Source organism: Gordonia sp. DT101, from assembly GCF_049844895.1.
GTDB lineage: Bacteria > Actinomycetota > Actinomycetes > Mycobacteriales > Mycobacteriaceae > Gordonia.
On sequence record NZ_JBNCLX010000001.1, the window covers coordinates 246,841 to 304,007 of the forward strand.

Consider the following 57,167-nt stretch of genomic DNA (forward strand, 5'->3'; position numbering starts at 1 on the left):
CGGCGGGGGGGGGGGCCGCCCCCCCCCCCGCGTTTCCCCCCGGGGGCGCCCCCCCCCCCCGGGTCCGGCCCCCCGACGCATGGGCATAGATTGAGACGGTGAGCGATGCACGCGTGAACCAGGAGGCAGCGACGGCCGACGTGTTCGGTGCGCGGGGAGCCCACGTCCCCGCACCCGCCACCGTGCACGATGCGCTCCCCGACACACTGCTGCGACGGGTCAAGCAGTACAGCGGACGACTGGCCACCGAGGCGGTCCATTCGATGCAGGACCAGCTCCCGTACTTCGCCGACCTCGACGCCGCCCAGCGCGCGAGCGTTCAGCTGGTCGTCCAGACGGCGGTGGTCAACTTCGTCGAGTGGATTCAGGACCCCGAGGGCAACGTCAAGTTCACCGTCCAGGCCTTCCAGGTGGTCCCGCAGGACCTCGCACGACGCATCACGCTGCTGCAGACCGTCGAGATGGTGCGCGTGGCGATGGAGTTCTTCGAGAAATGGCTCCCACTGCTCGCCCGCAACGACGCTCAGCTCCGGGCGCTCACCGAATCGGTGCTGCGCTACGGCCGCGAGATCGGGTTCGCCGCCGCTTCGATCTACGCCTCGGCCGCCGAGTCGCGCGGCGCCTGGGACTCCCGCCTCGAGGCGCTCGTCGTAGACGCCGTCGTCCGCGGTGACACCGGACCGCAGCTCTCGTCCCGGGCCGCTGCCCTCAACTGGGACTCCGACGCACCGGCCACCATCATCGTCGGGACCCCGCCGCCGGAGCAGAACGTCTCGGTGCCGCTCGCCATCCACAACACCGCGAAACAGTTCGACCGGTCGGCGCTCTCGGTGGTCCAGGGCACCTTCCTGGTCGCCATCGTCAGCGGAGCCGTCAAACCCGGCGAACGGTTCGTCACCGAGTTGCTGACCCATTTCGCCGACGGTCCGGTGGTGATCGGACCGACGATGCCGAACCTGGGCAGCGCACACACGAGCGCCAGCGAGGCGATGTCCGGTATCGCGGCAGTGGTCGGCTGGCCGAACGCGCCGCGCCCGGTCCACAGTCTCGAATTGCTTCCCGAGCGCGCGCTCAATGGCGACACGGCGGCGATGGCCGCACTGAACGAGTCGTTGGTCCGTCCGCTGGCGAAGGGTGGCAGCACCCTCAACGCGACCCTCGAGGCCTATCTCGACTCTGGAGGATCGGTCGAGAGTTGCGCCCGCGTTCTGTATATCCATCCAAATACGGTTCGCTACAGACTGAAGAAAATTTCGGAAATCACAGGACGTGATCCAACTAACCCTCGCGACGGCTACGTCCTGAGGGTCGCGGCGACTGTTGGTCGATTGACACACTTCCAAAACGAAACGCACTCATTGGCCACATGAGCCACACCAGCCACAGCCCGGTTTCGACGTTTCCGCTGATCACACTCCCTGGGACACGTTTTGATAACGCATCTCAAAGTGGTGTCGAACCAGGTGTGGGTTAGATCAAGTTTGTGGGAACCCCACAAAAGGTTGCGACAAGGTTCATGGGCCTCGACACCCACAAAGTGCCCTCAGACAGTGTTCTCTGGTCACGTGCTTTCGATGCTTGCGCCCGGCCAGGGCTCACAGACACCCGGGATGCTGTCCCCGTGGTTGGAACTTGCCGGTGCCCGGGACCAACTCTCGACATGGTCGAAGCTGACCGGCCTCGATCTCGAGCGCCTCGGCACCACCGCGACCGCGGACGAGATCACCGACACCGCGGTGACCCAACCGCTGGTGGTCGCGTCGGCGCTGCTGGCGTACCAAGAACTCGCGAGACGTTCGGAACTGGCCGCCGATGCGATCGTCGCGGGCCATTCCGTCGGTGAGCTCGCCGCCGCTGCCATCACCGGTGTCATCAGCAGCGACGAGGCCGTGTCACTGGCCGCCATCCGTGGTGCCGAGATGGCCAAGGCCTGCGCACTCGAACCGACCACGATGGCCGCGGTTCTCGGCGGCGACGAATCCGCCGTCCTCGCGCGCCTCGACGAACTCGACCTCGTCCCGGCCAACCGCAACGCCGCCGGCCAGATCGTGGCCGCCGGCGCTGTGGCCGCCATCGACGAGCTCATCGCCAACCCGCCGGAAAAGGCTCGCACGCGTAAGCTCGCAGTCGCGGGAGCGTTCCATACTCGATTCATGGCCCCAGCGCAGGAGGCCGTCGCCGCGGCCGCGGCAAAGATCACGCCCGCAGACCCCAGTCGGACGCTGTTGTCCAATTTCGATGGCCAACCTGTAACGAATGGCGCCGACGCGCTGACAAGACTAGTAGGACAGGTGACGAAACCGGTCCGCTGGGACCTGTGTTCCGCGTACATGCGCGAGCAGGCCACCACTGCCGTCGTCGAGCTTCCGCCCGCGGGCACGCTCGTCGGCATTGCCAAACGAGAGTTGAAGGGCACGCCGACCCTGGCGCTGAAAATGGCCGACAACCTCGACAACATCACCGAACTTGGATAGCGGTCACGGCGACAGGCCGTGACCCCCGGAAGACCGGATCACCGGTTGTCCAATCACTCATGGGCGGGATGCTCGTGAGTGCTCCGGAGAACATCACAGAGCAAACCAAGAAGGGAACCACATCGTGGCTGCCACCCAGGAAGAACTCATCGCCGGCATCGCCGAGATCATCGAGGAAGTCACCGGCATCGAGCCGTCCGAGGTGACCATGGAGAAGTCGTTCGTCGACGACCTCGACATCGACTCGCTGTCGATGGTGGAGATCGCCGTGCAGACCGAAGACAAGTACGGCGTGAAGATCCCCGACGAGGATCTCGCCGGCCTCCGCACCGTCGGCGACGCCGTCTCCTACATCCAGAAGCTCGAGACGGAGAACCCCGAGGCTGCTGCCGCCATCCAGGCCAAGGTCGAGGCAGACAAGAACTCGTGAGCTCCCCATCCCTCCGCGAATACTCAACGCTGGGCGGGAACTTCCCGAGCGTGGTGGTCACCTCCATGGTGGCCACCACCTCGCTGGGCGAAGATCTCGACACCACGTGGAAGAAGCTGGTGGCGGGTGAGTCGGGCATCCGTGAACTGACTGATGACTTCGTCACCAAGTACGGCGACCTGCCGTGCCGCATCGGCGGTCGTCTGATCAAGGATCCGTCCGAGGAAGTGACGCGCGTCGAAGCACGCCGCATGGCCTACGTCGAGCGCATCGCACATGTCATGAGCAAGCGCCTGTGGGCCCAGGCAGGCGAGCCGGAGGTCGACCCCGACCGTCTGGCCGTCGTCTTGGGCACCGGTCAGGGTGGCGGAGATGCGATGGTCGAGGCCGTCAAGGCGATCGAACAGTCGGGCAACTACCGCAAGGTCTCGCCACTGGCCGTCTCGATGGCGATGCCGAACGGCCCGGCCGCGGTCACCGGACTCAATGTCGGTGCGCGTGCCGGTGTGATCACCCCCGTCTCGGCGTGCTCGTCGGGTGCGGAGGCCATCGCACATGCGTGGCGACACATCGTCATGGGTGACGCCGACATGGTCGTCACCGGTGGCGTCGAGGGTCACATCGACGCGATTCCGATCGCGGCGTTCTCGATGATGCGTGCGATGAGCACGCGCAACGAGGACCCTGCGGGTGCCTCACGGCCGTTCGACAAGGATCGCGACGGCTTCGTGTTCGGCGAGGGCGCGGCGATGATGATCATCGAGCGCGAAGAGCATGCCAAGGCACGGGGTGCACACATCCACGCCCGCCTGCTCGGCGCCGGTATCACCTCGGATGGCTTCCATCTGGTGGCACCGGATCCAAGCGGACAGGGGAACGCCCGTGCCATGACCCGTGCGATCCAGACGGCCGGCCTCACCAAGGCCGACATCAGTCACATCAACGCACATGCGACGTCGACTCCCATCGGCGACACGGCCGAGGCGGCGGGTATCAACGCGGCAGTCGGTCAGCATGCTGCGGTGTACGCGCCCAAGTCGGCGCTGGGGCACTCCATCGGCGCAGTCGGGGCGCTGGAGTCCGTGCTCACCATCAAGAGCGTCGAAGAGGGTGTCATCCCTCCCACGCTCAACCTGCAGAACCAGGATCCGGAGTGCGACCTCGACGTAGTTCACGGTGAAGCCCGTTATGGGCAGATCGACTACGCGTTGAACAACTCGTTCGGATTCGGTGGGCACAACGTCGCGCTCACCTTCGGTCGCTACTGATACACCACCCCGACACACAGGAGACAGCGATGACCACATTGGCTCCCATCACCGGCCATGAGGAAGCTGCGGATCCCCGTGATCCGCTGCTCCGGCTGACCAACTTCTTCGACGAAGGCACGATGTCGCTCCTGCACGCTCGCGACAAGTCGGGTGTGCAGGCCGCCATCGGCTCGGTCAACGGCGTTCGCACTGTCTCTTATTGCACCGATGGCACCGTGATGGGCGGTGCCATGGGTGTGGTGGGTTGCGCTCACATCGTGAACGCGATCGACACCGCCATCACCGAGCAGACGCCGGTCATCGGCATCTGGCATTCCGGTGGTGCCCGGCTCGCGGAGGGCGTCGAGGCGCTCCACGCGGTCGGCCAGGTCTTCGAGGCGATGGTCCGCGCCTCCGGCTACGTGCCGCAGATCTCGGTGGTCGTCGGCTTCGCCGCCGGCGGTGCCGCGTACGGACCAGCACTCACCGACGTCGTGATCATGGCCCCGGCGGGCCGCGTGTTCGTCACGGGTCCCGACGTGGTCAAGAGCGTCACCGGCGAATCCGTCGACATGGAGTCGCTCGGTGGTCCGCTCACCCACGGCAAGAAGTCGGGCGTGTGCCACATCATCGCCGACTCCGAGCCGGACGCATACTGGCGCGCACGCCGACTCGTGTCGACGTTCAGCCGGCAGGGCCACTTCAATCGGGAGCAGGCCGAGGCCGGCGACGTCGACCTCATGGCGTTGTTGCCCGAATCGAATCGTCGCGCCTACGACGTGCATCCGATCGTCGAGCAGATGCTCGACACTCAGATGGCCGCCGACGGCGAGACCGAGATCTCCACTTTCGAAGAGCTGCAGGCGAAGTGGGCTCCGAACATCGTGGTGGGATTCGGCAGGCTGTCCGGGCGCAGCGTCGGCGTCATCGCCAACAACCCGCTCCGCATGGGCGGTTGTCTGAACTCGGAGAGCGCCGAGAAGGCCGCGCGATTCGTCCGACTCTGCGACGCTTTCGGTATCCCGCTGATCGTCGTCACCGACGTCCCCGGCTACCTGCCCGGCGTCGGCCAGGAATGGAACGGCGTGGTGCGTCGCGGTGCCAAGCTGCTGCACGCCTTCGCCGAATGCACCGTTCCCCGTGTCACGCTGGTGACGCGAAAAATCTACGGCGGCGCGTACATCGCGATGAATGCGCGCGCCCTCGGCGCCACGGCGGTCTTCGCGTGGCCGGGCTCGGAGGTGGCCGTGATGGGCGCCAAGGCGGCCGTCGGCATCCTCCACAAGAAGGCGCTCGCCGCCGCACCGGACGACGAGCGGGAAGCCCTGCACGATCGTCTGACGGTCGAGCACGAGGCGATCGCCGGTGGTCTCGGCCGCGCCCAGTCGATCGGTGTGGTCGACGACGTGATCGACCCCGCGACCACCCGCAGCCGAATCGCCGAGGCGCTCGCGGCAGCACCGGCACGGCGTGGTCGTCACAAGAACATCCCGCTCTGACCTTCGGACGCGCGGCACGCGAGGCGATCTCGATACGACGCCTCGCTACGGCTCGGTGCCTACTCGATCAGCGTGAACCGGTCTCGACGGCCGTGAACCCACCGCCGGTCGAACAGCGCGCTTCCTCCGCCCGTCGACCCCTCCGCCCGTCGACCCCTCCGCCCGTCGAGCAGCACGTCCCCTCCGCCGGTCGAGTAGCGGCGACGAAGGAGTCGCGTATCGAGACCTCCGACCGACACAGCACAGCAATTCGGCCCCGGCAGTTCGCTACCGGGGCCGAATCTCGTATCGGCGGTGGGTGGTACCGCCGAGGGGTCTATCCGACGCGCTGCTGGAGCCAGGTCACCTCTGCACCGGCGCCGCCCATGCGGTACGACTCCAGCGCGTCGTCCCATGCCGTGCCGAGTGCGGCCTCCAGTTCGCCGGCGAGTCCGGCGCTGTCGGGCTGGGATTCGATGAGCGCGCGCAACTGCATCTCGCCGATCATGACGTCGCCGTTCGCGCTCGTGGAGCCACGCCACAGCCCGAGGCCGGGCACGTAGCTGAAGCGCTCGCCGTCGACGCCGTCGCTGGCGTTCTCGGTCACCTCGAAGCGCAACGCCGACCACTCTCGCAGCGCCGTCACCAGGCGCGCGGCAGTGCCGACCGGGCCGGCCCAGTCAACGGTGGCACGTTGCATACCGGGGTCGGCCTCTTGCGCGGACCACTTCAGGTTGGCCCGCGCATTCAGGGTCGACGACAGAGCCCACTCGACATGCGGGCATAGCGCCACCGGCGCCGAGTGGATGTACACCACTCCTGTCGTCCTGTCCGCAAACTGACTCAGATTGCGCACCTTTTCACCTCCGGTTTCGACGAGGAACGTCTTCCCCAACACACCTCGGAAACCAGATATCACACTTGTGTGGTTAATTGTGCCTCAAGTTGCCCGTGTTGCGCCAGTTTCTGGAGTGCTTTCTCAGGTTTCTCGATCACCGCGACAACTCGGCGACGACCGCGTCGTTGAAGTCGCTCCACAGCGGCTTGGCCCATGCACCGAATGCACGGTCGGTGAGCACGACACATGCCGTGGCGAGGACCGGGTCCACCCAGAGGAATGTGCCGCTCTGACCGAAGTGGCCGAAGGTCGGCGGCGAGTTCTGCGTGCCGGTCCAGTGCGGCTTCTTCTCCGCCCGGATCTCGAACCCCAGCCCCCAGTCGTTGGGGCGGTGTTTCCCGTATCCCGGGACGAAGCCGTCGAGACCGGGGAACTCCACCGACGACGCGCGAGCGGCCAGATCCGTCGACAGCAGAGTCGGCGACAGGAGTTCGGTGGCGAAGCGCCCCAGGTCGGCGGCGGTCGATCGAGCCCCGTGGCCGGCCGGCCCGGCCAACTCCGTCGACAACAGGCCGAGGGGTTCGCACACCGCCTCACCGAGGTAGTCGGCGAAAGCGATGTCGGTGACGTTCTCGACCGTCTCGGCGAGCACCTCGAATCCCGCACTCGAGTAGATGCGCTGGGTCGCCACCGGCGCCGCGACCTCGCGGCTGTCGAAGGCGAGTCCCGACGCGTGGGCGAGCAGGTGCGCGACGGTGGCCCCCGGCGGACCGGCGGCATCGTCGAGTTCGACGGCACCTTCTTCCACCGCGATGAGAACCGCCTCGGCCACAAGGAGTTTGGTGACCGAGGCGAGCTCGAAGACACGATCGGGGTCGCCGAATTGCTCGACGACCCCGTTCGCGGTGACAACTACGGCCGACACGTGGTCGACCGGCCAGTCGGCTAATGCATCAAGTGGCGACACACCGCACGACACTACCGTCCGTGATGGTCAGTGATCCTCGTCGGTGTACCGGATCACGCCGCGGATGTTTCGACCCTCGAGCATGTCCTGGTAACCCTCGTTGATCTGGTCGAGGCGGTACTGACGGGTGATCATGTCCTCGATGTTGAGCTTGCCCATGCGGTACATCGAGAGGAGCTGCGGGATGTCGAGCTTCGGGTTGGCGCCGCCGAAGATCGAGCCCTGCAGGTTCTTCTGCAGCAGGGTCAGCATCGCGAGGTTGAGGGTCACCTCGGATTCCATCATGTTGCCCATGCCGGTCAGCACGCACGTCCCGGCCTTGGCGGTGATCCCCATCCACGTGTCGACGTCCTTGCCGTGTACCTCACCCACGGTGACGATGACCTTGTGGCACATGTGCCCCTGGGTGAGCTCCGCGATACCCATCGCGGCCTCTTCGACCGACGCGAAAGTGTGCGTGGCGCCGAACTTCATCGCCTGCTCGCGCTTCCACTCCACCGGATCGATGGCGATCACGTTGCGCGCACCCGAGATCACGGCGCCCTGCAACGCGGCCGTGCCGACGCCGCCGACGCCGACGATCGCCACGTCTTCGCCGGGGCGGACGTGGCCACTGCGGGTGGACGAGCCGTAACCGGTCGGGATGCCGCATCCGCACAGGGCGGCGACCTCGAACGGGATGTCCTTGTCGATCTTCACGGCCGATGCCTCGTGGACGACCATGTACGGCGAGAAGGTGCCGAGCAGCGTCATCGGGTAGACGTCCTCGCCCTTCGCGGTGTGGATGCGGAAGGTGTTGTCCGACACTGCTTCACCCTGCAAGAGCATCGCCCCGAAGTCGCACAGGTTGGCGAGACCGGCCTTGCACGACGGACACTTGCCGCACGACGGGATGAACGACAGGACCACGTGGTCGCCGACCTCGAAGTCGGTGACGCCCTCCCCCACTTCGGCCACGACTCCGGCGCCTTCGTGTCCACCGAGGATCGGGAATCCCGCCATCGGGATTCCGCCGGTCATCAGGTGATGGTCGGAATGGCACATTCCGGCCGCTTCCATCCTGATCTTGATCTCGCTGCGCTGCGGATCGCCGATCTCGATCTCTTCGATCTCCCACGGCTTGTTGAGTTCGCGCAGCAGCGCACCCTTGGTCTTCAACTTCTCTTCCTCCACTTGTAGACACGCGTCGTCCGACGGATCGACCCCCGACAGACGCAAGACATCCTACGAGAGACCCTAGTCACTCACGGCCAAAAATGAAACGTGTTCTAGTCGCGATTTTCGCCGCCCGTGAGGGCTACGGTCAGTTCGCCAGGCCGGCGTCCTTGCTTCCGTAGGACGAACGCAGCGCCGGCTTGACCACCTTGCCGCCCGCGTTGCGGGGCAGGACGTCGACGATGACCATCTCCTTCGGATGCTTGAACCGGGCCAGATTCTCGTTGAGATACGGCTCGAGCTCGGCGAGGGTGAGGTCGTCGGTACCCTCGGCGAGCACCACGACGGCGACCGGCACCTCTCCCCATTTCTGATCGGCACGACCGATGACCGCGGCCTCGGCGATCTTCGGGTGGCCGTACAGCGCGTTCTCCACCTCGGCGCAGTAGATGTTCTCGCCGCCGGAGATGATCATGTCCTTGGCTCGATCGACGACGTAGAGGAAACCCTCCTCATCCTCGCGCACGAGATCACCCGAATGGAACCACCCACCGTGGAATGCATCGGCCGTCCCCTGCGGGTTCTGCCAGTACCCCTTCATCATGTTCGGGCCGCGGTAGACGATCTCGCCGACGTCCCCCCGGGGAACGTCCTTCATCTCCGGGTCGACGACCCGCGCGGTCACCGCAGGCACGACCTTCCCGATCGACCCGACCTTGCGCAGAGCATCCCGGCCTTCGAGGACGCAGGTGATCGGAGACATCTCGGTCTGACCGAAGACGGCGACGTTGACGGCGTCCGGGAAGGTCTCGTTCATCGCGTTCAGGACCGTGTCCGAGGCCGGGGCCGCGCCCCAGCTGATCACCCGCAGTTTCAGATCACGCGGATTGGCCTGCTGCGCAGCGCACACCGCCTGCCACTGGGCGGGCACCAAGAAGATCGACGTCGTTCCCTCACGCTCCAGGGTGTCGAGCATGTCGTTCGGGTCGAATGCACCGAGCGGGTGGATCACCGACAGCGCGCCCATGTAGATCAACGGGGTCATGGCACCGAGGCCGGCGATGTGGAACATCGGGGCCACACAGGCACCGATGTCGTCGCGCGAGGTCTGCAGCGCCTGTAGGCAGGTCACCGCCTGCGCCTGCAGGTTGGTGTGGGTCAGCATGGCGCCCTTGGGTTTTCCCGTGGTGCCTGACGTGTACATGATCAGCGACACGGTGTCCTCCGGGATGTCGGTCTCCGGCAGATCCGACGAATCCTCGGCCACCAACGCCTCGAAATCCAGGTGGGCATCGTTCTCGGTACCGCCGGCGACGACGATCGACTCGATGGCACCGGTCGAGGCGCTGACCGCATCCGCCAGCGGTGCCAGCATCGACTCGGTGACGATGTGCTTCGCTCCGCTGTCGGTCACCAGGAACGCGATCTCCGCCGGGCTCATCCGGATGTTGACCGGCACGGGGATCGCGCCGATCAGGTTGGCGCCGAGCACCGCCTCGACGTACTCGGCGCGGTTCAACATGAGGATCAGGATGCGGTCCCCGAACTGCACTCCCCGTCGACTGAGCGCCGCGGCGAATCCGCGCGCCCGCTCATCGAGCTCGGCCCATGTGGTGACCGTGCCCTGGAACTTGAGAGCGGGCCGGTCGGGCGTCATGAACGCGTGCCTACGCACCTGGTTGTTCCAATGGTTTCGGCGCGAGCGCAACGGTTCAGTCGTCAGGTCGCGGCCGGGATCGATCGCGGCGGTCATGGGTGTCTCCTGTCCTGTGACGCTGTGGCGGTCACGGTTTCGGGTCGGGTGTGGTCGGTCGAAGGGCGATCCGGCAGACACCGCCGAGGGACGCCGATCAACGCTTGGCGCCGGCGAAAGCCGCCATCGCCGCCTGGAACTCGGCGGACTGGAGCAGAGTCGTCTGCCCCTCGAGCTCGCGGTCGAGCGCCTCGTCGAAATCGGCCATCGTGTGGGCGTCGAGTGCTGCCTTGGTCAGTCGCAGCGCGCTCGACGACGATCCGGCCAGCTTCGCCACCGCCTTCCCGACGGTGGCATCGAGAGTCGCCCGATCGGCGACCACCTTGGTGATCAGGCCGGCGTCGAATGCCTCTGTGGCGGGGAGCTTCTCGCCGAGCAGAGCCATCGCGTTCGCCCTGGCCCGCCCCACCGCTGCGGCCACCGACATGGAGGCCCCGCCGTCGGGCATCAGACCGATGTTGATGAAGGCCAGCAAGAAGTAGGAGCGTTCGGTCGCGTAGATCAGGTCGGAGGCCAAGGCCAGCGAGGCGCCGATTCCGGCGGCCGGACCGTCCACGACGGCCACGACCGGCACCCCCACCCCGCGGACGGCGCGTGCAAGGTCCGATCCCGACGAGATGACACCGCGGGCCTGCGTCGCGTCGAGACCACCACCCGGCCCCCCGGCCGCCTCGGCGATGTCGATGACGTCGGCGCCGGTACTGAAACTCCCACCGACGCCCTCGATCACCACGACACGGACATCCTCACGCGTCGACCATTGGTCGAACGCGTCGATGATGGTGCGACTCGCCGCCCCGTTCAGCGCATTCATCCGATGCGGCCGGTCGATCTCGATCCGGGCCACCCCTCGGTCATCCACACTGACCCGGATCTCGTCCGCACCTGCCGCATTGTCGCTCACGCCGTCTTGCCCCTCACTCGTTCCCGACCCCCTGGGGCCCGTTCGTCGACCACACTACTACCACGGTGCGATCCAGATCACGAGAATACTCATTAACTTATCCTCGCGGAAGATGCCGTTTTACTGGCATTTATCGCCTCGAGGGCCGAATCGCCGTGGTGAACATCAACTCCGACTATGCTCGCACGACATGACCGCCCAGCCGTCCCCACCGGCGACACCCCAGACCGACCATGCGCGCCGTCGCCGGCCGGCCGACCGGCGCGACGTCATCCTGCGGTCGGCGGCCAAGGCCTTCAGCGCGAACGGCTATCACGCGGTCCGCCTCGACGACATCGCCGACGCCGCCGGGATCTCCGCACCCGCGCTTTATCGCCATTTCCCGAACAAATATGCGCTCTTCGCGGAGACCGCGCGGAATCTCGCCGACGCGCTCGCCGACGCCACCGGATCGATCCCACATGACCCGAACCGTCCCGAGGTGGAACTGCGTGGACTGCTCGCGGCGCTCACCGGCGCGTCGATCGACAACCGCCGCACCGGCGGTCTCTATCACTGGGAGGCCGACTATCTCCACACCGACGACGCCCGATATGTGCGGTCGATCGTCATCGCCCAGCATCGACGGATCCGTGACGCACTGCGCCGGGCGCGGCCTTGCCTCGACGCCGAGTCGGCCGATCTGATCACCGCGGCGATGACGAGTGTCGTCGCCAGCCCGGCCACCCACCGTGCGGCGTTGCCGGCACGCCAGATCGGCGATCTGATCACCGGGGCGGCCATGTCGCTGAGCGATGCCGACCTGCCCACTCGGCCCGACGCCGACACCGGCCCACCTCCGGCCGGCTTGTCACCGACGGCCAAACGCGAGGTGCTCCTCACCGAGGCGATGAAACTCTTCGCGGCACAGAGCTTTCGCGAGGTGACGATCGACGACATCGCACGCGCCGCCGACCTGCCCTCGTCCGGGGTATATCGCCATTTCGAGAGCAAAGCGGCGATTCTGCAGGCCGCGTTCTGGCGGACCTCCGACCGGGTCACCGCCTTGATCGCGGACGCACTGTCGTCGTCGAGTACGCCCCGGGAGGCCATCGTCGCCCTGGTGACCCGGTACGTGGATCTGTGCTGCACCAACACCGCGATGTTGTCGGTGTATGTCTCCGAGATCGGCAACGTGCCGCCCGCCCAGCGGACCGAATTGCGCAATCAACAACGCATCAACGTCGAGGAATGGGCTGCGTGGCTCACCCGGGAGCGGCCCGAACTCAACGCCGTCGCGGCCCGATTCCTCGTCCAGGCCGCACTCAATGTCACCATCGATCTCACCCGCCTGAACCGCCGGCCGACGCCCGAGCGGATCTCCGCACTCGGGCTCCGACTGCTGCTCGGCGGTGTCGGGTCACACGGTGTGGAGGCGGACTCGTTGGCGTCAGACGGTGTCGAGGTCGGCGAGTAGCCACCGACCGTCTCGCCGTTCCAGGGTCACCTTGACCCTGGACTGGTAGGGGATCCCCTCGGGCACTTCCGCACTCACCCTTGGCGACGTCACCGTCTGGTCCAAGGTCACCAACACGACGGCCTTGCCGTCCGAGATGGATTGCAGCCCCGCCTCTTTGGATTCCGCGCGTGAGGTCCCCCGGGCGGCGGCATTACCGCGACGGGCATCTTGGGACGAGGTGATGTAGGACTTGGCGAACTCCGGCGTGGCAATGTCGTCTATCCGCCGGTCGAGGTCGCCGTAGTTCGCCGGATCGTAGGTGGCCACCACCGCCGCATAGCGCTTCGCCGAGTCCATCGCGTCCTGACGAGCGACCTCCGCCGGCCCGCTCGCATCCGCGCGTCGGTCGGCCTGCTGCGCCGCGTACGCGAAATAGGCCGTGGTCACGGCCAGCACGACGACCAACACAGACAAGCCGATGACCAGCATGCGTGAGCGTCGGGGCATCGTCGTCCGTCGCGGTCGGGCCACCACCCGGCCGGGTCTCCGGTCGACCGCTGCCGGACCGGACCCGTCCTCCGCGTCTGCGGCGATGTCCGCCGATTCACTGGCGCCTGACCCGTCCGCAGTCCGCCGACCCCGCCGCCGTGAGTCACGCTCTGCCTTCTGCCGGGCTTCCTCCCGAAGCCGTTCCCGGTTGGTGCGATTGACGGCCAGGAAGCCGTCGCCGTCGAGCGGGGTCACCTCGCCTGGCTCACGCGCGTCGTCGCGCGGTGGGTCGACCACCGCGTCGGCGTCGCTCTCGGCCGACGTCGGCCGCTGGGACTTTGGCATGCGACCAATGTAGCGACTCGATTCGGCGCTCCGGTCACGCCTATCAGATATATGTGCGCTACCTTGAGGGTCGGCACAGAACTGAGAAACCGGGTTCGGCTCCGAGGTCCGTTACTCGGCGCGGTCCCATCGACCGGCTACGGTGGCACGAATGAGACCCAGCGCGACATCCTCGCAGAGCCCTGCAGGCACCGAGCGTTCCGCGCCCGCACAACGCCTGCGACGTCGACCGCAACTGTCCGAAGAGGTGGCCACCCACCTTCGGGAACAGATCATGACGGCCGCCATCCGCCCGGGTGACTATGTCCGGATGGACGAGACGGCGGAACGTCTCGGCGTGAGTGTGACCCCTGTGCGCGAGGCCCTGCTGACGTTGCGCGGCGAGGGCATGGTGAACCTCGCGCCACACCGCGGCTACATCGTTGCCGAACTCAGCCGGACCGACGTGGACGATCTGTTCTGGCTGCAGGGTGAGATCGCGGTGAAGCTCGCACTGCGTACGGCCGACGCGATCACCCCGGATCAGATCGTCGAACTCGAGCGTCACAACCAACAACTCCGCGAAGCACTGGAACTCGACGACGGAGAGCAGGTGGCGCTCGCCGAGTTCGGGTTCCACCGGGCACACAACCTGGTGGCCGCCGGCGGCAAGCTCGCCTGGTTCCTGCTGAGCGCGACCCGCTACACGCCGTCACAGCTGTATGCCACCGATCCCGAGTGGGGCAAAGTGGCCGTCGATTCGCACGCGAAACTCATCGAGGCCTACCGCGTCGGCGATCGCGACCAGATCGTCGAGCAGACGCGCCGCCAATTCACCGACGGCGCAACCAGGCTCACCCGGCATCTGGAGAAGACCGGCATCTGGGACGACCCGTCGTAGACTCGCCGGTCGCACCGGGCCGCCGCGATGCACCGCTCCGGGTCGGGTAGTGTTGGCTCGTGGCGCCGCCCAGGGCGGGGCTGGTCACCCCCGACGACCAGCTCCGCCCTGGGCGGCGCTGATACGTTGCGGGACCTGGCGGTCACAGACTGCCGAGGTCGGATGACACCCACTGCTCGACGCGCAACACCACCTTGGTCTGGGCACCGTGGTTCTCCCATGCGAAGTCGACGTAACCCGCAACCTTCTCGGCAGGCAGATAACGGGCCGCCATCTCGGTGAGCTCCGCGCGCGTCCCGTCCGTGTAGCTCTCGATGTCTCCCGAGACCGACACGTACCGGATCGTCGGTTCCAGCGTCTCGACCATGAGGCTGCAGCGCCCCGCCTCCCGGATGAGCGCAAGCTTGCGCGATGACGTCCCGGTGAGGAGCCACACAGATCCCCCGGGCACGTACTGGTACCAGATCGGGACCACGAGGGGCGCACGGTCGGGGCCCGCCTCGGCGGCCAAAGCGGCGATATGGGGCTCGGCCAGGAACAATTCTCGTTCGGATGTGGTGAGTGCCATGGCGCCACGGTAAACCGCTGCCACGACAAGAACGCCCGCCACCGCATTACTGCAGGTGACGGGCGTTCTGTTGCTCCCCCAACTGGACTCGAACCAGTAAACCGGCCGTATTCGGTTGTCATGTCTCACCTGCATAATCGCTCCTCTACCTGCAGATAATACAAACAGTAACTCGGAGATGAGCGGAAGGAAACGGAAGCTGAGGTAACCTCATCTGGCACGTATCTGGCATGGAAAGGACAGATGGCAGTGGCCAGTAAACGAGGATTCGGCAACATCCGACGGCTACCGTCGGGCCGGTATCAGGCCCGATACACCGGCCCCGACGGTGTCGAACACAAGGCGCCGAAGACCTTCGCCGCGAAGATCGACGCCGAGGCATGGCTGTCTGATCGTCGCCGCGAGATCGACCGCGACCTCTGGAACCCCACGGCCGCAGACCGCGACGTCGCCCCCACCTTCGGCCCCTACGCCGACGAGTGGCTCGAGACGAGAACCGTGCGCGGGCGCCCACTCAAGACCCGCACCCGCGACCACTACCGCGAACTGCTCGACCTCCACGTCCTGCCAACCTTCGCCGACAAACGCCTCGACCAGATCACCCCGGCCTCAGTGCGCACATGGCACGCCACCCTGCTGCCGGGCAAAGACACCATGCGGGCGCACGCCTACAGCCTGCTGCGCACGATCATGACGTCCGCGGTCAACTCCGATCTGATCGACGCCAATCCGTGCCGGGTCGAGGGTGCCGGGTCGGCGTCGCGTCGGTCGAGGACCACACCCGCCACCGTCGGCGAACTCGCCACGATCGCCGACAACATGCCCGACCATCTGCGCGCCGCGGTGCTGTTGGCCGGCTGGTGTGCGTTGCGATTCGGTGAGCTGATCGAGCTACGCCGCTCCGACGTCGACCTCGACCAAGGCGTGGTCTCCATCACCCGCGCCGCGATCCGCCAGGACGAAGACGGCCGTTACGTGGTGACGACGCCGAAGTCGGATGCAGGTGTCCGCGTCGTCCACATCCCCCCGCACGTGCTGCCTGTTGTCACCGACCACCTCGACAAGCACACTGCGCCCTCACCGTCGGCACTGCTGTTCCCCGCGCCCGGTGGCGGGTATCTCTCGCCGACGTCGCTCTACCGCTACTACTACCCTGCCCGAGATGCGGCCGGGCGCAGCGACCTTCGGTTCCACGATCTCCGGCACACCGGCGCCGTGCTCGCCGCAGTGTCCGGTGCGACGCTGGCTGATCTGCAGGCCCGGCTCGGACACTCCACCGTCGCGGCCGCCATGCGCTACCAGCACGCCGCGCAGGGTCGAGACAAGGCGATCGCCGAGGCCCTCTCGAAACTCATTGAGTCCTAGGCGGTGTCGGCTACGGAGAATTGCGGAAGCGTTTGCTAGAGTAGAACCCGAAGAGACTCAGACCGGAGTACGCCGTAGGACGCCGAGGACGATCTGAGCGCGGAAGGCAGTAACCGCCAATCGGTTCTGTCACGAACGCCGGGTCCCCAGCGGGGGCGAAAAGGACACCTACAAGCCGTGGATCGCGGCTGCCATGTGTCTGGAGTCTCTTCCCGAATGTCTTCCGTCTCCCCCTCTCGTCGTCGCTATGCGACGATCAATCAGACTGCCGAGTATCTCGGCGTCACCGATCGCACCGTCAGGCAGATGATCGCCGACGGACGCCTGCGCGGATACCGCAACCGTCGCCTGATTCGCTTGGACCTCAACGAGGTTGACGCTTCCATGCAGCCCTTCGGGGGTGCAGCTTGAGGCCGGGCAATGAAGAAGGCCCCGAGATCACCAGTCCCGAGGCCCTCCAAGAATCAGCAGCCGCCAAGCCAACCGTTTCCGGTGCCGAGTATATCGGTGGTGACTGCCAATGAGCAGCGCCTACGAGCGTGTCGTCACCGCCCTGCGAGACCGTGGCGACGTCAAGGACGACGGCCGCAAAGCTTCGGCCCCGTGCCCGGCCCACGACGACACCAATCCGTCGCTGTCAGTCGCCATCGGTAAGACCGGCGACCGCGCTGTCATCCACTGCCACGCCGGGTGTGACACCCGCGAGATCCTCGACGCACTCAACCTCACCGACCGCGACCTGTTCGACGACAGCACCGACTACCGCTACGCCGGTGGCGCCGTGGTTCATCGCAAGCCCGGCAAGCAGTTCCCGCAGAGCGGCAACAAGACCGACCGCAGCCTGTTTCGCGTCGAGCATCTGCCCGACAACCACGCGATCCCGGTCTACGTCGTCGAAGGCGAGAAGGACGCGAACACCGTCGCCTACATCGACGGTGCGTTCGCTGTCTCCCCACGGCAGGGAGCAGCAACCAAGCCCGAGCGGTACGACTGGTCACCACTCAAGCATCGCCCGGTGATCGTTGTCGCCGACCGTGACGACGGTGGCCGCGCCCATGCCGAGCGGGTCGCCGGCCTCTTGGAGAACGTGGCCAAGTCGGTGGTCGTCGTCGAGGCCGCCGAAGGCAAAGACCTCACCGACCACGTGTTGACCGGGCACGGTCTCGACGAGCTGGTGCCCGTCGACGAGGAAGCTGGCACCACCTCATCCCAGACGATCGACTGGGCTGCGTTGCTCGATGGTGAACCCGAGCCTGTCAACTGGCTGATCCCCGACGTGATCGCCGAGGGGCGTAGCTATGCGCTCGCCGGTGGTGCGAAGGCCGGCAAGTCGCTGCTGATGCTCGATCTGTTGATCCGCCACCGCGTGCGGGCGCTCTATCTCGACAACGAACAGACCGAGGACGATCTACGCACCCGTGTGCGCGCGATGGGCGCCGGACCCGACGACCTGGCTGATCCCCGACGTGATCGCCGAGGGGCGTAGCTATGCGCTCGCCGGTGGTGCGAAGGCCGGCAAGTCGCTGCTGATGCTCGATCTGTTGATCCGCCACCGCGTGCGGGCGCTCTATCTCGACAACGAACAGACCGAGGACGATCTACGCACCCGTGTGCGCGCGATGGGCGCCGGACCCGACGACCTGGCCGATCTCGCCTATTTGCTGTATCCCAACCTCGCACCGCTCGACACCGCGGCCGGTGGCCAACAATTGTTCGCACTCGTCGACGAGTACGAACCCGATCTCGTCGTGCTCGACACGGTGAGTCGATTCGTCTCCGGCGACGAGAACGAGGCCGCGACCTATCAGGCGTTCTACCGGCACTCGCTGATCCACCTCAAGAGGGCTGGCGTGGCCGTGCTGCGGCTGGACCACCTCGGCAAAGACGTCACCAAAGGGCAACGAGGATCGTCGGCGAAAAACGATGACGTCGATTGCGTCTGGGTGCTCGTCGAGAAGAAGCCCGGTGAGGCGTACACGTTGCGCTGCGAACGGCAGCGATCCGGCGACCACCCACACCACATCGAGATCGCCCGGCACCGTCACCCGCTGCGGCACGAGCTGACCGCCGAGGATGGCTTGCAGATCGACACCTACGACCCGGTGCTCGTCGTGGTCGCCGACCTTGACCAGCTGGAGGTTCCGACGAGCTGGGGACGCGACAAGGTGCGTCAGGCGTACGCCGGGAAATGCCGCAACGAGGTACTGACCGAGGCCATCAAACGACGCCGCGAACGGGGCGAAAATACCTGTCCCCGACCCCCGGGACAGGTCGAGTCGCCGACACCTGTCCCCAGTCCCCGGGACAGGTCAGACATAACAACAGGTCAGACCTGTCCCGGACAGGTTGGGGACAGGGGTATCGGCGTCCCCCAGGCGACCTGTCCGCCCACGTCCCCACCTATAGGTGGGGACAGGTCAGCCGGGACCGGGATTTGCACATGCTCTGAGTGTCAGTTCCCGATGACATTCGAGTCCGACATCACGCTCGGATACCACGCGGGGTGCGCGTCATGAGCGAGATAGTCCAACTTCCCTACGGCCTCAACGCCCACGTCTACACGCGCGCCGATCGCACCGCCGACACCATCGACCGCCTCGGCCTCGGCGACCTCGAACTCAACGACCTCGACCCCGAGACCCGCGAGCGCCTGGCGCACATCACATCGAAGGAGACCAATGCCTAAGCGTCAGCGCCCCGTCGACACCAAGGCGCTCATCTACCGATTGGGCAAGCTGGGCGGCCACCTGCGTGCCGGCCGCTTCAACCAGCGTCAGCTCTCCTACCTCGACGCCGTCATCTCGCACTACTACGACACCACCAAGGACTGGACCGACAATGACTGACCGCATCGAAGACCTCGACAACATCGAGTCCATCAACCACTACCTCGCAGTCACCGCACTCGTGGCCGAAGGACGACGCGACGATGCGTTCGCCCTCATCTGCTCACTCGAAGCACACGAACAAGTCGACATGTGGTTCGCCGGCTGCGCCATCACCACCTCATTCGCCCGTGACTGCCACCAGCACCACGGCATCCCCATCAGCCTGCCCGCCTGGCTGCGCATGATCGCCGCCACCGACGTCGAGGACGGTGCATCGTGAAGCCCTGCATGGACTGTGGTGAGCCCAGCGAGGACACCCGCTGCCTCGACTGCGCGCCCGAACATCAGGCCGACCGTCGTGCCGGCATCCGCACCGACCGACCCACGACGAGCCCACGCGCACGCGGATACGGCACCGCGTGGCGCAAGCTCAGCGAGAAGGCTCGCAGGATGCAGCCGTTCTGCTCGGACTGCGGCGCCCGCGAGGACCTGACGACCGACCACAGCCCCGAAGCCTGGCGACGCAAGGCCGCCGGCAAACCGATCCGCCTGCGCGACGTCGACGTCCTGTGCCGCCCCTGCAACGCCCGCAAGGGCAGCGCACGGCCCTCAGCGCCACACTCGCGCCCTGGGGGGACACCCCACGCGAGGGGGGAACGACTTGGCCGGGGGGAGGCTCGGAGGGCGTTACACACCCCCGGGGGGTATGCATCCGAGGCCGGTGCCGCGTGAAGGCCGGCCCGAAGGGTGCGGTGGACCCGACCGCGCTGCCGTGGGCGCCGCGGGTCACCGGCTCGGCACGGTTCGCCAAGTTCTGCGAGCGGTTCATCAAGGTGCCCAAAGGCACCAACGCCCTCAAGGCGTTGCGGCTGCGCGACTGGCAGCGTGACCTGATCGGCAGCGTCGAGGACGCCACGCCGACGCCGAGGACCGCGGGATGGATGCTGCCCCGTGGGCAGGGCAAGAGCACCCTGGTCGCCGCGTACGGCCTCTATCGGTTCTTCACCGATGGCGAGGGTGCCGTGGTGTGCGTCGTCGCGGTGGATGAGCGCCAGGCCGGCATCGTGTTCGGCATCGCCCGCCGCATGGTGGAACTCGACGAGGATCTCGCCGGCCGCGTGCAGGTGTTCAAGGAACGCCTCTACAACCCGACGACCGACTCGTATTTCCATTGCCTGCCTGCCGAACCGAAGCGCCTCGAGGGTCTCGACTACACGCTGGCCATCCTCGACGAGGCCGGCGTCGCCAACCGCGACAGCTACGAGGTGCTGACGTTGGCGCAGGGCAAGCGGGAACGCTCGACGCTGGTCTGCATCGGTACGCCAGGCCCGGACCCCAACGATCAGGTGCTCGCCGATCTGCGCAACTACGCCGACGAGCATCCCGAGGATTCGAGCCTGGTGTGGCGTGAGCACTCGGCGGCCGGATTCGAGGACCACCCGGTCGACTGCGAGCACTGCTGGGAGCTGGCCAACCCGGCCCTCGACGACTTCCTGCACCGCGACGCCCTGACCGCCCTGTTGCCTCCCAAGACCCGCGAGGCGACGTTCCGGCGTGCGCGCCTGTGCCAGTTCGCCTCTGACACCGACGGCGCGTTCCTGCCGGCCGGGGTGTGGGCTGACCTGTCGACCGGTCACGCGGTGCCCAAGGGTGCGCGGGTGGTGCTCGCGCTCGACGGTTCGTTCTCCGACGACACCACCGCGCTGTTGGTGGCCACGGTGAGCACCGAGCCGCACATGGACAAGGTGCGCGTCTGGCAGCGCCCTGACCGCGATGACACGAGTTGGCGGGTACCGATCGCCGAAGTCGAGGACGAGATCCGCAAAGCCTGCCGGTATTGGCAGGTCGTCGAGATCATCGCCGACCCGTTCCGGTGGACCCGCACCCTGCAGGCGCTGGAGGCTGAGCGGCTGCCGGTGGTCGAGTTCCCGCACTCCCCTGCCCGACTGACCGCGGCGACCGGCGACCTCTACAACGCCTGCCTCAACGGCCGCCTCAGCCATTCCGGTGACCGCACCCTCGGCGAGCACATCGCCGCCGCGGTCATCACCGAGGACGCCCGCGGTATCCGGCTGTCCAAGGCCAGCCGCTCGGCCAAGGCCCGAAAGATCGACCTGGCCGCCTGCGCGGTCATGGCCCACAGTCGCGCCACCTGGCGCGCATCCAAGAAGAAGAAACGAGCGAGGAGCTTCAAGAATTGATGTGCTCTGTCGACGGCTGTGAACGGCCCGCATACGTTCGGACTTGGTGCTCAATGCATTACCAGCGCTGGCGCCGGCGCGGTGATGTCCACGCTAAGATCCGCCCTCACACTGGCCGGGGCTACACCGCGTGCCACGTTCGTGTCCACACACTGCGCGGCAAGGCGCGCGAGCACCTGTGCGCGTCCTGCCGCGCGCAGGCTGCCGAGTGGGCATACGACCACTCGGACCCCGCCGAGTTGATCTCGGAGACTGGCCAGCCGTATTCGATTGACCCCAATCGCTACATCCCGCTCTGCCGTTCGTGCCACCGAAGGTTCGACGGCGTATCCCCTCAACGAAAGAAGGCATCATGACCGACGCCCTGCACACCACCCTGCTGCAACGCATCGACGAGCCCGCCGGCCGCTACGCCGACCTGGACCGCTACTACCGCGGCGAACAGCCGCTCTCATTCCTCGCCCCCGAGGCACGTAAAGCGTTGGGCGACCGGTTCGGCCGCATCGCATCCAACCTGTGCCGTCTGTCGGTGACCTCGATCGCCGAGCGTCTGCGGGTGACCGGATTCACCGGCGCCGAGGTGTGGGCCGACTGGATTCGCAACGACCTCGACCAGCTCGCCCCTGTCGCCCACCGCGACAGCCTGCTGCTCGGCTCGTCCTACGTCGTGGTGTGGGCCGACCAGACCGGCCGCCCACAGGTCAGCGTCGAGTCGGCACACCAGATGTCCGCGGTGTGCGATCCCGGTACCCGCCAGATCGTCGCCGCCTGCAAACGGTGGACCACCGACACCACCACCGAGGCAACGATTTTCGAGGCCGACAAGATCACCCGCCTGCGCGCCAACAACACCGGCGCCACCACTGCCGGGTTCTCCACCCTCGAGGTACTCGACAACCCGCTCGGCGTCGTCCCGGTGGTCCGCCTCGCCAACACCGACCGCATCGTCGACCCGCGCCCCGGCGTGCATGTCGGTGTCTCCGAGATCGACGACATGATCCCGCTGGTCGACGGCCTCAACAAGACGCTCGCCGACATGATGGTGGCCAGCGAGTACACCGCCCGCCCCCGCCGCTGGGCGACCGGCGTCGAACTGGTCGAGGAACCCAAACTCGACAACGACGGCGAACCGGTCCTCGACGAGGACGGCGAACCGGTGCTCGAGGAAGTGAACCCGTTCCCCGAAGGCCATCGCATGATGATCGACGAGAACGATTCGGCGAAGTTCGGCCAGCTCGAGGCGTCGAGTCTCGCCGGGTATCAGACCGCGGTGCAGGTGCTGCTCGAGCAGATCATGGCCGTCTCAGCGCTGCCCGCCCACTACGTCGGCATCACCTCGGCGAACCCGGCCTCAGCCGATGCGATGCGCGCCGCCGAGGCCGCCCTGACCGCCCGCGCCGAAAGCAAACAGGCCATGTTCGGCCGCGCCTGGGAGCAGGTGGCCCGCCTGATCGTCGCGGTGCGTGACGGCGGCGACCCGCACGACGTCGAGGCGACGGTGCAGTGGGCCGACCCGAGTACGCGCAGCATCGCCCAGGAGGCCGACGCCGTGGTCAAGCTGCACCAGGCCGGGCTACTGCCCGCTGACTACGCCCTCAAGCGTCTCGGCTACTCCGAACCCGAGATCATCGAGATCCGCGCCGCCCGCCGCATCGAGGCCCTCGACAACGCCGGCACCGACCTGACCGCACTCGTCCCGTGACCGGCTACACCGACACCATGGCCACCCTCGCCGCCTCGACAGATCAACGCGTGCAAGCCCTGTACGCGTCCTACGAGCGCGGCGAGATCGACGAGGCCACGTTCGTGGAGTTGGCGACCGCAGTCCTCGTACAGGGCGAATCGAAGGCGGTGAGCCTGTCTGATCTGGCGTTGGCGGCGACCCTGACCGCCTACACCGCCGCCGTTGTGACACCCGTAGGCCTGCTGCCCGATCGCGGCGCGCAACCTCGTGCCGTCGAGGCGATCCGCGAAGCCCTGGCCGATCCCGAACCGAAGGTCAAACTGACCATCAACGTGCGAGCGGTGACTCTTGAAGCCGCGCAACGCAACACCGGCAAGGCGATGAAGAAACAAGGCGTGGAGAAGTGGACACGCAAACTCAACGCCGGCGCCTGCAAGGTGTGCACCGACCTGGCCGGTGAAGAGCTGCCGGTCACCGCCGAAATGTGGACGCACAAAGGGTGCGCCTGCACACAGAACCCCATCACCGAAAGCGAGAAGTCATGACCGACGACACCACCGAAGAGACCACCACGGCCACCGAGACCGAGGCAGCCGCCACCGACGCCCAGGAGCCGACTCAGCCCCAGGAACAGGCCGTCGAAGAGACCGAGCAGGAGCCGGAAACCTTCCCGCGCGCCTACGTAGAAGAGCTGCGCAAGGAGAACGCCGACTACCGGACCCGCGCCAAGGCCGCCGACGGCCTCGCCGCCCGGCTGCACACCGAGCTGGTTCGCGCCACCGGCCGCCTCGCCGACCCGACCGACATGCCGTTCGACGCCGAGCACCTCGAGGACCCCGACAAACTCGCCGCGTCCATCGATCAGTTGATTGCGGCCAAACCGCACCTGAAGGCGCGTCGCGTTGTCGGTGCGGTAGGGCAGGGTGAATCCGGCACCACGACCGGTGTCGACCTGCTCGGCATCATGCGAGGCCGAGCCTGACCCCCAGGAGGACCCGATGCTGTCAGGAACCAACGGCCACGGCAGGAACGCCGTGCAGATGCTCAAGGCAGTAGGGGATGACCCCTCCCGCGCAGACGCGGATCGCCTTGTGCGAATTGCCCAGGTCTACGCGACCCTCGCCGTAGCGGAGGAGCTGTACAGCGTGCAGGTTAACGGCGTCAAGAGCAAGTAATCGGTAATCGTTGTCATCTGGCCTGCATCCTGTCATCATGGGTGCAGGCCAGATGCCTGCCCAGAGACGTTGCGAGCCGGGCGCTCGACGTGAATCCCCACATCTCACGTAGGAGCCCCACATGACCGAGACAACCACGGCCAACGCCGAACTGCTGCAATCCCAGGTATCCCAGCTACTCGTCCAGCCCCTCGAGGCTGCCAGCGTCGTCCTCGCCGCCGGCCCGCAAATCTTCGACACCGCAGGCGTGCTGCGCATCCCGCGCCTCGTCTCCGGCGCCACCGTCGGATTCGTCGCCGAAGGTGCCGCGATCCCCGACACCGGCGACGTCGACTTCGACGAACTCACGCTGATGCCGACCAACCGCACCAGCCTCAAGATCATCCTCAAGTACACCAACGAGCTTGTGCGCCAGTCGGTCCTCGGCGTCGACGCCGTCCTCAAGACCCGCCTGGTGACCGACGTCGCCAACGCACTCGACAGCGCGCTGCTGTCGGGCGCCGGCACAGCGAACTCCATCACCGGCATCACCGCGCAGACCGGCGTACAGACCGGCGAACTCGACGTCACCGACCCCGACAGCCTGCTCGACGCGATCGCCTTGTGCCACGCCGAGGAAGTCACCCCCAACCGGTGGTTCCTCAACAGCCAGGACTTCATCGCGCTGCGCAAGATCAAGGACACCTCGGGCAAGTACATCCTGCAGGCCGACCTGACCGCCGATGCCACCTACACGCTGTTCGGCATCCCGGTGACCGTCACCAACAAGCTCGCCGAGGGCAAGGCGATCCTGGCCGACATGACCCAGATCGCCGTCGCCCGCGACGTCGACCCCAGCGTCACCGTGCTCACCGAGCGCTACGCCGAATACGACATGATGGGCCTGCGCGTCGTCACCCGCTACGACCTCGGCCTGCTGCATCCCGAAGGCGTCGTCGTCCTCGAGGCCGCCACCCCGTGACGACGGCCTCCGAGGTAGCCAGCCTGCTCGGCCGCGGTGACGACACAGAACTCGTCGCCGTGGCCGGGCGTGCGCTGCCCATCGTCACCGCGCAGGTCCGCGCCTACACCCGCGACCGCGGATTCTCCGGCGACCAGCCGGCACCCGACCTCGACGCCGTGGTGCTCACCTCGACGGCCCGGCTCGCCGCCAACCCCGAGAACCTGCGCAGCGAGAAGATCGGCGACTATGAGGTGCAACGCCAAGTCATCGACGGCTGGACACTGCCCGAGCTGGCCATTCTCAACCGCTACCGCAGGCGCGCCCGGTGATCCCGACCCGTCTGCTACCGCAGCAACTGACCTACAAGCCGTATCTCGGTCAGGGCAGCTTCGGCGCCATCTACGGCGACCCCGTGACGGTGCCGGCGCGCGTGCAGTTCGGCAACAAGGTCGTCCGCAACAGCAAAGGCGCCGAGGTCGTCTCCGCGGCCACCATCTACGTGCAGCCCGCGGCGGCCATGCCGCGCCTCGGTGACAACGTCACCCTGCCCGACGGCAGCGTGCGACCGGTCATCGCCGTCAGTGAGAACGTGGGTGCCCGCACGGTGGAGCTGGTCACCCTCGACGTGTCCTGAGCAAGGGACTGTCCAGGACACAGAACAGCCCCGCATCCCTGTTTCTGCGAGGGAGGGATGCGGGGCTGTTCGCTGCCTACGGTCTCAGGCGTCAGCAGGTGCCGCGTGGCTGGCACACCCGGTCAGGTTTGGCACATGTCTGGCATGTACTCGCCCTTGAAAAGCAGAAAACCGCCTGTGACCAGGCGGTTTACTTGCTCCCCCAACTGGACTCGAACCAGTAACCGTTCGATTAACAGTCGAATGCTCTGCCAATTGAGCTATGGGGGATTGTGCTCGAACCGAGTGCTGACTTTAGCGCATGGACACTCCCGACAACAAAACGCCTGCATCGGTACCTCCGCGGCGAGTACGGGCACGACATCATCGACGAATCCGGGCGACCGGATTCAGACAGGAATGCTTCTGCCATGCCATCGATTGTCGACAGAATTGTGGCGTCTGCGGATCTTCTGTGTGTCGGTCGGTTGTCGTCGATGTCTGATCACTCGCCATCTTCAGATCTCTCGCAGTCCAACGGCGCCGCGTCCCGAACCGCCGCGATGGCCCACACGGACGGCGACGCCGGAGCCCGTCTCCCGCGTGCGGTAATGTGCACCGGCGGGTACGCCGTTGCCCCGGGGCGGTAGCTCAGTCGGTTAGAGCCGCGGACTCATAATCCGCTGGTCGTGGGTTCGAGCCCCACCCGCCCCACTCCCCCGGTTCGATCGGCGCGCCCGCCCCTGGCCCGCCCCCCGGCCCATGTCCCGTGCCACCGCAGCGTCCCGACGGCCCGGGCACCAGCAGTCGACCGTGCCCACCGACGCAATCTTCCCCGCCGCCAGTCGCAGAGTACGCAAAATCACTGCGGGAGAGTATAGTTCGCCACACTAACGGTTTCCCAGGTTCCGCTGCGGCGGCAGCAACTTGCATCGATCGACGGCAATCGCCATCGAATCTCGGTGCGATGGAACATAGTTCGCGATGCTAACCGAAGCGACCCCAGGGTTAGCGATCGTTCGGTCGCTCGCGGCAGCATACTCAACATGCACAGGCGCCTCACGAGGTACCACTCGTACCGTGAATGCAGCTGTACTGCAGTCAAATACCACACCAGTTGGAAGCCGCCGGGAACGTTCGTTCGACTTGGCAACCGGCACAACCGGACCGCGACTCGGCCAATGAGATGAATTCTCACCTCGGGCGCAGCACATCGCGGTATCGTCTCGACATCATCTCGACGTGATTTCGACGCAGCGCCCGCTCATCGCCACCCACAGAGCATCCGTTCCCCACACCCCGGCGGTGCCCCCGATGTCACGTATCCACTCCTCGAACCGAAACCAATTGTCCTCTCCGCTGTCCGGTGAGTACACCGCGTCCACGCCCGGCCGCCTGCCGTCCGGCCGTCGTCGGTTGCTGGAGCATCCCGCCGCGATGGCGATCGGTACGGTCGGGGTGACCGTGGCCATCGCGCTGACGCCTGCGGCGACCGCCGTCGCCGACTCGTTTCCCACCGAGTCCGGCGCGACGTTCAACCTGTTCATCCCGGGCACGTGGGAGACGAGTGAATCGGCGGATCCGTCGACGCCCATCGGGGCGCTGAAACCCATCGCCGACCGCCTTCGCCACGACCATGGCGATTCCGCCGTCGTCTACTTCCTGCCGTATGTCGCGCGGGCCTTCGACAACGGCGAGAGCTATGGCACCAGCAAGGCGACCGCACTCGAGAATGCCGGCACGGTCTTACGGGACTACGCGTCACAGCATCCCGGCGCCAGGTTCACGATCACCGGCTACAGCCAGGGCGCCGACGCGGCGGGCGATCTCGCCTCGGCGATCGGGAATGAGCTCGGTCCCATTGCCGCCGGTGCCGTGCTCGCCGTCGCCTTGTTGGCAGACCCACGCGCAGGCACCGCGGGTGAAACCGTCGTCGGTCCGCGCGAAGACGGGATCGGGATCGCCGATCCACGCCCGGCGGGCATGGGCAGCCTGATGGGGCGGGTCTCGGCCATCTGCGCCCCCGACGACCTCTACTGCTCCATCGACAAGGCCCAGAACCCGCTACTCGGCCAGCTCGGCACGGTGCTGGGCAAGACGCCGGCCGACGCGGAGGCCGCGGTGAAGAAAGCGGCCACCGCGACGACGGTCCTCGCGTCCGTCGACATCCCGGGCATCATCGATGGGCTGACCGCGCTCCCGCGCGACGTCGCGACCGGCGACCTACGGTCGGCCCACGCTCTCGCCGGAACCCTCAACAATCGACTCCGGCCACTCGTGACCCTCGCCTCGATGATCGACTTCACCGAGGTCTCCACGACATTGGCATTGATCCCGGACGAGACCGGCCTGACCAAAGCAGCCTCGCTGCTCGCCGCCGCGCTCGCGCATGTCGACTTCCAGCGGACCGCCGATCTGGTGGGCAGGCTCCAGGAGCTCACCTGGTCAGGGGTGGGGGCGGTGGCCACCCGAGCCGGTGCGAGAACCTTGCCGACCACCGGCACCACACCGTCTGATGTCCGGCAGGTCGCCCGCGAACTCGCTGTCCTCTCCAGCAGCATCGTCACGGTTCGCCCGCGCACCGGCGCGGAGGTGGATGCGGTCTCCCCAGACCTGCGGGGCATGGCGACCGCGGTCACCGGGATCGTCGCGAAACGCGCGATCACCGACCCGGCGACGGTGGTCACGGACGCGGTCAGCGCCGGCACGTTCTACGCATCCGACAGCCACGTGCGCTACGGATCCCTCGTCGTCGACGCCGAGGGGCGTGACGCGATCGACTGGTTCGGGACGTGGCTCTCGGACAGCATCTCCCGGGCCTCGTGAGACGCGGACGAAACCGTCGCATCGATCGCACCAGGTGATCCCGACGTATCGACCTGCCCCGATCCGGACAGGTGCCCGCAAACTTCTCCAAATCGCCGGATCCAAATCGCCGGAGTATGGAGGGAGGGAGGGAGGGAGGGAGGGCGACTCGAGTGGCGTGGGCGCTGCTCGCGACCCTCAGCCCACGTCGACGCTGGGGTCGACGGCCTGCTCGAGCAGGCTGCGCCGGTAGGCCTCCAGCGCCACCAGATCACCGAAGACGGCGTTGTAGCCATCCGGGTCCTCGCCCGGCGCCATCCGCCGCAGCTTGGACTTGATATCGGCGATCTGCGCGCCGACCCACACCTCTTGCAGGCGTGCCATCACGCTGGAGATGTAGCGCGGGATGTTGTTCTCGCTCACCGGCATCGACTCGACGGCGAGCTCGGTGACCAGCGGTCCCACGAGGAGGTCGTCGATCGAGTTGTGCACCGCGTCGACCCATTCGGCTCCGCCCATGCCCGAGGCGGCGCCGCCGAGTGAGATCATCGCGGTCCGGATCATGGCATAGGCCGGTTCGGTGAAACACTGCACCGGTAGCGAGTCGAAGACAGTGCCTGCGATCGCCGGATACTGTAGTGCGGCCTTGAGTGCCTCGCGTTGCGGCCACAGCCGCGGATCGGTGGGCAGGGGACGCGGTGTCAGGGGTGCCGAGGCCGCCTCCGGGCGCTGGCGCCGCATCGAGGTCACCCGATCGCCCCGGCCGGTTGCGCGGGTGTGTCGCGCACCCTCCTCCCGAACCCGGGACAACACCTGGCCGACGTCTTCCCACCCGACCCAGCCCGCCAGTTGCCGGGCGTACTCGTCCCGCAACGCGATGTCCTTGATGCGCGCGACCACCGGCACGGCGTCCCGCAGGGCGTGCACGCGTCCCTCGGCGGTGTCGAGGTCATGCTCGGACAGCAACGCCTTGATCGCGAACTCGAACATCGGCACCCGCCGGGCGATCAGATCGCGGACCGCCGGGTCACCGCTGCGCTGACGGAGTTCGCACGGATCCATCCCGTCCGGGGCGACCGCCACGAACGTCTGGCCGGCGATACTCTGCTCCCCCTCGAAAGCCTTGAGGGCAGCAGCCTTTCCGGCTTCGTCACCGTCGAAGGTATAGATGACCTCGCCGCGGAAGTACGAGTCGTCCATCATCAGCCGGCGCAGGAGCGCAAGGTGATCCTCACCGAAGGCCGTCCCACACGACGCGACCGCGGTCGTCACCCCCGACAGATGCATCGCCATCACGTCGGTATAGCCCTCGACGATGACCACCTGATGCCCCTTGGCGATGTTCTTCTTCGCGTGATCGAGACCGAAGAGTACCTGAGACTTCTTGTACAGCATGGTCTCCGGCGTGTTCATGTACTTGCCGAGATTGTCGTCGTCGAACAATTTGCGGGCACCGAAGCCGATGATGTCGCCACCGAGGTTGCGGATCGGCCACAGCAGGCGTCGGTGGAACCGATCGATCGGCCCCTTGCGCCCCTGCTTCGCCAACCCGGCGGCTTCGAGCTCGGAGAACTCGAAACCCTGGGACAGAAGGGTTTTGGTCATCGTGTCCCAGCCGGCCGGGGCGTAACCGCATCCGAAGGCGGTCGCGGTGGCGGCGTCGAAGTCCCGTTCGGTCAGATAGTCGCGGGCCTTCTGGGCCTCCGGCGACTGCAGTTGCTCGGCGTAGAACCGCTGGGCCGCCGCGTTGGCCGCGACGAGCCGCGCCCGGGTACCGCGATCCCGGACCACGGTGGTGCCGCCGCCCTCGAAGTGGATCTGATACCCGATCCGGTCGGCGAGCTGTTGCACCGCCTCGACAAAGCTGACGTGTTCCTGCTTCTGCAGGAAGCTGTAGACATCACCACCCTCACCGCAGCCGAAGCAGTGGAAGTGCCCATGATTGGGACGCACGTGGAACGACGGCGTCTTCTCGTCGTGGAACGGGCAGAGGCCCTTGAGGCTGTCGGCGCCCGCTCGGCGCAACGCCACGTAGTCGCCGACGATCTCCTCGATATTCGTCTGCTCACGGATCGCCGTGATGTCACGATCGGGGATTCGGCCTGGCACGCGGACCAGTGTAGTGACTGCACGTCGGGAACCGGCAGCCACACGTCCGGCGTCAGCCCAGATGCGCCTGCGCGCCCGAGTTCTGTCGGTCGGTGCGCTCCAGTCGGCCCTCCGTCATCGAGGCGATCTGATCGACGATGACGCGCAGACGGGCGTCATCGTCGGCGGCCTCATGCCAGGACGGCACGAAGATCGGGTCCAGCCCGCCGGGGGCGGCCGCGGTCAGCCAGCCGGCCACCCGATGGATGCGCTCACGCTGACGCTGCTGATGGGCCTTGTGACGGCTGTTGGAGAAGATGAACCGCAACGCCAGGGTCTTGAGGATCGCCACCTCGGCGGCCACCAGCGGTGAGACCGTGAGGTCGGCGTCGTAACGGGCGACCGAGCGACCGCCCACCGCCGCCCGCGTCCCGGTGATCGCCGCGGACGCGAACCGGCCGATGAGCTCGCTCGTCAGCCGTTTGAGCGCGACGGCGCTGTTCAGGCTGCCGTCGTACACACCGGCTTGGCCGACGATCTCCATTCGCGACAGGCGTTGCGCTGCGTCGATGAGCGCACCGGCCTCGAGTCCGGCGAATTCTTTCACCCCGATGTCGGCGAGCGCCCGCTGATCGGACGCATCGGCGAGCGTGCGCAGATCGATGCGGTTGGCGATCACGCCGTCCTCCAGGTCATGCACGGAGTAGGCGACGTCGTCGGACCAGTCCATGACCTGGGCCTCGACGCACTGACGGCCGGACGGGGCGTCGAGCCGAATCCAGTCCAGGGCGTCCGCGTCGTCGTCGTAGGCACCGAACTTGGTCCCCGGCGCGCTGCGGGTCCACGGGTATTTCAACGTGGCGTCGAGCGATGCCCTGGTCAGATTCAGCCCGGCACTGCGGCCGTTCTCGTCGAGGAGCTTCGGTTCCAGGCGCGTGAGGATGCGCAGATTCTGGGCGTTGCCCTCGAAACCGCCGATCGCCGCAGCGACCTCGTCGAGAGCCCGCTCACCGTTGTGCCCGTAGGGCGGATGACCGATGTCATGGGCAAGTCCCGCCAGTTCGACGAGATCGGGTTCGCAGCCGAGCCCGATCGCGATCCCCCGCCCGATCTGCCCCACCTCGAGCGAGTGGGTCAGGCGGGTCCTCGGGGTGTCACCCTCACGCGGCCCGACGACCTGCGTCTTGTCCGCCAGCCGACGCAGGGCGGCCGAGTGCAACACCCGGGCCCGGTCGCGAGCGAAGTCGCTGCGATGGTCGGTCCGGGTTCCGGGCAGGCTCGCGACCTTCGGCGCCTCCGGCACGATCCGTTCGACGGCCTCGTCCCGGTAATCCGCCGTGGGCGGTATCGCGGCCGAACGGCCGGTGGGCGGTGCGCTAGTCAAGCACCCATCCCCGGGCGACCGCGAAGTCGGTGATGCGCTGTCGGATCGCCACGATCTGAGCGGCGGTCAGGTCGTCGGACGAGTCGAGCAGCAACTCGGTGACCTCTTCGGTGAACGATGCCGCGTCGAGTGTGCCGCCACCGCGCGGCTTGCGTGAGCGGTCCCGGTCCCGGTCGCGGTCCCGGTCACCGCCGTGCGGACGACCGTGATCGTGGCTGTCGCGACGATGCGGCCGGCCCGCCGGGGCGTCGTCGACCGGTGCCGACTCGGTCACCGCGACGTTGACCGCCTTGGTCCCGCGGTCGGTCTCCTCGATGTCGAACGCGACCTTCGCGCCCGGCTTCAGGGCGTTCTCGTCGATGTCGATGTCGTTGATGTGCAGGAAGACGTCGGCACCGCCCGCATCCGGTGCGAGAAATCCGAAGCCCCGATTCGCGTCGTAATGGACGACTTTGCCGTTGACGGTCACTGCTGCACTCACTCTCCTCGCCGCACACAGCTCCGGACCCCATGCCCGGGCGTGCGACAACTCCACAATCAACTATGACAGAAATACGCAGGTCGCACGTTGCGACAACGGCCTCGACCGCTGGTCGGGTGACCTCACCGAGGGATCACGCGCCGAGGAGCTTGCCGCCCAGGAACTCCACCACTTTGTCGAGCGCGACGCGCTCCTGGCTCATGGTGTCGCGTTCGCGCACGGTGACCGCCTGGTCGTCGAGAGTGTCGAAGTCCACGGTCACGCAGAACGGTGTGCCGATCTCGTCCTGTCGGCGGTACCGCTTACCGATGCCCTGCGCGTCGTCGAACTCGACATTCCAGTGCTTGCGCAGCTCCGCGGCAAGATCCTTGGCCTTCGGCGACAGCTTCTCGTTGCGGGAGAGCGGCAGAACCGCGACCTTGACCGGCGCGAGTCGCCGATCGAGGCGCAACACCGTGCGGGTGTCGGTGCCGCCCTTGGCGTTCGGCACCTCTTCCTCGGTGTACGCGTCGCACAGGAATGCCATCAGCGAGCGGGTGAGGCCCGCAGCGGGCTCGATGACGTATGGCGTGTAGCGCTCGCCGGAGGCCTGATCGAAGAACGACAGATCCTCGCCGGAGTGCTTGCTGTGGGTCGACAGGTCGAAATCGGTGCGGTTGGCGACGCCCTCGAGCTCACCCCATGGATTCCCGGAGAAGCCGAACTTGTACTCGACGTCGACGGTGCGTTTGGAATAGTGCGAGAGCTTGTCCTTGGGATGGTCGAAGAGTCGCAGGTTCTCCGGGTCGATCCCGAGGTCGACATACCAGTCGTACCGCTGGTCGATCCAGTACTGATGCCAGTCCTCGTCCTCGCCCGGCTTGACGAAGTACTCCATCTCCATCTGTTCGAACTCGCGCGTCCGGAAGATGAAGTTGCCGGGGGTGATCTCGTTGCGGAAGCTCTTGCCGATCTGGGCGATACCGAACGGCGGCTTCTTGCGCGCGGTGGTCATCACGTTCTTGAAGTTCACGAAGATGCCCTGCGCGGTCTCGGGCCGCAGATAGTGCAGGCCCTCCTGGTCGTCCACCGGGCCGAGGTAGGTCTTCATCAGACCGCTGAAGGCCTTGGGCTCGGTCCACTTGCCGGGCTGACCGGTGTCCGGGTCGTTGATGTCGGCGAGGCCGTTGGCCGGTGGGCGGCCATGCTTGATCTCGTAGGCCTCCAGAAGGTGATCGGCACGGTAGCGCTTGTGGGTGTAAAGCGACTCCACGAGCGGGTCGGTGAACACCTCGACGTGACCCGACGCCTCCCACACGCGCCGCGGCAGGATGACCGCCGAGTCGAGCCCGACGATGTCGTCGCGGCCGGTGACCATGCCGCGCCACCACTGCCTCTTGATGTTCTCCTTGACCTCGACGCCGAGCGGGCCGTAGTCCCACGCGGAGCGGGTTCCGCCGTAGATCTCACCGCTCGGGAACACCAGGCCACGACGCTTGGCGAGGTTGACGACGGCTTCGACGCGGTTGGACTGGGCGGCCACGGTTAACTGATCTCCAACGACTAGGGGTTCGATACGGTGACGCGGCCATTCCGTCGGAACACAGAACGGCAGCCCTTACAGGGTAGCCACAGAGGTGCCGGTCGTCGGAATCGTCACCCCTCTCCGATCGTGCGCGCCGGCGTCACAGCCGCTCCGAGGGCACCGGAGGGCCGCGCTCGGTCCACTCTCGCCACCCCAAATGAAAACGACTTCCTTTAGTATGGAGGGCGATGGACTCCCAGGATCGAGATTGCGCAGCCACCACCTCCGACCGCCGTGTCGTCGGCGCGGTCGAGTGCGCGGCCGCCGGCGACCTCCTGCGGGCCCTGGCATCGCCCACCCGCATTGCCATCGTCCTGCTCCTGCGCGAACGCCCGCAGTGTGTGCACGAGATCGTCGGCGCTCTGGAGGTCAGCCAGCCACTGGTGAGCCAGCATCTCCGCGTCCTCAAGGATGCCGGTGTGGTGCGCGGCCACCGGACGGGTCGGGAGATCGTCTACGAACTCGTCGATCACCACCTCGCCCACATCGTCACCGACGCGCTGGCGCACGCGATGGAGGTCCCCGATGACTCGGCGGCCGAGATCATTCCCGATGACGCGGGCACGGTCCTGGACGCGGGCACGGTGGCCGAATGACCGCCGGTCCGGACCGCCCGGTGACCGGCGTCCGGTCGACCAGGCAGCGAGCGGCGATCGCCGACGCGCTCGCCGCCGGTGACGACTTCGTCTCCGCGCAGGAACTCCACGATCAACTCAAGGCCCGCGGAGAGTCGATCGGGCTGACCACCGTGTACCGAAATCTGCAGGCATTGAGCCAGTCCGGGCAGATCGACGTGCTGTGGGACGGTTCGGGCGAGACGCGGTATCGCCACTGCTCGTCCGGACATCATCACCACCTCGTGTGCCGTCGCTGCGGTACGACGGTGGAGGTGCAGGCGGAGCCCGTCGAGAAGTGGGCCGCGAGTGTGGCCGCACGGCACGGTTTCACCGACATCAACCACACCGTCGAGATCTTCGGCTATTGCGCCGATTGCCGGGCGGCGAACTGACTGCCGTTCACCGCTGTCGACCCACGGGGAGCGAGCCCGCAAGCGCTGCCGGGCCGGCGAGCGCTGCGAAGGGCTAGGCGCCCGAGAGACGGCGAGCGATGTCGGCTCCCGCCGACAACACGATGTGCAGCACCGTCAGCAGCGGGACGTCGTCGAGGGTCCCGGCCGGGAACGTGTAGTACTGCAGCACATCGGTGGTCACACCCTCCGGGTCGGATCTGCGCAATGCACCGAAACTCAGACGGGCGTCGGCGCCTTCCACGTCGTCGCGGAGTGCGGACGTGTTCGGCAGGTTGACCGCGACCAGTTGGGTCATGGTGAGCACGTCGAGTCCGTCCGCGAGGGTCAGGACGCGCAACGACGCACGGGTCGGACCCACCTGCACGATCACCGAATCCGCATCCCCGTCACCGACGTCACCGATCTCACCGACGAGGCGGGCCACCCGGGTCGGAAGGTCTTCGGATCCCGATGCGACGTCGCTCATGTCGGCATCACGCCGCCGAATCGTCGGTCCCGCGACGCGTATTCGAGACACGCCGCCCACAGGTCACGACGATCGAAGTCGGGAAAGAGCTTCTCCTGATACACCATCTCGGCGTACGCGGACTGCCACAGCAAGAAGTTCGAGATCCGCTGTTCGCCGGACGGGCGCAGGAAGAGGTCGACGTCGGGCATGTCGGGCTCGTCGAGATAACGGGCGAAGGACGCCTCGGTGATCCGATCCGGATCGATCTCACCGGCCGCGGCACGGCGGGCGATTTCCTTTGCCGCATCAGCGATCTCGGCGCGGCCGCCGTAGTTGACGCACATCGTGAGGTTCATCACGGTGTTGTCCCTCGTCATCTCCTCGGCAACCTCGAGTTCGCGGATCACACTGCGCCACAAGCGCGGTCGGCGGCCGGCCCAGCGCACCCGGACGCCCATCTCGTGCATCTCGTCACGCCGACGGCGGATCACGTCACGGTTGAAGCCCATCAGGAAACGGACCTCTTCTGGGCTGCGCGACCAGTTCTCCGTCGAGAACGCGTACGCGGACAGCCAGGTGACGCCGAGTTCGATACATCCGCAGACGGTGTCCATCAGGACCGCCTCGCCTTGCTTGTGCCCTTCGGTGCGGGGCAGTCCTCGGTCCTGCGCCCAGCGGCCGTTGCCGTCCATCACCAGGGCCACGTGCTGCGGTATCAGCTCGGGCTGAATCCGTGGTGGCCGCGCGCCGCTCGGGTGCGGGTCGGGTGGGCGTATGGGGGTGCGGTCTGCTCGTGGTTCCGGTGCGGCCTGTCGTTTCCCGGATCGCGAGCCGGGTCGTAACGCCATCAACCGTCTCCTCTCACGCGGTGTCCACCAGCCTATGAGGTGCTTCGCGTTCGATGAGCGGCAGGGTTCGCAACTGACGTTCGAGATGCCACTGCAGGTGGGCGGCGGTCAGCCCGCTCGCCTGGCGCTGCATCGACGAAGTGGCCTCGGCGGTGTGTTCCCACTGGCCACGGAACAGGGCATCCATCAGGTCGAGCACCCCTGGTGACGGGGTGGCCGATCCGGGTGGCCGACAGTGGATGCACACCGCACCACCGGCCGCCACATGGAACGCCCGATGTGGTCCCGGCTGCGTACAGCGGGCGCACACGTCGAGCGTCGGCATCCATCCCGCGCAGTGCATCGCGCGCAGCAGGTAGGCATCGAGGATGAGTTGGTTGGCGCGGCGGTGTTCGGCGAGTGCCTCCAGGGCGCCGACCGTGAGTCGGTGCAACTGCGCGGCCGGTGCGCGCTCCTCACCGGCCAACCGCTCCGCGGTCTCCAGCACCGCGCACGCCGTGGTGTATCGGCCGTAGTCGGCCACGATGGCATCGGCGAAGGCATGGAGGGTGTGCACCTGGGTCACGACGTCGAGGTTGCGGCCGGGATAGAGATGCACGTCGACATGAGCGAAGGGCTCGAGCCGGGCACCGAACTTCGAGCGGGTCCGACGGACGCCCTTGGCCACGGCACGCACCAGGCCGTGGTCCTGGGTGAGCAGCGTGATGATGCGGTCGGCCTCGCCCAGCTTGTGCTGGCGAAGCACCACGGCCTCATCCCGATAGAACCTCACCGGGACATTGTTCCACCGGGCACCGACAGCACCCCACTACGACATGCGTCCAGGGTCCTCTGGTGCCTGTGTGACCTCTGGTGTCTTCGACGCGGCCGGCGGGCCGGGCGCCTCGGGAGGCCGCGGCGATTCATGACCACCCACCGCGGCGACGTGTGCGGGGGACGGTGTGGTGATCGAGGCGGGTCCATCGCCGTCGACCAGCCTGCGCAGCCGCGGCGACAATGTCATCCCGCCCGGGAACCTGTGCCAGCCCTTGCGGTCGTAGAGCTTGGTGCCGCCCAGACCGAGCAGTACACCCACCAGCAGACCGATCGCGCACTGGATGATCGACCGGCCCAGTCCGGCGTCGAGATCCGCGTCGAAATAGAGGATGGCGCGACTACCGAGATAGACCAGGTGCATCGGTTCCACCGCGGCGATCCAGGCGAACAGTCGCGGACTCGCCTCCAGCGGCACCGTGCCACCCGACGACGGGAGACCGAGGATCACAAAGAACACCAGGTTCAGGATGAGACCGGGATTACCGAACACCGCCATCATCGAACTCGCCGATACCCCGACCGCGGTGATCACCAGCACCGAGAACATCCACAATGCGAACGCATTCGGCAACGACGTGCCGACCGCCGTACACACGGCGATGAACAGCGCCGACTGGATCACCGCGACGAGCACCATGATGGTCCACTTGGTCGCGAGCGTTCCCCAGCGAGAGATCGCGAGCCGCTGTCGGAGCTGATAGAACGGACCGTACTCGATGGGCGTCTGACCGAGGATGCCGTCGACCACGACACTCACCATCATCGCGCCGGTGAACCCTGCCAGGATGAGCAACAACGTGAAGTAGAACGCGGACAACCCGTTTCCGGATCCGTCGGGCAACGGGGTGGGCTCGACGATCCGTACATCCACCGGATTGGACAATGCCAGTTGGGCGGCCCCCGAGAACGACACGTCGGCCTTGACCAGGCTCTGTCGGACGGTGTCCACGAGGCGTTCGCCGACCTGGGCGTTGACCTGCTCCGACATCTCGTCGGCGAAGGTCGTGGTGACCGCCGACGCAAAGGTTCCGGAGCCGCGGTTGATGAACACGTCGATCGCCATCGGGTCGGGTTTGGCCTCGAGCACCGCGGCCCGGCCGAGACTCACCGCGCGATTCGTGAAGTTGGGGCCGATCACCACCACGCCGTAGGCCTTGCCGGAGTTCAGTCGGTTGAGGGCGGTGGTCCGGTCGACCTTCTCCACCGCGATCCCACTCTTGGCCGCCGTCGAGATCACCCCTTCGGCGACCTGGTCGCCGAAGTTCTGTTTCGTGGTACCGCCATCCGGGTTGTCGACGTCACCGCCGCGATCCTCATTGACGAGAGCGATCGGGAAATCGTGCAGGTTGCGCTGCGGGTCCGCGACCGCGCCCATGTAGAGCGCCGCCATGAACGACATGATCACGACGACGAGCAACAGCGGTGCCAGCCAGAATCGCGGTGAACGCAGGACACCGGCGATCGTGGTCCCCGCCGCCGCATCGTGTTCGGGTGCCGCGTGGTCGGCGGCGGAGTATACGGAGACCTCGCGCCCGCCGGGCCCGCTCGGGTCCGCCTCGACGCCTGTTTCGTGCCGCCCCATCCGAACTCCCTCTCGACTCATTCGCACCGACGGCGGGCCGCAGGCGTCAGAAGCCCATGCGCCCCAATTGCTTCGGGTCCCGTTGCCAGTCCTTGGCCACCTTCACATGCAGATCCAGGTACACCCTGGTGCCGAGCAGCTTCTCGATCTGTCCTCGCGCGACGGTGCCGACCTCTTTCAGCCGGGCACCTCGATGGCCGATGATGATGCCCTTCTGGCTGTCCCGCTCGACGTAGAGGATGGCGTGCACATCGACCATCGACGGCCCCTGCCCCTCCTTGTCCTCCTCACGCGGGATGATCTCCTCGATCACCACGGCGAGGGAGTGCGGGAGCTCGTCGCGGACACCCTCGAGGGCCGCCTCGCGGATGAATTCCGCCATCAGCACCTCCTCGGGTTCATCGGTGAGCTCACCGTCGGGGTAGAACGCGGGGCCGGGTTCCATCTGGCCGACCAGCACGTCGGTCAGGATGTCGAGTTGGGCACCCGACCTCGCCGACACCGGGACCACCTCGGAGGTGGGGCCGAGCAGTTCGGACAACGCGACGAGTTGCGCGGCGACGCGATCCCGGGTGACGCGGTCGATCTTGGTGACCACGCCCAGCACCGTGGTGCGCGGGGCCATCTGCCGGACCTGCGACACGATCCAGCGGTCGCCCGGCCCGATCGCCTCGTCGGCCGGGATGCACACGCCGATCACGTCGACCTCCGAGTAGGTGTCCCGGACGAGGTCGTTGAGTCGCTGGCCGAGCAGTGTCCGAGGCCGGTGCAGACCTGGGGTGTCGACCAGGATCAACTGGGCGTCGTCGCGATTGACGATCCCCCTGATGGTGTGCCGGGTGGTCTGCGGCCGGTTCGAGGTGATCGCGATCTTCTCGCCGACGAGAGCGTTGGTGAGGGTGGATTTTCCGGTGTTCGGCCGACCGACGAAGCAGACGAATCCCGACCGGAACCCGGTCATCGGTGCGCGTCCTGACGGCCGGTCGGTGTCCCCGACAGATCCGTGTGCACCGCGTACGCGTCCGAGCCGAACTCGGCGAGGGTTGCCAGGCCAGGGTCGTCGGGGGCGCCGTTCACCAGGACGGCCGCCTCGAAGGCCTGGGCGCCGCTGGACAGCGCACTCGCGAGGGCGACCTGGAGGCCGGACAGTGTCAACGTCTCGGCGGCCACGGGCGCGCCGGCATAGGTTCGGCCGTCGGAGTCGCGGACGGCGGCCGCCGACGAGCTCTCGGCGCGGGCGAGTGCGCCCCGCGCCAAGACGACCAGCTTCTGATCCTCGTCGGACAACTCGGGCTTTCCGCTCGACGGTCCGGTCACGTTCGGTCCTCGCTCCTGGTGTCACCCGTTGTGTCGTCGCCGTGTCGTCGGACCTGCTCCCGGACCTGTGAACGCCCACGGCTGGACATCGAGTATTCCGCACCGCGGTCGGATTCGGCCGGATCGGACGTGGGCATGTCGGTGTCATCGCGGTCACCCTCGGCCGGAATGTCGCCGGCCTCGGGGTGGTCGACCCGGCTGACCAGCAGGGTGGTGATGCGCTGGCGGCCTCGCCGGTTCGGGCCGCCCTCGGCGACGAGCAGCAGCCCGTTCGACTCGACCCGGGCACCCGGCAGCGGCACCCGGCCGAGTTCGAGGCCGAGCAACCCGCCGACGGTCTCGATCTCGTCGTCGTCGATGTCGAGGCCGAAGAGTTCGCCCAGGTCCTCCACGGGCAGTCGCGCCGACACCCGATAGGACCCGCCTTCGAGTTCTTCGATCGGCGCCACCTCATCGGTGTCGTACTCGTCGGTGATCTCACCGACGATCTCCTCGAGGACGTCCTCGATGGTCACCAGCCCCGCGATCCCGCCGTACTCGTCGACGAGCAGTGCCATGTGGTTGCGTGTGCGCTGCATGTCCGCCAGGACCTTGTCCAGCGGTTTGGAATCCGGGATGAACTCGGCTTCGCGCATGAAGTCGTGCACGTGCGCAGACGTCGAACGACCTCCTTCGGCGACGAGGTCCTTGAGATAGACGACGCCGACGATGTCGTCGGGGTTCTCCCCGATCACCGGGATGCGCGAATGTCCGGACCGCACCGCGAGATTCATCGCCTGGGCCGCGGTCTTGTCCTGCTCGATCCAGATCATCTCCGGTCGGGGCACCATGATCTCGCGAGCGTTGGTGTCGCCGAGGTCGAAGACCGACTGGATCATCCGGCGCTCGTCCGCCGCCACCACACCGCTGGCCTCGGCGAGATCCACGACCTCGCGAAGTTCCACCTCGGTGGCGAAGGGCCCGTTGCGAAATCCCTTGCCGGGCGTCACGGCGTTGCCGACCATGATGAGCAGTCGGGTCAGTGGTTTGAGCAGCAATCCGATGCCCTGCAAGACGATCGCCGACGACAGCGCGATCGTGTACGCGTGCTGCCGACCGAGGGTTCGCGGCCCGACGCCGACGGCGACGAACGACACCACCGCCATCCCGACGATCGCCGCGAACAGACCCCAGCCGACGCCGAGCCAGTCGGTCAGCACGAGGGCCATCAGGGCGACCGCCGCCGTCTCCGAGATGACCCGCATCAGCACGGCGAGGCCCACATAGGTGGCCCGCCCGTGCAACACCGCGATCAGGCGCACCGCACCGGCGCGCTGCTCCTTCGCCATGTCCTCGACGCGCGCCATGGACACCGTGGTGATGGCCGCGTCGACGGCGGCGAACAGTCCACCGACCGGGATCAGCACGAGTGCCGCCACGACGAACCAGACGTCGTCGGGCACCGTCACTCGTCCTCGGCCTGAATGTTCTCGGGCCGGGCGGTCTCGGCGAAGCCGATGTTGGTCAGCAACTGGGTGTCCCGATCGGACTGTCGCTGTTGCTGCGCCCGGCGATGCCGCGCCGCGTAGAAATCCTCGAGGATTCGGTTCTGGAGGCCGAACATCTCTTTTTCCTCATCCGGCTCGGCGTGGTCATAGCCCAGCAGATGAAGCACTCCGTGGATCGTCAGCATCGACAGCTCGTGCTCGAACGAGCGCCGCGCCGACTTCGCCTGCTGAGCGGCGAACGCCGGGCACAACACGATGTCACCGAGGATCGCCGGCCCCGGTTCCGCGGCATCCGGCCGCCCACCCGGGACCAGCTCGTCCATCGGGAAGCTCATCACGTCTGTCGGGCCGGGCAGATCCATCCATTGCATGTGCATGTCGGCCATCGTGTCCTCGTCGACACAGACCACCGAGAGTTCCGCGGCCGGATGGACGTCCATCGCGGTGATGGCGAAGCGTGCCGACTCGATGATCAGGTCCCCGGGGACCTCGACACCCGATTCGTTGGCCAGTTCGATGCTCATGAGCGACGTCCGTGCGAGGCGGCCCGACGAGCCGCCCGGTTGCCCTGCAGGTTGTCTGCGTCGCGCAGTCGCCCGCCGACGCGCGAGTTCTCCTCGGCCCGTCCGTATGCGTCCACGATGTCGGCCACCAACCGGTGTCGGACCACGTCCGCGCTGGTGAGGTGCGAGAAGTGGATGTCGTCGATACCGTCGAGAATCCGTGTCGCCGCGGTGAGTCCGCTCTGTGCCCCACCTGGGAGATCGACCTGGGTGGTGTCGCCGGTGACGACGACCTTGGACCCGAAACCCAGTCGGGTGAGGAACATCTTCATCTGTTCGCCCGTGGTGTTCTGGGCCTCGTCGAGGATGATGAAGGCGTCATTGAGCGTGTTGTGTGTCAGCAGGAAGTCCTCGGTGACATACAACGAATCCTCGGCGGCGACCTTGATGCAGACCGCCTCCTCGGTACCCACCGATTCGATGCTCTCGATGTAGCGCTTGGGTGCTTTGGAGCCGTCCGCGCCATACCGCGCGGCCTTGCGGCAGAGCCTGAAGGGTGCAACGCCCTCCGGGAGTCGGATGTCGAGCACGTGGGCATCATGGCGGTACAGCACTTCGCGCCCACGTGCATTGCCCGGGGTCCGTCCCTCTGCAGCACGCGTGCGTGTGTAGACGATGCCGCCGAGCGATTGAACGAGGAACATCACATCGTCACGGAGCTGGTCGGACACGGTCGTGTACTGGACGCGGCAGGTACGCGCTGCCTGACCGACCGGACCGCCGTCGGTGTCGAGGAGACCCTGCAGTACCGCCAGCCGTACCTCAGCGGAGTTGAGAAGGTACTGCTTCGGCACGAACTTCGTCGACGACTTGGTGCCCCAGAGTCCCGTCGCACGCATCGCACCGGTCACGGGATTCTCGATGGTGATCACCTCGCCCGGTGTGGTTATCCGGTTGAGCACATAGTCGATCTCGGTCTTGCGCCGCGCGCGAATGCCTGGCACGGCGTCCACCAGTGCGTCGACCAGCTCCGGGTCTTTGGTCGTGAAGGACGGCGTCGTCATGCCGGCCATGCACCCATCGCCCAGCATCAACCCGAGCGCGTAGGGGTCGAACGGCACCGGCTGGGCATCGAAGGCCACCGGCGCAGCCAGCAGCGGCAGCTCGTAGCGGTGGTAATGCGCCGCGCGCAGATTCCCGATCATCTCCTTGGCAGCCAGCACCCGCGGGCCCTTGCCACGGCGACGATCCGACCGCGTGTAGACCGACCAGAGGTGGTCGGTCGAGCTCAGAGTCGACGCGCCGTCCTGGGTGGTGACCCGCACGATGTCCTTGAAACCCTGTGGGTAGACGCCGAGCACTTCGGTGGGTGTGCCGTCCGAACCGATGACCGCGTCACCGACCTGCAAATCGCCGATGGGCCGGAAACCTTCCGGAGTGAGCACTCGGGTCGACAAGGGCTGTGCCCGCCCGCGCATATATGCGAGCGGCGCGACCTCGATGACCCCGGCCGCCATCAGCTTCGGGATCGACTCCGGATCCATCATGTCGTGAAGCGCGTCGTAGAGCGGTCGCAGATATGGGTCGATCTTCTCGCTGAGCGTGCCGGGCAGGAAGCCGAGCCGCTCCCCCGCCTCGACCGCGGGCCGGGTCAGGATGATGCGGTTGACCGACTTCGACTGCAGGGCCTGGACGGCCTTCGCCATCCCCAGATAGGTCTTGCCGGTACCGGCCGGACCCAGGCCGAACACGATCGTGTTGTTGTCGATCGCGTCGACATACTTCTTCTGGTTCAGGGTCTTCGGCCGGATCGTCTTGCCCCGTCGCGACAAGATGTCGAGCGACAGCACGTCAGCGGGCGATTCCGCGGTTCCCTCGGAGAGCATGGAGACGCTGTGCCGGACGAGGTCGGGCGTCAGGGGGGTGCCGCGACCGACCAGATCGACGAGTTCGGCGATGACCCGCTCGGATGCCGCGACGTCGGCGGGCACACCGGTCAGGGTGACCTGGTTGCCACGCACGTGGATGTCGGCCGGCAGCAGCTGTTCGAGGGTGCGGAGGTTGACGTCACTGGTCCCGAGCAGCCCGAACACCACCTCGGGAGAGATTTCCACGTTGGAGGTGACAGATCGACCCGCAAGAGTCCGACTGGTCGGCGCGCTCAGGTCGGGGTTGTCGTCACTCACGTATGCAATCACTCCTAGGGGGTCGTGGCGGCGCATCGGTACGCCGGGATGTAGCCAGTCTAACGCGATTGAACCGTGCACCAGCAGGCAATATTCCGGCGGGCCGCGCAGGGCACCTGCCCGTCCCTCAGTGGGAGTGTGATTGCCAGTCCGCGGCCTGTCGGGCGGCGATCCCGACGAGCCGGTCGAACCCGAAATTGAAGTCGAGCGTGTGGGTGTCGAGTAACGGCAACTGGTTGATCGGCTGTGGGCGGACCATCCGAATGTGGTACTCGCGGATCCCGTACACCTCATCGCAGCTACCGACCCCGCGCCCGCGGCCGGTCGTCCAGGTCGACGACGACGTCGGCCAGGCCTCTGGAAACCAGGTATAGGCATACAAGCCCGCGCCGAACCCGGGCGGGAACGGCTCACTCGGCACCGTGATGCCGACCGGCGCGTGGTTGCCGCTCACCACCGCCGGGTCCGTGCACGCGACCTGGTATTGCGGCCCGTTCGGCAATCCCGCCGACCGCGACAAGACATCGAGCGTGCTGTTGCCCAGCAACGACACCGGCGGGTAGACGATGTTCGACGAATACGCCATCACACACCCGTACTCGCCCCGCCGAGTACACACCGGAATGTGGCGGAAGTCCCCGCCCACCGCACTGCCTCGCGCGGTGGTCACATTGGCGCCCATCAGGAACGCGCCGGCGACGCTGCGACGCAGCACCGGCCGGGGATCGACTTCCTCGCGGATCAGCTTGCGAAGCTGGAAAGCGCCCTGCGAGTCGGCGATGAAGATCACGCCTCGGTTGCCCGCCTGAGCGAGATACTCCCGCCAGGCGTTGCGGACATCGCGATAGGCGATCCTGAACGGTTCGGCGAGGCCGAGATTGGTGGGGACCGCAGCCGGTAAGGACACCTGCCGGTAGACGGGCGCGAACATACGACACGTCCGGTTGAATCGTGCCCCGTGTATTTTGCCGGCCGCCTGGATCTCGGGCGACGCAACGAGATCCGCGTTGAGCGCGAGCGAGTTCGTCGCGGTCCCATACACGTAAAAGCAATCCACCGGCTTCGCGGATTCGGCGACCGGCGCGGTGACCCGACCGGTCAGCAAATCGGTGGTGTCCTGAGGGATATCGCACGGATCCGATGCCATGGCCGGACTGCACAGCCACTTGGTGGGCGGGGACGGCGCGGCGACGGCCGTGGATTCGGCACCGAACACGAGCGAGAGTGACGCGGCCGCGACACCGACCGCGACGAGCAACCGACCGACCGACCCGGACCTGAGGCGATGCATCGCGACCTCCCAGGGCCGGACCGGATACTGACCTCGTACGCAAGGCCGTCGCGCTCACCTCCGTCGCGCTACAGCTGGACTGTCCGCGACTTTCTCAAGATATGCCGTTGGCGACCACCAGAAACGTGAACCAGGTAATCAGATGCCCAGCAGCCGCACGGTGTGCCGGGTGGAGGCGCTTCGCGGATCGACGAACGCGTCGTGCCCCTCCCCCGGGACCACGACCAGTTCGGCCGATTGACCCCTGGCGGTCACCGCGACGACGTACCGCCGGCTCGACTCGACGGGGATCGCCGTGTCGTCCTTCGCGTGGAGAGCGACGACATGCGCAGGGAACGGCTTTTGCGCGATGGGTGATGCCTCGCGGTATCGATGAGGGATCTCGGCATACGGGCGGCCCATCAGGCCCCGGATCGACGGACGCTCGGCGCCGGACTCCAGGTCCAGTGCCGCCGATTGCGCGATCACCGTGCTGATCTGACACGAATCGGTGTGTGCCCCCAGCTGTGCGACCGACCACACGGCCAGCTGTCCGCCCGCGGAATGCCCGACCACGGCCACCGAGCCCCAGTCGACCTGTGCCGACATCTCCGCCGGCAAAGCGGCGCGAACAGGACCGTCGAGCGCCTGCAGCGCGGCGACCACGTCACGGCCGCTGTTCGGCCAGCCGCCGCCGTTCTCGCCGACGCGCCGGTACTCGACGTTCCACACGACGGCGCCGCGCTCGGCGAACTGCCGTGCGATCGCGGTCTCGATGGTCAGGCCGAACTCGGTGGTCCAGTAGCCCCCGTGCACCAGAACCACCGCACGCACGGGGTCAGTCGGCCCGACTCCACTGACAGGGTGATAGACGTGCCCGAATTGCGATGGTGCACTTCCATATTCGACCTTGACGCGGTGCGCCCGACATTTCTTCACCTGCGTGCTCGCCTCAACGACGTGCCCACCGATCCGTCAGCACACCGACCGCGCCGAGCGCCACTGCGGCCGCACTCGACGTCCTCAACACCTCTGGTCCGAGGATCACCGAGGCCGCGCCGAGTGCCGAGAGGTCGGCGATCTCGATGTCGTCGAGGCCGCCCTCAGGACCGATCACCAGGACCAGTTCGGTCGCGTCCGCCAGTGGTAGCTCGCGCAGGGGCGTCACACCGTGTTCGTGCAGGACCGCGACCAGACCGCCCGCGGCGACGACGTCGGCACATCTCGCCCGGATGTCGGTGGTCGACGCCAACGGGGCGATCTCGGGAATCCAGGCCCGACGGCTCTGTTTGGCAGCCGCCGACGCGGCGGCGGACCACTTCGCGTGGCCCTTCTCCGACTTCCCCGTCCAACGGGCTACGCACCGGGCGGCCTGCCACGGCACGATCCGATCGGCGCCCGCCTCGGTCGCCAGATCGACGGCGAGCTCCGAACGCTCGGACTTGGGCAATGCCTGCACCACCGTGACACGTGGCCTAGGCGGCTCGGCATATCCGTAGGTGTGCGCCCTCGCCACCAGGGTGTCCTTCGCGGTGATCGCGCTCACCTCACACGATGCGGTGGAGCCGCGACCGTCCCCGACGGTGACCTCCTCACCGACCGCCACGCGTGCCACGGTCACCGCGTGTCGGCCCTCCGGACCGGACAGGGTCACGTCGGAGCCCACACGTGGCACCTCGTCGACCCAGAACAGCGGCGGACTCACCCACGGGCTCCGGTCGTCAACGCCCGGCGAAGGCGTTGCGCAGCCGGGAGAACAATCCGCCCGCTGCCGCACCGGTCGCCGTCGTGACCACCTCGACGCGATCGTCGGATGCGTCGCGGAAGGTGGTCAGGGCCTCGGTCTGGGCCGCATCGAGTTTCGTCGGCACCACGACGTCGAGGTGAGCGTGCAGAGTGCCGCGCACCCCGGTGTTCAGGTGCGGCATGCCCTGGCCCTTCACCTTGACCACCTGCCCGGGCTGGGTGCCCGCAGCGATGGTGATGCGAGCGGTGCCGTCGAGGATGGTGTCGATGTCGATCGAGCCGCCGAGGGCCGCGTCGACGATCGGCACCCGGATGGTGCAGTGCAGGTCATCCTTGTCGCGGATGAACACGTCGTTCGGGCGCTCACTGACCTCGACGTACAGGTCACCGGCAGGTCCGCCGCCCGCGCCGATCTCACCTTGCCCGGAAAGGCGGACCCGCATCCCGCTCTCGATCCCGGCCGGGATCTTGACCGTCATCGTCCGGCGGGAACGCACGCGCCCGTCGCCACCGCACTTGCGACAGGGGTCCGGGATCACCTCGCCGACGCCGTGGCAGGTCGGGCATTCGCGAACGGTCATCACCTGACCGAGGAACGACCGCTGGACCGCCTGGATCTCGCCGGCGCCGTTGCACGTGTCGCAGCTGATCGGCTTCGAATCGCCGTGCGTCCCGGAGCCCTTGCAGAGGTCACAGAGGATCGCGGTGTCGACGGTGATCTCCTTGTTGACCCCGGCGGCGCACTCCTCGAGGTCGAGTTCCACGGCCACCAGAGCAGGCTCACCCGGCTGCACCCGGCTGCGCGGGCCTCGACCGGACCCGAATCCGCCGCCGCCGAAACCACCGCTGGATCCGAAGAACGCCTCGAAGACGTCACCGAGACCGCCGCTGCCGCCGAATCCCCCGCCGAAGCCGCCCGCACCCGGACCGGCCAGCGGATCTCCGCCCGCGTCCACGATGCGGCGCTTCTCGGGATCGGTCAGCACCTCGTAGGCGGTGCTGACCTCCTTGAAACGCTCTTCCTCACCCGGATTCACATCGGGGTGCAGTTCCCGCGCCTTCTTGCGATATGCGCGCTTGATCTCCTGGTCGGTGGCGCCTTTGGCGACACCCAGGATTCCGTAGTAGTCACGTGCCACGGTCGTCTCGGTCCTCTATCTCACACTTGGTCTGCTGATGGTCGGCGTCTGCGGTCGTGGCCGGCTGTCGGCATCTCTGTCGGACCGGGGCCGCATGGTGGCGGCCACACAGGTCAGCGATCGGCCAAGACCTCGCCTACGTACTTGGCAACGGCCGCGACCGACGCGATTGTTCCCGGATAGTCCATGCGTGTGGGGCCGACCACACCGACGCCGCCGAACACCGTGCCCGATGCACCGTACCCTGTCGAGACAACCGAGGTACCACGCAGGTTCTCGGTCTGGGTCTCCTCTCCGATCTGGACTGTGACCCCTCCCATCCGTTGGGTGGTGGCGAGCAGCTTCAGCACCACGACCTGCTCCTCGAGGGCGTCGAGCACCGAGTCCATCCCGCCGACGACCGGTGTGAAATCCGCCGCGGCGCGGGCCAGATTCGACGTGCCACCCAGCACCAGACGGTCGTCGCCGCGTTCCACCAGTGTCTCGACGAGCACCGTGGCCACGTTGATCACCACGTCGCGGATGTCATCGGGCGCCTCGTTCGCCACCTCGGCAACCGCGGCCGATGCCGCCTCGAGCCGCTTCCCGTAGAGAGCCGCGGAGAACATGTCACGCAACCGCACGAAATCGTCTTCGACGAGGTCGTCGCTGAGCGCCACCATCCGCTGCTCGACGCGACCGGTGTCGGTGATCACCACCAACAACAACCGGGACGGCGACAACGACACCACCTCGAGGTGCCGCACCGTGGCCGTCGACAGCACCGGGTACTGGATGACCGCCACCTGTCGCGTCAACTGGGCGAGCAGTTTGACCGAGCGTCGTAGCACGTCGTCGAGATCCACACCGGAATCGAGGACCGACAGGATGGCGCGACGCTCGGCTGCCGACAGGGGCTTGACCTCACTGATCCGGTCCACGAACATCCGGTAACCCTTGTCGGTCGGCACACGTCCGGAACTCGTATGGGGCTGGGCGATGTACCCCTCGGCTTCGAGGACCGCCATGTCGTTGCGCACGGTGGCGCTCGACACCCCGAGCTGATGGCGATCGACGATCGCCTTGGAACCGATGGGTTCCTGCGATTCGACGAAATCCGTCACGATCGCGCGCAGGATCTCGAATCGACGATCATCAGTACTCGACACGCGACACTCCTCCCGGCACAGCACTCTGCCATACAGTAGGTGACGTCCATCTTACGAACCGTGGCGCGAAACTCGCTCAAACAGTTTTTTCGCGCCTGGCCGTGCGCCGGTGACCATCACCGTGCCGGCGAATCTTCAGAAAGTTCCGGGATGATCTTCAAGGGGGTGCGGGAGGGTAAGCCCTATCCCGACCACGGATTGTCGGCGCGCGGATGGGCGAAGATCCCGCCCCGGCAGTTCCGCCTGAACGAGCTGACCACGGTCACCACGGTGCTCGCCCTCGACCGGCTCCTCAGTGAGGACTCCACGTTCTACGGCGACCTGTTCTCCCACGTTGTCCGATGGCACGGAGAGCTCTATCTAGAAGACGGACTGCACCGGGCCGTACGGTCCGCGCTGCGGAACCGTCACATCATCCACGCCCGGATGCTCGACCTCGACGCGCTCGATCTCGACCTCGATCCCGGGGCAGCGCCGGTGGAGGACCAGGTGGACACGGCGGAGCTCCCATCCCCGGGACGGGAGTCGGCCGGCGGCATGCACCGGCGCGGCGCACGCAGTACCGGCTGGACGGTCCCGGTGGCGGGCCGGCAGCCTCCCGAATGGTGAGACCACGGTCGATTTCGGCCGGCCGTCAGCCGGCGACCAGGATCTCGCGCACCACACGGTCGGCAAGCAATCGGCCCGCGTCGGTGAGCACGAGCCGGGCACCGACGCTGCCCACGTGTTCAAGCAGTCCGTCGTCGATGAACTCTGCCGCCCGCTGATATTCACCTGCGGTGAGTTCGTCGACCCCCAGCCCGTCGCGGCAACGCGCCTTGAGCATCACCGCTTCGAGATGTCGGTCCTCCGACGTGAGGATCTCGTGTCCACCGATCGGGAGCTGTTCGGCGGCAAGTGAATCCGCATACCGTGCCGGATGTTTGAGGTTCCACCACCGCACGCCGTTCACGTGCGAGTGGGCGCCCGGTCCGATTCCCCACCAGTCGTGGCTGTACCAGTACGCCAGGTTGTGCCGGCATTCCGCGGCGCGCGACCGCGACCAGTTCGACACCTCGTACCAGTCGAAACCCGCCGTCGACAGCCGGTCGTCGAGAATGCGGTACCGGTCGGCGAGGACGTCATCGTCGGGGGCAGGTAACTCGCCGCGCCGAATGCGCCGGGCCAGAGCGGTGCCGTCCTCGACGATCAGGGCGTACGCGGAGACGTGGTCCACCTCGGTCGAGAGGACGGCATCCAGACTCGAGTGCAGGTCATCGTCGGTCTCTCCCGGCGTGCCGTAGATCAGGTCGAGATTGATGTGGTCGAACCCCGCAGCGGTCGCCTCGCGGGCTGCGGCGACCGCACGGCCCGGCGTATGCGTGCGATCCAGGGTTGCCAGCACGTGCGGAGCGGCGGACTGCATACCGAGGGAGATGCGGTTGAACCCTGCCCCGAGCAGCCCCTCGAAGAATTCCGGCGACGTCGATTCCGGGTTGGACTCGGTGGTCACCTCGGCATCGTCGGCGAGATCGAAGTACTCGGTCACCGAGCTCAGCAGCCTCGACAAACCCGCCGCACCCAACAGCGACGGGGTACCCCCGCCGACAAAGACCGTCGAGATCGGTCGAGTCGGGTTCATCAGTCGCGCAGCACTTCTCAGCTCGCGGTCGACGGCCTCCTGCCAGGATTCCGGCGACGACGAACTCCCCAGCTCGCCCGCTGTGTACGTGTTGAAGTCGCAGTATCCGCAGCGCGTCGCACAGAACGGAACGTGCAGATACAGGCCGAGCGGCGTCGCGGCGTCGACCGCGCCACACGCGGCACCTACGACGCCATCGGTGCCCGATTCCATCTCGACCTTCACTCCTCCATCATGCTCGCCCGGCACGGTGTGACCGTGACCACGCCAGAAACCGGACCACGTCAGGAACCGGACCACGCCGATCGGCCGCCGGCGATGCCTCCGGACAGCGGGAATACCTCCCGCCCCGAGCGCCTTGACTTCTAGGAGCAGACCTCCCGACAGGGCTTTCCCTCATCGTGAGGGAAAATAACCCCAAGTAGACGAGGCAAGGGGCAGCGTGGCACTATGAACGGCGTGACTTCCTCAGGGGTGTGGCTCGCAGCCCGACGCCACATCGATCTCAAGCGCGTCTGCAGCGCATTCTGTCGTCCTTAGACGACGTGCTCACTGTCTCCTGACGACAGGTCGGCCCCGAGAAGTCCCCGCTCAGCCGCGGGTATGCCAGCACGTTTCCAGCCCACTTCCATGTGAATGCTGACGCTTGCTGCGTCGGCTCAGGAGACTTCATGACGTCCACCACCGACGATCTTTCCGTGACCACCTCGAATGCGGCCACAGAGCCCGCTGCGAAGGATGACGCCGCCGGATCGAAGCCCGCAACGCCTGCAGGCAACCGGCCGGCCCGCGGCGAGCGCCCGGCCCGCAAGGCCCGGCCGACCAAGCGTCGCGCGGAAGGCCAGTGGAAGCTCGGTTACCGCGAGCCACTGAATCCCAACGAGCAGATCAAGAAGGACGACAACCCGCTCAACGTGCGCGCCCGGATCGAGAACATCTACGCCAAGCAGGGGTTCGAGTCGATCGACAAGCAGGACCTGCGCGGCCGGATGCGCTGGTGGGGCCTGTACACCCAGCGCGCCGAAGGCTACGACGGCACCTGGACCGGCGACGAGAACATCGACATCCTCGAAGACAGCCACTTCATGATGCGCATCCGCTGTGATGCGGGCGCGCTCGATGTGGCGCAGCTGAGGACCCTGGGCCAGATCTCGACCGAGTTCGCCCGGGACACCGCCGATCTGTCCAACCGAGAGAACGTCCAATATCACTGGATTCGCATCGAGGACGTCCCGACCATCTGGGAACGCATCGAAGGTGTCGGACTCAAGACGACCGAGGCGTGCGGCGACTGCCCGCGCGTGGTGCTCGGCTCCCCGCTCGCCGGTGATGCGGTGGACGAGGTCCTCGATCCCACCCCGGCGATCGACGAGATCGTGCGTCGCTACATCGGTAACCCGGAGTATTCGAACCTGCCGCGCAAGTTCAAGACGGCCATCTCCGGACTGCAGGACGTTTCGCACGAGACCAACGACGTCGCTTTCATCGGCGTGAACCACCCCGAACACGGACCGGGTCTGGATCTCTGGGTGGGCGGTGGCCTGTCCACCAACCCGATGCTCGCGCAGCGGGTCGGTGCGTGGATTCCGCTCGACGAGGTACCCGACGTGTGGGAGGGCGTGGTCGCGATCTTCCGCGACTACGGCTACCGCCGGTTGCGTGCCAAGGCACGCCTGAAGTTCCTCATCAAGGACTGGGGCATCGAGAAGTTCCGTCAGGTCCTCGAGGACGAGTATCTGGGCCGCAAGCTGATCGACGGCCCGGCCCCCGAAACACTCACCCGTCCCCGCGACCACGTCGGCGTCCAGCGCCTGAAGAACGGGCTCAACTCCGTCGGGTTCGCTGCCGTCGCCGGTCGTGTCTCCGGCACGATCCTCACCGCCATCGCCGACGCCGCCGAGCGTGTCGGTTCCGACCGCATCCGCTTCACGCCGTACCAGAAGCTGGTCGTCCTCGACGTTCCCGACGACAAGGTGGAGCAGATCATCGAGGAGGTCGGCGCACTGGGCCTGTCCGCCCGGCCGTCGAACTGGCATCAGAACCTGATGGCCTGCAGCGGCATCGAGTTCTGCAAGCTGTCGTTCACCGAAACGCGCAAGCGTTCCCAGAAGTTGGTGCCCGAGCTCGAAGAGCGCCTGGCCGACATCAATTCCCATCTCGACCTCCCGATCACCGTCAACATCAATGGCTGCCCCAATTCCTGCGCACGCTCGCAGGTGGCCGACATCGGCTTCAAGGGTCAGCTCGTCGAGGACGAGAACGGCGACCAGACCGACGGGTTCCAGGTCCACCTCGGCGGAAGCCTCGGCCAGGATGCCGGTTTCGGCCGCAAACTGCGGCAACACAAGGTCCTGTCCACCGAACTCGGTGACTATATCGACCGCGTGGTGCGCAACTTCGTGGATCAGAAAGAAGACGGAGAACGGTTCGCCCAGTGGGCCGTTCGCGCGGATGAGGAGGCCTTGCGATGAGCACGCCCACCACCGCGACGGGTCGCCGCCACACCGAAGACGAGTTGCGTGCCATCGCCGAGGCGGGCGCGCGCGACCTCGGGGCGGACGCGACCCCCGAGGAACTGCTGCGCTGGACCGCGGAGACCTTCGGTGACAACTTCGTCGTCGCCTCCAACATGCAGGACGCGGCGCTCGTCGATCTCGCCAGCAAGAATGTCGACACCGACCAACTGCACGGCGAGAAGCTCAAGGTGCTCTTCCTCGACACCGGCTATCACTTCGCCGAGACCATCGGCACCCGCGATGCCGTCGAGCAGGTCTACGGCGTCGAGATGGTCAACCTGACTCCAGAGCACAGCGTCGCCGAGCAGGACGAACTGTTGGGTCGCAACCTGTTCGCCCGCGACCCGGGTGAGTGCTGCCGCCTGCGCAAGGTCGTCCCGCTCAAGTCCGGTCTCTCGCAGTACGACGCCTGGATCACCGGCATCCGCCGAGTGGAGGCGCCGACCCGTGCGAATGCACCGCTCATCTCCTTCGACGAGGGATTCGGGCTGGTGAAGATCAACCCGATCGCCGCGTGGTCGGACGAGACGATGCAGGACTACATCGACACCAACGGGGTGCTCGTCAACCCGCTGGTCGACGACGGCTATCCGTCGATCGGCTGCGCCCCGTGCACAGCCAAACCCGAACCCGGATCCGATCCGCGCAGTGGCCGTTGGGCCGGTCGCGCCAAGACAGAATGTGGGCTCCACGCATGACCATCGCCGACGCCACCGCGACCAGCGCCTCCGCGGTCGAGGCCGACACCGACGACTTCACCACCCTCGACGCTCTCGAGTCCGAGGCCATCCACATCTTCCGTGAGGTGGCCGGTGAGTTCGAGCGGCCGGTGATCCTGTTCTCCGGCGGCAAGGACTCCACGGTGCTGCTGCACCTGGCGCTCAAGGCCTTCTGGCCTGCTCCCCTACCGTTCTCGCTGCTGCACGTGGACACCGGCCACAACCTGACCGAGGTGCTGGAGTTCCGCGACCAGGTGGTCGAGCGGCACGGGCTGCGCCTGCACGTGGCGAAGGTGGAGGACTACCTCGCCGACGGTCGGCTCACCGAACGCCCGGACGGCGTGCGCAACCCGTTGCAGACCATCCCGCTGCTCGACGCGATCACCGAGAACCGCTTCGACGCGGTCTTCGGCGGCGGACGTCGCGACGAGGAGCGGTCGCGGGCCAAAGAGCGGATCTTCTCCCTGCGCAACGCCTTCGGTCAATGGGATCCGAAGCGGCAGCGCCCAGAGCTGTGGAATCTCTACAACGGTCGACACGCGCCGGGTGAGCATGTCCGCGTGTTCCCGCTGTCGAACTGGACCGAGCTCGACATCTGGCGCTACATCGGCCGCGAGCAGGTGCTGCTGCCGCAGATCTACTACGCGCACGAGCGCGACGTGTTCCTGCGCGACGGCATGTGGATGACCTCCGGTTCGTGGGGCGGTCCGCGCGAGGGCGAGACCGTCGAGCGCCGCAGGGTCCGCTACCGGACCGTCGGTGACGGATCGTCGACCGGCGCCGTGCTCTCCGACGCCGCCGACAACGACGCTGTGCTGGCCGAGGTGGCCGCCTCCCGACTCACCGAGCGCGGTGCGACCCGCGGCGACGACCGGGTCTCCGAGGCCGCGATGGAAGACCGCAAACGCGAAGGATACTTCTGATGTCACATGCTCCCGACCTTCTCCGCATCGCGACCGCGGGCAGCGTCGACGACGGCAAGTCGACGCTCGTCGGCCGGCTGCTCTACGACACCAAATCGGTTCTCGCCGATCAGATCGACGCCGTCACCAAGGCGTCGGTGGACCGTGGCCTCGAGGGTCCCGACCTCTCGCTGCTCGTCGACGGCCTGCGCGCCGAGCGCGAGCAGGGCATCACGATCGACGTGGCCTACCGCTACTTCGCCACGCCGGCACGGTCATTCGTGCTCGCCGACACCCCGGGCCACGTGCAGTACACCCGGAACACGGTTTCCGGCGCGTCGACCGCCCAGCTGGTGATCCTGCTCGTCGACGCACGCAATGGTGTGGTCGCCCAGACCCGTCGTCACACCGCGGTGATGGCCCTCCTCGGCGTGCCCCAGCTCGTGTTGGCGGTCAACAAGATCGACCTGGTCGACGACCAGGAGGCAGCCTTCGCGCAGATCTCCGCCGAGTTCGGCGAACTCACGCGCTCGTTGGGATGGTCGCCGGAGCAGGTGACCGCCATCCCGGTCTCGGCACTGAACGGCGACAACGTCGCCACGCGGTCCGAGAACACGCCGTACTACGACGGTCCCGCGCTGATCGAGCATCTCGAGACGGTCCCGAATGTGGCCGATACCCGGCCGGTCGGGCTGCGCTTCCCCGTCCAGTACGTGATCCGTCCGCGTACCCCCGAGTATCCCGATTACCGTGGCTACGCGGGGCAGATCGCGGCCGGGCGCGTCTCGGTCGGTGACGAGGTCGTCATCCTGCCCTCCGGTGTCCGCAGCACGGTCCGCCAGATCGATACGGCCGACGGCGAATTCACCACCGCCCACACCGGGCGCAGCGTGACGCTGTTGCTCGACGATGACGTGGACGTGTCGCGCGGCGACCTGATCGCTGCCGTCGCGGATGCGCCGGAGCCTGCCCAGCAGTTCACCGCCACGGTCTGCTGGCTCGCCGAGAAGCCACTGCGGCCGGGCTCCCGGTTGCTGCTCAAACATGGCACCAGGACCACCCAGGCGATCGTCGGTGGACTCGAGGTGTTGTTCGATGAGCAGACGCTCGCGCTCATCGACGCCCCCGACACGGTGGAGCTGAACCAGATCGGCCGGATCGCGATCCAGACCGCGGAACCGATCGCGCCGGACGACTACCAGGTCAACCGGGAGTCGGGCAGCTTCCTGCTGATCGATCCGCAGGGCGGGAACACCCTCGGCGCCGGCCTCGTCGGCGATGCCCTGGCGAATCTCCACCTGTCGGCGACGCCCGAACTCGTCTGAGACCGTTGAGGATTCGATTCCGGTGACCCCTACCCTGCTGCTGGTCGCACACGGCAGTCGCGACGCGCGCTTCCCGGCGACGGCCGGCCGCGTGCGCGACGCCGTCGCGACCGCGCTGGCGGGTGTCGACGTACGACTGGCCTACCTCGACCTGAACGCACCGCTGGTCGGCGATGCGCTCGACGAGATCGCCGGGGATTGTGTGGTGGTGCCGCTGCTCTTCGCGGCCGGCTATCACCAGAAGATCGATCTTCCCGCGATCATCGCCGAGCACCATCGGCGTGATCGGATGGTGATCCGATCCGAGGTCATCGGAACGTCCCCGCTGGCGAATGCGCTGGCCGACCGGCTGTCCGAGGCCGGATTGGACGAACCTGCCGGTCGGCGCACCGGTATCATCCTGAGTGCCGTCGGATCATCGGATCCGGACGCCGATCGTCACGTCCGACGCCGGGCCATCGAGC

56 protein-coding genes and 2 tRNA genes (1 of these 58 running past the window's edge) are annotated in these 57,167 nt (G+C 66.9%); 31 read left to right on the plus strand and 27 right to left on the minus strand.

The annotated features are described in order from the left end of the window. The first annotated feature begins 98 nt into the window (after positions 1-98). The 5 genes from ACLQ3I_RS01175 (at position 99) to ACLQ3I_RS01195 (ending at position 5,653) form a co-directional block, all read left to right on the plus strand. A complete protein-coding gene (locus tag ACLQ3I_RS01175; RefSeq protein WP_425791739.1) occupies positions 99-1,370 on the plus strand; it encodes a PucR family transcriptional regulator in 1,272 nt (423 codons plus the stop codon). A gap of 195 nt (positions 1,371-1,565) precedes the next feature. Beyond that, positions 1,566-2,474, plus strand: a complete 909-nt coding sequence (locus tag ACLQ3I_RS01180) for an ACP S-malonyltransferase (protein WP_425799906.1) — start codon at positions 1,566-1,568, stop codon at positions 2,472-2,474. Positions 2,475-2,598: 124 nt separating this feature from the next. Then, positions 2,599-2,904, plus strand: a complete 306-nt coding sequence (gene acpM / locus ACLQ3I_RS01185; RefSeq protein WP_425791735.1) for a meromycolate extension acyl carrier protein AcpM — start codon at positions 2,599-2,601, stop codon at positions 2,902-2,904. Next, entirely contained in the window at positions 2,901-4,172 is a 1,272-nt protein-coding gene (locus ACLQ3I_RS01190; protein WP_425791733.1) for a KasA/KasB family beta-ketoacyl-ACP synthase, read from the plus strand. The genes acpM and ACLQ3I_RS01190 overlap by 4 nt, the downstream gene beginning before the upstream one ends. A 29-nt stretch (positions 4,173-4,201) precedes the next feature. Then, a complete protein-coding gene (locus ACLQ3I_RS01195; RefSeq protein ID WP_425791732.1) occupies positions 4,202-5,653 on the plus strand; it encodes an acyl-CoA carboxylase subunit beta in 1,452 nt (483 codons plus the stop codon). A gap of 316 nt (positions 5,654-5,969) precedes the next feature. Here ACLQ3I_RS01195 and ACLQ3I_RS01200 read toward each other — a convergent pair whose 3' ends face one another. The 5 genes from ACLQ3I_RS01200 to ACLQ3I_RS01220 all read right to left on the minus strand — a co-directional run bounded on the left by ACLQ3I_RS01200 (position 5,970) and on the right by ACLQ3I_RS01220 (position 11,249). Beyond that, a complete protein-coding gene (locus ACLQ3I_RS01200; protein ID WP_425791730.1) occupies positions 5,970-6,488 on the minus strand; it encodes a DUF3145 domain-containing protein in 519 nt (172 codons plus the stop codon). Between the two features lie 136 nt (positions 6,489-6,624). After that, on the minus strand, positions 6,625-7,437 hold the full coding sequence (locus ACLQ3I_RS01205; protein ID WP_425791728.1) for a serine hydrolase domain-containing protein: 813 nt from the start codon (positions 7,435-7,437) through the stop codon (positions 6,625-6,627). A gap of 27 nt (positions 7,438-7,464) precedes the next feature. Next, on the minus strand, positions 7,465-8,595 hold the full coding sequence (locus ACLQ3I_RS01210; RefSeq protein WP_425792098.1) for an NDMA-dependent alcohol dehydrogenase: 1,131 nt from the start codon (positions 8,593-8,595) through the stop codon (positions 7,465-7,467). Positions 8,596-8,740: 145 nt separating this feature from the next. Continuing rightward, positions 8,741-10,345: a fatty-acid--CoA ligase FadD5 gene (gene fadD5, locus ACLQ3I_RS01215; protein WP_425799907.1), complete on the minus strand. Its 1,605-nt coding sequence runs from the start codon at positions 10,343-10,345 to the stop codon at positions 8,741-8,743. A gap of 97 nt (positions 10,346-10,442) precedes the next feature. After that, complete coding sequence (locus tag ACLQ3I_RS01220; protein WP_425791724.1) at positions 10,443-11,249, minus strand: enoyl-CoA hydratase-related protein; 807 nt, start codon at positions 11,247-11,249, stop codon at positions 10,443-10,445. Between the two features lie 190 nt (positions 11,250-11,439). Between ACLQ3I_RS01220 and ACLQ3I_RS01225 the strand changes: the two genes are divergently transcribed. After that, positions 11,440-12,705, plus strand: a complete 1,266-nt coding sequence (locus ACLQ3I_RS01225; protein ID WP_425799908.1) for a TetR/AcrR family transcriptional regulator — start codon at positions 11,440-11,442, stop codon at positions 12,703-12,705. Here ACLQ3I_RS01225 and ACLQ3I_RS01230 read toward each other — a convergent pair. Further along, on the minus strand, positions 12,679-13,521 hold the full coding sequence (locus ACLQ3I_RS01230) for a hypothetical protein (RefSeq protein ID WP_425799909.1): 843 nt from the start codon (positions 13,519-13,521) through the stop codon (positions 12,679-12,681). The two genes, ACLQ3I_RS01225 and ACLQ3I_RS01230, sit on opposite strands and share 27 nt — an antisense overlap. A gap of 151 nt (positions 13,522-13,672) precedes the next feature. Between ACLQ3I_RS01230 and ACLQ3I_RS01235 the strand changes: the two genes are divergently transcribed. Further along, a complete protein-coding gene (locus tag ACLQ3I_RS01235) occupies positions 13,673-14,401 on the plus strand; it encodes a GntR family transcriptional regulator (protein WP_425791718.1) in 729 nt (242 codons plus the stop codon). 142 nt (positions 14,402-14,543) lie between these two features. Here ACLQ3I_RS01235 and ACLQ3I_RS01240 read toward each other — a convergent pair whose 3' ends face one another. Continuing rightward, a complete protein-coding gene (locus tag ACLQ3I_RS01240; protein WP_425791716.1) occupies positions 14,544-14,969 on the minus strand; it encodes a pyridoxamine 5'-phosphate oxidase family protein in 426 nt (141 codons plus the stop codon). A 243-nt stretch (positions 14,970-15,212) separates the two neighbouring features. On the opposite strand from ACLQ3I_RS01240, the gene ACLQ3I_RS01245 reads away from it, so the two are divergent. The 14 genes from ACLQ3I_RS01245 to ACLQ3I_RS01310 all read left to right on the plus strand — a co-directional run bounded on the left by ACLQ3I_RS01245 (position 15,213) and on the right by ACLQ3I_RS01310 (position 25,799). Then, positions 15,213-16,334, plus strand: a complete 1,122-nt coding sequence (locus ACLQ3I_RS01245) for a tyrosine-type recombinase/integrase (RefSeq protein WP_425799910.1) — start codon at positions 15,213-15,215, stop codon at positions 16,332-16,334. A gap of 216 nt (positions 16,335-16,550) precedes the next feature. Next, on the plus strand, positions 16,551-16,745 hold the full coding sequence (locus ACLQ3I_RS01250) for an excisionase family DNA-binding protein (protein WP_425799911.1): 195 nt from the start codon (positions 16,551-16,553) through the stop codon (positions 16,743-16,745). 109 nt (positions 16,746-16,854) lie between these two features. Next, on the plus strand, positions 16,855-17,820 hold the full coding sequence (locus ACLQ3I_RS01255; protein WP_425799912.1) for an AAA family ATPase: 966 nt from the start codon (positions 16,855-16,857) through the stop codon (positions 17,818-17,820). Continuing rightward, positions 17,753-18,850 (plus strand): AAA family ATPase, encoded by a 1,098-nt coding sequence (locus tag ACLQ3I_RS01260; protein ID WP_425799913.1) that lies wholly within the window; start codon positions 17,753-17,755, stop codon positions 18,848-18,850. The genes ACLQ3I_RS01255 and ACLQ3I_RS01260 overlap by 68 nt, the downstream gene beginning before the upstream one ends. Further along, positions 18,847-19,020 (plus strand): hypothetical protein, encoded by a 174-nt coding sequence (locus tag ACLQ3I_RS01265; protein ID WP_425799914.1) that lies wholly within the window; start codon positions 18,847-18,849, stop codon positions 19,018-19,020. The genes ACLQ3I_RS01260 and ACLQ3I_RS01265 overlap by 4 nt, the downstream gene beginning before the upstream one ends. Beyond that, positions 19,013-19,180, plus strand: coding sequence for a hypothetical protein (locus ACLQ3I_RS01270; protein WP_425799915.1), 168 nt, complete (start codon positions 19,013-19,015; stop codon positions 19,178-19,180). The genes ACLQ3I_RS01265 and ACLQ3I_RS01270 overlap by 8 nt, the downstream gene beginning before the upstream one ends. Next, positions 19,173-19,442 (plus strand): hypothetical protein, encoded by a 270-nt coding sequence (locus ACLQ3I_RS01275; RefSeq protein ID WP_425799916.1) that lies wholly within the window; start codon positions 19,173-19,175, stop codon positions 19,440-19,442. Before ACLQ3I_RS01270 ends, ACLQ3I_RS01275 begins: the two co-directional genes overlap by 8 nt. Positions 19,443-19,890: 448 nt before the next feature. Next, positions 19,891-21,363 carry a terminase large subunit domain-containing protein gene (locus ACLQ3I_RS01280; RefSeq protein ID WP_425799917.1) on the plus strand — a complete coding sequence of 491 codons (1,473 nt, stop codon included), beginning with the start codon at positions 19,891-19,893 and terminating at the stop codon, positions 21,361-21,363. A gap of 352 nt (positions 21,364-21,715) precedes the next feature. Next, on the plus strand, positions 21,716-23,065 hold the full coding sequence (locus tag ACLQ3I_RS01285; RefSeq protein ID WP_425799918.1) for a phage portal protein: 1,350 nt from the start codon (positions 21,716-21,718) through the stop codon (positions 23,063-23,065). A 17-nt stretch (positions 23,066-23,082) separates the two neighbouring features. Further along, on the plus strand, positions 23,083-23,592 hold the full coding sequence (locus tag ACLQ3I_RS01290) for a hypothetical protein (RefSeq protein WP_425799919.1): 510 nt from the start codon (positions 23,083-23,085) through the stop codon (positions 23,590-23,592). After that, on the plus strand, positions 23,589-24,029 hold the full coding sequence (locus tag ACLQ3I_RS01295; protein ID WP_425799920.1) for a hypothetical protein: 441 nt from the start codon (positions 23,589-23,591) through the stop codon (positions 24,027-24,029). Before ACLQ3I_RS01290 ends, ACLQ3I_RS01295 begins: the two co-directional genes overlap by 4 nt. Positions 24,030-24,343: 314 nt before the next feature. Further along, positions 24,344-25,183, plus strand: coding sequence for a phage major capsid protein (locus tag ACLQ3I_RS01300; protein WP_425799921.1), 840 nt, complete (start codon positions 24,344-24,346; stop codon positions 25,181-25,183). Next, entirely contained in the window at positions 25,180-25,494 is a 315-nt protein-coding gene (locus ACLQ3I_RS01305) for a hypothetical protein (protein ID WP_425799922.1), read from the plus strand. The genes ACLQ3I_RS01300 and ACLQ3I_RS01305 overlap by 4 nt, the downstream gene beginning before the upstream one ends. Next, positions 25,491-25,799 (plus strand): hypothetical protein, encoded by a 309-nt coding sequence (locus tag ACLQ3I_RS01310; protein ID WP_425799923.1) that lies wholly within the window; start codon positions 25,491-25,493, stop codon positions 25,797-25,799. The genes ACLQ3I_RS01305 and ACLQ3I_RS01310 overlap by 4 nt, the downstream gene beginning before the upstream one ends. A 197-nt stretch (positions 25,800-25,996) precedes the next feature. Here the strand turns inward: ACLQ3I_RS01310 and ACLQ3I_RS01315 are convergent. Continuing rightward, positions 25,997-26,069, minus strand: a tRNA-Asn gene (locus tag ACLQ3I_RS01315). A gap of 349 nt (positions 26,070-26,418) precedes the next feature. Here ACLQ3I_RS01315 and ACLQ3I_RS01320 point away from each other — a divergent pair. Together ACLQ3I_RS01320 and ACLQ3I_RS01325 are read left to right on the plus strand one after the other, a co-directional pair. Next, positions 26,419-26,492 (plus strand) — tRNA-Ile (locus ACLQ3I_RS01320). Between the two features lie 633 nt (positions 26,493-27,125). Then, a complete protein-coding gene (locus ACLQ3I_RS01325; protein ID WP_425799924.1) occupies positions 27,126-28,604 on the plus strand; it encodes a cutinase family protein in 1,479 nt (492 codons plus the stop codon). Positions 28,605-28,781: 177 nt separating this feature from the next. Here ACLQ3I_RS01325 and dnaG read toward each other — a convergent pair whose 3' ends face one another. The 4 genes from dnaG to ACLQ3I_RS01345 all read right to left on the minus strand — a co-directional run bounded on the left by dnaG (position 28,782) and on the right by ACLQ3I_RS01345 (position 34,058). Next, positions 28,782-30,692 carry a DNA primase gene (gene dnaG, locus ACLQ3I_RS01330; protein ID WP_425791712.1) on the minus strand — a complete coding sequence of 637 codons (1,911 nt, stop codon included), beginning with the start codon at positions 30,690-30,692 and terminating at the stop codon, positions 28,782-28,784. A 52-nt stretch (positions 30,693-30,744) separates the two neighbouring features. Continuing rightward, a complete protein-coding gene (locus ACLQ3I_RS01335; protein ID WP_425791710.1) occupies positions 30,745-32,055 on the minus strand; it encodes a deoxyguanosinetriphosphate triphosphohydrolase in 1,311 nt (436 codons plus the stop codon). Continuing rightward, entirely contained in the window at positions 32,048-32,524 is a 477-nt protein-coding gene (locus ACLQ3I_RS01340; protein ID WP_425800680.1) for a cold-shock protein, read from the minus strand. The genes ACLQ3I_RS01335 and ACLQ3I_RS01340 overlap by 8 nt, the downstream gene beginning before the upstream one ends. Positions 32,525-32,669: 145 nt before the next feature. Further along, complete coding sequence (locus ACLQ3I_RS01345; RefSeq protein ID WP_425791708.1) at positions 32,670-34,058, minus strand: glycine--tRNA ligase; 1,389 nt, start codon at positions 34,056-34,058, stop codon at positions 32,670-32,672. Positions 34,059-34,288: 230 nt separating this feature from the next. Here ACLQ3I_RS01345 and ACLQ3I_RS01350 point away from each other — a divergent pair, with 230 nt between their 5' ends. Then, positions 34,289-34,696 (plus strand): ArsR/SmtB family transcription factor, encoded by a 408-nt coding sequence (locus ACLQ3I_RS01350; RefSeq protein ID WP_425791706.1) that lies wholly within the window; start codon positions 34,289-34,291, stop codon positions 34,694-34,696. Continuing rightward, positions 34,693-35,109: a Fur family transcriptional regulator gene (locus ACLQ3I_RS01355; protein WP_425791703.1), complete on the plus strand. Its 417-nt coding sequence runs from the start codon at positions 34,693-34,695 to the stop codon at positions 35,107-35,109. Before ACLQ3I_RS01350 ends, ACLQ3I_RS01355 begins: the two co-directional genes overlap by 4 nt. 73 nt (positions 35,110-35,182) lie before the next feature. Here ACLQ3I_RS01355 and ACLQ3I_RS01360 read toward each other — a convergent pair whose 3' ends face one another. The 14 genes from ACLQ3I_RS01360 to hrcA all read right to left on the minus strand — a co-directional run bounded on the left by ACLQ3I_RS01360 (position 35,183) and on the right by hrcA (position 49,620). After that, positions 35,183-35,596: a hypothetical protein gene (locus ACLQ3I_RS01360; protein WP_425791701.1), complete on the minus strand. Its 414-nt coding sequence runs from the start codon at positions 35,594-35,596 to the stop codon at positions 35,183-35,185. Further along, positions 35,593-36,426 (minus strand): isoprenyl transferase, encoded by an 834-nt coding sequence (locus ACLQ3I_RS01365; protein WP_425791699.1) that lies wholly within the window; start codon positions 36,424-36,426, stop codon positions 35,593-35,595. The genes ACLQ3I_RS01360 and ACLQ3I_RS01365 overlap by 4 nt, the downstream gene beginning before the upstream one ends. Positions 36,427-36,439: 13 nt before the next feature. Further along, positions 36,440-37,198: a DNA repair protein RecO gene (gene recO, locus ACLQ3I_RS01370; protein ID WP_164309156.1), complete on the minus strand. Its 759-nt coding sequence runs from the start codon at positions 37,196-37,198 to the stop codon at positions 36,440-36,442. Positions 37,199-37,234: 36 nt separating this feature from the next. Beyond that, a complete protein-coding gene (locus ACLQ3I_RS01375) occupies positions 37,235-38,824 on the minus strand; it encodes a YhgE/Pip domain-containing protein (RefSeq protein ID WP_425791697.1) in 1,590 nt (529 codons plus the stop codon). A gap of 46 nt (positions 38,825-38,870) precedes the next feature. Then, positions 38,871-39,785, minus strand: coding sequence for a GTPase Era (era, locus tag ACLQ3I_RS01380; RefSeq protein WP_425791695.1), 915 nt, complete (start codon positions 39,783-39,785; stop codon positions 38,871-38,873). Continuing rightward, positions 39,782-40,141, minus strand: a complete 360-nt coding sequence (locus tag ACLQ3I_RS01385; protein ID WP_425799925.1) for a cytidine deaminase — start codon at positions 40,139-40,141, stop codon at positions 39,782-39,784. Before ACLQ3I_RS01385 ends, era begins: the two co-directional genes overlap by 4 nt. After that, positions 40,138-41,583, minus strand: a complete 1,446-nt coding sequence (locus tag ACLQ3I_RS01390; RefSeq protein ID WP_425799926.1) for a hemolysin family protein — start codon at positions 41,581-41,583, stop codon at positions 40,138-40,140. Before ACLQ3I_RS01390 ends, ACLQ3I_RS01385 begins: the two co-directional genes overlap by 4 nt. Positions 41,584-41,585: 2 nt before the next feature. Continuing rightward, a complete protein-coding gene (gene ybeY / locus ACLQ3I_RS01395; RefSeq protein ID WP_425791689.1) occupies positions 41,586-42,152 on the minus strand; it encodes an rRNA maturation RNase YbeY in 567 nt (188 codons plus the stop codon). Next, positions 42,149-44,317 (minus strand): PhoH family protein, encoded by a 2,169-nt coding sequence (locus ACLQ3I_RS01400; RefSeq protein ID WP_425799927.1) that lies wholly within the window; start codon positions 44,315-44,317, stop codon positions 42,149-42,151. Before ACLQ3I_RS01400 ends, ybeY begins: the two co-directional genes overlap by 4 nt. 127 nt (positions 44,318-44,444) lie before the next feature. Then, positions 44,445-45,608 carry a DUF3089 domain-containing protein gene (locus ACLQ3I_RS01405; RefSeq protein ID WP_425799928.1) on the minus strand — a complete coding sequence of 388 codons (1,164 nt, stop codon included), beginning with the start codon at positions 45,606-45,608 and terminating at the stop codon, positions 44,445-44,447. 138 nt (positions 45,609-45,746) lie between these two features. Continuing rightward, entirely contained in the window at positions 45,747-46,526 is a 780-nt protein-coding gene (locus tag ACLQ3I_RS01410) for an alpha/beta hydrolase family protein (RefSeq protein ID WP_425799929.1), read from the minus strand. 13 nt (positions 46,527-46,539) lie between these two features. Continuing rightward, positions 46,540-47,292 carry a 16S rRNA (uracil(1498)-N(3))-methyltransferase gene (locus ACLQ3I_RS01415; RefSeq protein ID WP_425791681.1) on the minus strand — a complete coding sequence of 251 codons (753 nt, stop codon included), beginning with the start codon at positions 47,290-47,292 and terminating at the stop codon, positions 46,540-46,542. A gap of 16 nt (positions 47,293-47,308) precedes the next feature. Then, positions 47,309-48,472, minus strand: a complete 1,164-nt coding sequence (dnaJ, locus tag ACLQ3I_RS01420; protein WP_267629392.1) for a molecular chaperone DnaJ — start codon at positions 48,470-48,472, stop codon at positions 47,309-47,311. Positions 48,473-48,585: 113 nt separating this feature from the next. Beyond that, complete coding sequence (gene hrcA, locus ACLQ3I_RS01425) at positions 48,586-49,620, minus strand: heat-inducible transcriptional repressor HrcA (RefSeq protein ID WP_425791679.1); 1,035 nt, start codon at positions 49,618-49,620, stop codon at positions 48,586-48,588. A 150-nt stretch (positions 49,621-49,770) separates the two neighbouring features. Here hrcA and ACLQ3I_RS01430 point away from each other — a divergent pair, with 150 nt between their 5' ends. Continuing rightward, a complete protein-coding gene (locus ACLQ3I_RS01430; RefSeq protein WP_425791677.1) occupies positions 49,771-50,229 on the plus strand; it encodes a type II toxin-antitoxin system VapB family antitoxin in 459 nt (152 codons plus the stop codon). Between the two features lie 25 nt (positions 50,230-50,254). On the opposite strand, the gene hemW is transcribed toward ACLQ3I_RS01430, so the two are convergent. After that, the gene (hemW, locus tag ACLQ3I_RS01435; RefSeq protein WP_425799930.1) at positions 50,255-51,466 is read right to left on the minus strand and encodes a radical SAM family heme chaperone HemW; all 1,212 of its coding nucleotides are present in this window, start codon (positions 51,464-51,466) and stop codon (positions 50,255-50,257) included. A 446-nt stretch (positions 51,467-51,912) separates the two neighbouring features. Between hemW and ACLQ3I_RS01440 the strand changes: the two genes are divergently transcribed. The 5 genes in view from ACLQ3I_RS01440 to ACLQ3I_RS01460 are tightly spaced (at most 22 nt apart) and all read left to right on the plus strand, a layout consistent with a single transcriptional unit that may run on beyond the window. Beyond that, the gene (locus ACLQ3I_RS01440) at positions 51,913-53,712 is read left to right on the plus strand and encodes a nitrite/sulfite reductase (protein WP_425791673.1); all 1,800 of its coding nucleotides are present in this window, start codon (positions 51,913-51,915) and stop codon (positions 53,710-53,712) included. Next, on the plus strand, positions 53,709-54,455 hold the full coding sequence (locus ACLQ3I_RS01445) for a phosphoadenylyl-sulfate reductase (protein WP_425791671.1): 747 nt from the start codon (positions 53,709-53,711) through the stop codon (positions 54,453-54,455). Before ACLQ3I_RS01440 ends, ACLQ3I_RS01445 begins: the two co-directional genes overlap by 4 nt. Beyond that, positions 54,452-55,399: a sulfate adenylyltransferase subunit CysD gene (gene cysD / locus ACLQ3I_RS01450; protein WP_425791669.1), complete on the plus strand. Its 948-nt coding sequence runs from the start codon at positions 54,452-54,454 to the stop codon at positions 55,397-55,399. Before ACLQ3I_RS01445 ends, cysD begins: the two co-directional genes overlap by 4 nt. Continuing rightward, positions 55,399-56,703, plus strand: coding sequence for a sulfate adenylyltransferase subunit 1 (locus tag ACLQ3I_RS01455; RefSeq protein WP_425791667.1), 1,305 nt, complete (start codon positions 55,399-55,401; stop codon positions 56,701-56,703). Before cysD ends, ACLQ3I_RS01455 begins: the two co-directional genes overlap by 1 nt. A 22-nt stretch (positions 56,704-56,725) precedes the next feature. Beyond that, positions 56,726-57,167, plus strand: the 5' portion of a protein-coding gene (locus ACLQ3I_RS01460; protein ID WP_425791665.1) for a sirohydrochlorin chelatase. 377 nt of this gene lie beyond the right edge of the window; the window shows 442 of its 819 coding nt (coding positions 1-442); it begins with the start codon at positions 56,726-56,728; the stop codon falls past the right edge of the window.

What these genes read in the sequence shown, in the direction of transcription:
- ACLQ3I_RS01195 (WP_425791732.1), top strand. Translation starts at nt 4,202, where the DNA reads ATGACCACATTGGCTCCCATCACCGGCCATGAGGAAGCTGCGGATCCC.
- fadD5 (WP_425799907.1), bottom strand. Translation starts at nt 10,345, where the DNA reads ATGACCGCCGCGATCGATCCCGGCCGCGACCTGACGACTGAACCGTTG.
- ACLQ3I_RS01225 (WP_425799908.1), top strand. Translation starts at nt 11,440, where the DNA reads ATGACCGCCCAGCCGTCCCCACCGGCGACACCCCAGACCGACCATGCG.
- ACLQ3I_RS01230 (WP_425799909.1), bottom strand. Translation starts at nt 13,521, where the DNA reads ATGCCAAAGTCCCAGCGGCCGACGTCGGCCGAGAGCGACGCCGACGCG.
- ACLQ3I_RS01235 (WP_425791718.1), top strand. Translation starts at nt 13,673, where the DNA reads ATGAGACCCAGCGCGACATCCTCGCAGAGCCCTGCAGGCACCGAGCGT.
- ACLQ3I_RS01240 (WP_425791716.1), bottom strand. Translation starts at nt 14,969, where the DNA reads ATGGCACTCACCACATCCGAACGAGAATTGTTCCTGGCCGAGCCCCAT.
- ACLQ3I_RS01245 (WP_425799910.1), top strand. Translation starts at nt 15,213, where the DNA reads ATGGCAGTGGCCAGTAAACGAGGATTCGGCAACATCCGACGGCTACCG.
- ACLQ3I_RS01250 (WP_425799911.1), top strand. Translation starts at nt 16,551, where the DNA reads ATGTCTTCCGTCTCCCCCTCTCGTCGTCGCTATGCGACGATCAATCAG.
- ACLQ3I_RS01255 (WP_425799912.1), top strand. Translation starts at nt 16,855, where the DNA reads ATGAGCAGCGCCTACGAGCGTGTCGTCACCGCCCTGCGAGACCGTGGC.
- ACLQ3I_RS01265 (WP_425799914.1), top strand. Translation starts at nt 18,847, where the DNA reads ATGAGCGAGATAGTCCAACTTCCCTACGGCCTCAACGCCCACGTCTAC.
- ACLQ3I_RS01270 (WP_425799915.1), top strand. Translation starts at nt 19,013, where the DNA reads ATGCCTAAGCGTCAGCGCCCCGTCGACACCAAGGCGCTCATCTACCGA.
- ACLQ3I_RS01275 (WP_425799916.1), top strand. Translation starts at nt 19,173, where the DNA reads ATGACTGACCGCATCGAAGACCTCGACAACATCGAGTCCATCAACCAC.
- ACLQ3I_RS01285 (WP_425799918.1), top strand. Translation starts at nt 21,716, where the DNA reads ATGACCGACGCCCTGCACACCACCCTGCTGCAACGCATCGACGAGCCC.
- ACLQ3I_RS01290 (WP_425799919.1), top strand. Translation starts at nt 23,083, where the DNA reads ATGGCCACCCTCGCCGCCTCGACAGATCAACGCGTGCAAGCCCTGTAC.
- ACLQ3I_RS01295 (WP_425799920.1), top strand. Translation starts at nt 23,589, where the DNA reads ATGACCGACGACACCACCGAAGAGACCACCACGGCCACCGAGACCGAG.
- ACLQ3I_RS01300 (WP_425799921.1), top strand. Translation starts at nt 24,344, where the DNA reads ATGACCGAGACAACCACGGCCAACGCCGAACTGCTGCAATCCCAGGTA.
- ACLQ3I_RS01350 (WP_425791706.1), top strand. Translation starts at nt 34,289, where the DNA reads ATGGACTCCCAGGATCGAGATTGCGCAGCCACCACCTCCGACCGCCGT.
- ACLQ3I_RS01355 (WP_425791703.1), top strand. Translation starts at nt 34,693, where the DNA reads ATGACCGCCGGTCCGGACCGCCCGGTGACCGGCGTCCGGTCGACCAGG.
- ACLQ3I_RS01360 (WP_425791701.1), bottom strand. Translation starts at nt 35,596, where the DNA reads ATGAGCGACGTCGCATCGGGATCCGAAGACCTTCCGACCCGGGTGGCC.
- ACLQ3I_RS01365 (WP_425791699.1), bottom strand. Translation starts at nt 36,426, where the DNA reads ATGGCGTTACGACCCGGCTCGCGATCCGGGAAACGACAGGCCGCACCG.
- ACLQ3I_RS01375 (WP_425791697.1), bottom strand. Translation starts at nt 38,824, where the DNA reads ATGGGGCGGCACGAAACAGGCGTCGAGGCGGACCCGAGCGGGCCCGGC.
- era (WP_425791695.1), bottom strand. Translation starts at nt 39,785, where the DNA reads ATGACCGGGTTCCGGTCGGGATTCGTCTGCTTCGTCGGTCGGCCGAAC.
- ybeY (WP_425791689.1), bottom strand. Translation starts at nt 42,152, where the DNA reads ATGAGCATCGAACTGGCCAACGAATCGGGTGTCGAGGTCCCCGGGGAC.
- ACLQ3I_RS01405 (WP_425799928.1), bottom strand. Translation starts at nt 45,608, where the DNA reads ATGCATCGCCTCAGGTCCGGGTCGGTCGGTCGGTTGCTCGTCGCGGTC.
- ACLQ3I_RS01430 (WP_425791677.1), top strand. Translation starts at nt 49,771, where the DNA reads ATGATCTTCAAGGGGGTGCGGGAGGGTAAGCCCTATCCCGACCACGGA.
- ACLQ3I_RS01440 (WP_425791673.1), top strand. Translation starts at nt 51,913, where the DNA reads ATGACGTCCACCACCGACGATCTTTCCGTGACCACCTCGAATGCGGCC.
- ACLQ3I_RS01445 (WP_425791671.1), top strand. Translation starts at nt 53,709, where the DNA reads ATGAGCACGCCCACCACCGCGACGGGTCGCCGCCACACCGAAGACGAG.
- cysD (WP_425791669.1), top strand. Translation starts at nt 54,452, where the DNA reads ATGACCATCGCCGACGCCACCGCGACCAGCGCCTCCGCGGTCGAGGCC.
- ACLQ3I_RS01455 (WP_425791667.1), top strand. Translation starts at nt 55,399, where the DNA reads ATGTCACATGCTCCCGACCTTCTCCGCATCGCGACCGCGGGCAGCGTC.